Below are 56,227 nucleotides of genomic sequence, written 5' to 3'. Positions count from 1 at the left end.
GTTCAATTACCTTTCCGGACTCTGTCAGCTGCCTGATGGCAGCCTCCTGCATTCCAAGCGAACGCAGGCGCTGGCGAACCGACGAAATACGCGTTTCGTTCCCGATATCGATCGAGTTCAGATAGTCTTTTTGCGCTGCAATGAGGTCAGGGCTGTAGACCCGATAGAGCAGGCTACCCGGCCTGACCGTGTCACCTTCGGCATTGACCGCAAGATTCTCTATCCAGCCTTCAAGTCTCGAGACCGTCGCATTCTCCAACCGCTCATTGGTCTCGACCGTTCCGAAGGCTCTCAGCACGCGGCTGAAATCGCGGACCTCTGCGGGTGCTGTCCGGATGCCCATGGTCTGGATCATTTCGGGTGACACCGTGACGCCGGCTCCAGCCTCGTCGGCGTAAACGGGGATGTAATCCATACCCATGGAATCTTTCTTCGGAACGGGCGAGGTATCCGGCTTACCCATCGGATGCTTGTAGTAGAGGATTTCGCGCTCGCCACTGGCACTACTTTCCTTTTTATCGGCTGGTACAAGGTCCATCCCGCAGATCGGGCAAGTGCCATTCGGATCTGTAGAGATGTAGTGAGGGTGCATCGGGCAAGTGTATTGCTGCTCCCCGACTGCCGCTTCGGGGATGGCCGTCTGGCGCGCGGTGGGGGCACCGCATCCGCCGAGTGCAAGGCCGCCAAGTGTGATGGCGATGAACAGATAAGCATGTCTCATGGGGTCACCAGAAGCGCGTTGAGGCGCGCGATCGAGGCAGCCTTGAGGGCTTTTTCGGTTTCGATCTGAGCGCGGAGTTTGAGAACGGCAATCTCGCCATCAATGATGGGCGCATATCCGCCGACGCCTGATTCATAGATATTGAGCTGTGCATCGATCTCGTCTTCGACGGCACCAATCTCTCTCTCAAGAATGTCGAGACTGGTCTCGGAGGATTTGATCGCTGCTGCCAAGGATGCGTAGCGGGCGGAGGCACTTCGAGCAGCGGCCTGGTAGCGTTGTTCGGCACCAGCCCTCTCGGCTCGGGCTGCGCGAAGGCGCGGCTCTTGTTTCTGTTTCGCCCAAAGAGGAACTGTGAAAGTAATTGTGCCGGACACCCAGTCATCGCCGGCAAAGGTCTGGCCGGCATCGCGCTGCTGGTAAGTGAGTTGCGCACCCCATTCTGGTTTCCATTCCGATCTTGCTTCCTCGACGCCGAACTCAGTCACCCTGACAGCAGCATCAGCGACGCGTACTGCATGGAAATCGAGTGCCGCGCCTGACCATTCCTTCATTCGAAGCGGCGGGATGGGCGTATTTGGCACAAGCCCAACAAGATCCATAAGCTGGGCATCGATTTCTGCATCCTGCCGTTCGAGATCGACGCGCGTTCTTGAAACCTCGGAGCGCTCGCCTTCGATTTCGGCCAAGCGATAGACCGCGGGGCGGCCTGCATCGATTTCAGCCCCGACGACCCCGGTCAGCTCGTCATATTTGGCGTCGCGGGCGTCGGCCAGAATGCGTTGCGCCTCGATACGCTGCTTCTCTGCCAGAAGTGCGATGAGTTCAGCCCGCAATATTGCGAACCGGGCGTCGCGGGCGGCATCTGTCTGCAAGGATATGGCGCGCGCTTCGCCGGCGCGGGCTTCGCGGCCAGCGAGGCTAGGAAATTGCTGGCGGACACCAATCGCTTTGTTGGTCGGCAGATAGCTTGTGAAGGACGGATCATAGATGGGGAAATTGTTGATCCCGATAGAGACAACAGGATCGGGCAGGGCCGTTGCAGCGCTGGCGCGTTCCCGGCTCGCTTCGGCGTCATATCGAAGAGCTGACAGACTTGGATGGTCTGCGAGACGGATTTCGAGCTCGTCGAAGCTCTGGGCGTGGGCCGCTGGCAGAAGCGTGATGGCTACAAGCGCTGCGGCTTGCAGAATTCTGATTGTGGTAGGCATGATAAAACAGGTTTTCCTGACTGTGAAAGCACGACGATCATGGGCTGCTCAGGCAGCCTCAGATCATCGCTCTCAATTCAGGAGACGCTGTTTCAAGCTTATAGGCGTGAGGGGCGGGAGATCAGGAGTCTCGGGAGGACCAGTTTTGAGAATCGGTCTTTCGGGAGGGAAGGTGACAGGCGCCTCATTTGCGACAGCCGCGAACACCTGGTCGGGATGTCTGATCGTAACCGGTGGGTTAGCATCGGCTTGCGCCTGCATCAGCATAGGCGGACAGTCAAAACCAGCGGGACAATCTGAGGAGGAAGAACGCTTCCCTGGCCCATGATCCATGGCAGGCGCAGGCGCCATTTCGGGGCAAGGATGGATCTGACTTTCAGATACGGACAATACCTCGGCATCGCCCAACATCATTGGACACGCCATGACTGGCTGCCCCGCCAGGAAGGCGGCGACAGCGATCATCACAAGGCGCGTCCAGAGAGTCATCAAAGGCAGCCTAGATTGTAACTCTTGATATTTGCTTGCGAGCAGCCCGTACATACGTCATTTCTTGCGGCCTCCAAGTACAGCGACCAGCTCTTCAACTTTTTCGCGGCGATCCTCGACGCTGCTTGAGGTAAGGGCGTGATCGACGCATGTGTTGATGTGATCGTTGAGAACTACCGTTTCCAGGCCAACCAGAGCGGCTTTGACGGCCTGAACTTGGCGGATCACATCAATGCAGTACCGGTCTTCGGCTACCATCTTTGAAATACCGCGCACTTGGCCTTCGATCCGGGCCAGTCTTCTGATCGCGGCATCCTTCGTCTCCGTTTTCATCGAATATACCCCATACCGGGTATCATAGTTAGTGCGATTTTTGGCAAATGCGAGTCTCCATCAGTGGATGGTGTGCATACTAGCCTCAGTCCACGCTTTCATCGATCCGATATAGACATCGACTTGGGAAAAGCCGCTCCGCATGAGCTGCGAGGCAGCAATCGTGGCGCGGGCGCCACTGCCGCACATGACCGTAACCGGCTTGTCCGGGTCGAGGTCACTGGCGGCGCCGGGCAGCTTTCCGGCATAGGCGTGCATGCTGTTCTTGATGTGGCCGCTTTCATACTCATCGAGGGACCGGACATCGAGCAGGGTCCAGCCAGCCGGTGGATTGTCCACGCGTGAGGCGACCGTTTCCGTGTCGACGAATTCAAGCGCCTCGAGCGGACCGTTCTTGATTGCCAGTGGCATGGCCCCGCCGACAAATCCGCTCACATTGTCGAAGCCGATCCTCTGAAGCGTCGTGGCTGCCTCGATGGCCTGGTCTTCATCGCGGGTGACCAGCAGCACCGGCTTGTCAGCGGGCAGCAGCCAGCCGGCAAACGCGGCCAGCATGTCGAGCGGGATGCAGAGCGCGCCCGTGCGGTGTCCGCCAGCAAAATCGAAAATGCCGCGAACATCAAGGCAGACCGCATCGCCCGGGTCGAGCAGCTGGGCGGGGGAAGCCGGCATGGGCGCAGGCGGGGCGGCCTCGGTGCCTTCCATGTTGCCTTCTTCCATGCGCCGGAAATACGGCGGAATATAATGGTTCTCGGCAACCTTGGCGTCGATGAAGGCCTCGCGGTCTTCGATCTGCAGGCGCGGATTGTTGCGCTTTTCGTGCCCGATGGACGAGAACTCCCGGTCGGCCATGCCAGAGCCGCAGACCGACCCGGCCCCGTGTGCGGGATAGACCAGGCACTGGTCGCCAAGTCCTGTCAGCTTTTTCAGGCTGTCATAGAGAAGGCCGGCGACTTCGCGTTTGCGATCGGGATAGAAGTCGGTCCGGCCGACATCACCGATGAACAGGGCATCGCCCGTGAATACGCCAACAGGCCCATACTCGAAGCTCTTGTCATAGAGAACGTAGGACAGGCTGTCGTCGGTATGGCCGGGGGTTTCGAGCACCTTGATCTTGGCGCCCCCGATCTCAAACGTATCGCCTTCTCTCGTCTTGGCAGCGTACTGCACCGGCCTTTCAGGGTTCGGTCCATGCCAGACCTGCGCGCCGGTCTCCTGCTTGATAACGGGAGCGCCCGAGAGCAGGTCCTCATTCCTGTGGGTTTCGAAGACGTGCTTGATGACAGCGCCTTCCTCACGGGCAAGCTCCAGATAGACGTCGATGTCACGGCGGGGGTCGATGACGGCCGCTTCACCATCGGCGCTCAGGAAGTAGGAGAGGTGGGCAAGACCTTCTGTCTTGATCTTTTCGAGTCGCATTCTGTTCACTCCTTTGCGGGATCGATTGGGTCTTCTGATCGGGTAGGCACGCTAGTCCTCAGCGACCGACGCGCCAGCAGCTGCATCAGGGTTGAGGGTACCTTCAAAAGGTGGAACCGGGCGGGCCTCAGCAGCGCTTTCCGTAGCTGCCACGCCGTTCGCCGCAATGTCGGAGATCAGCCATTCCATTTCCTTGATCTCCCGGCGCTGGGCCGTGATGATCTCGTCAGCAAGTTCGCGCACCCGCACATCGTCGATGCCGGCGCGCTCACTTGTCATGATGGCAATGGAGTGGTGCGGGATCATCGCTTTCATGTAGGACCGGTCTTCCACCGTGGCCTGGCTGCGCACCAGCCAGAGGGCCAGCACGAAGACGATCGCCGCGCCGGCATAGATGCCGAGATTGATGCGGCTGTTCTTGTACATCCCCAGCATAAAGCTCAGCATCACCACGGCCATCGCCGCGCCCATGATGAAGGCCATGTAGAAGCGGGTCTCGCTCCAGCGAACATGCTCCCACGCATAGGTGTTGAGATACATCAGGCCGAGCATTACGGCCGTCGATGTCGCGATCATGGCGGCAAAGCGCCAGTAGCTGGTCTTCATGTCCATTTGATCCTCTAGATACTGGTATGGGGTATCTGAGGCCAACGGAAAATTAGGGGGCGGGGTTCCGCATTACTTTCGGGTAATTAGCCATGGGTTGCCTAATTACCCACGGCCAGAATGGTGCCCGCCTGCGGTTTCCCGCATTCGCTGCAGGAAGAAACGTTCGAAGGCAAAAATGGCCAGCATGCCTGTGAGTGCGATGATGATAATGGAGGGGTCCGCCTGCCATTTCAGGATGAGAAAAGCCGAAAGCGCCAGCGCATCAAGCAGAATGGCGCAAAGCAGTATCGCTGGCGCGGCTCCGACATCTTGCCTGAGGTGGCGGAAGACGCCCCAGTGGATGATCATGTCCATGACGAGATAGAAAATTGCGCCGAGGGAGGCGATCCGGCTGAGATCGAAGAAGGCGGCGAGCAGGCCGGCTGCCACCACGGTGTAGACCAGCGTATGTTTCTGGATCGTGCCCGGCATACCGAAATGGCGGTGGGGGATGAGGTGCATGTCGGTCAGCATGGCGAGCATGCGCGACACGGCGAACAGGCTGGCCAGCAGCCCCGAGGCGGTTGCGATGATGGCAATCGCCACGGTGAACCAGAGCCCATAGTCCCCGAGCGCCGGGCGGGCGGCTTCGGCCAGCGAATAGTCCTTGGCCGCAACGATTTCCGGCACTGTCAGCGTCGAGCCGACGGCATAGCAGACCAGCAGGTAGACCACCGTGCAGATCGCGAGCGAGATCATGATCGCCCGGCCAACATTCTTCTCCGGCTGTTTCACCTCGTCGCCACTGTTGGTGATTGTGGTGAAGCCCTTATAGGCGAGGATCGCAAGCGCAACGCCAGCCAGGAAGCCGCCCGAAGACGTCTTATTGGCGAAGCCGTCGGAGACGGGGCGGAAAGCAAAGCCCGCCGCCCAGAGCGCGACCAGCGCGAAGACGAGGATGCCCCCGATCTTCAGGACGGCGGTGACCTTGGAGACGCTACCGATAAACTCATTGTCTGCAATGTTGATACCGAAGGCGATGACGATCAGCCCGATGGCGAGCAGCGGCACGAGGACGCCGCCCTCAATCCCGAAGAGCTGCAGCGTGTAGGTGCCGAAAGTGCGCGCCACCAGGCTCTCATTGATGATCATCGAGAACGCCATGAGCAGCGCCGCTCCGCCGGTCACCGTCGATGGGCCATAGGCGCGCTCCAGGATCATCGCGATGCCGCCGGCGCTCGGATACTTGTTCGAGACCTTGATATAGGAATAGGCGCTGAACCCGCTGATGATGGCAGCGAGCAGGAAAGCGAGCGGAAACAAGTCACCCGCGAACTCCGCCACCTGGCCGGTCAGCGCGAAGATACCGGCGCCAATCATGACGCCGGTCCCCATCGCGACTGTCCCGGCGAGAGTCAGTGACCCCTTGCGGTACTGACCGGACCTCATTGGACGTCCGGAGTAGCCAGTTGCGTAGGACCTTCATAAGTCGCGTAGGTCCGGGCGCTGTCCCCGGAGAATAGAAGCACGTCATAACGGTCCGGCGGGTTGGGTGTTTCCATGCCCGGGGAGCCTTGCGGCATGCCGGGCACGGACAGGCCGTCCGCCGCGGGCCGTTCGCTCAGGAGACGACGGATTTCGCGGGCCGGGACATGACCTTCGACCGCATAGCCATCGACTTCACCTGTATGGCAGCTCATCAGCGGATCCGGAACGCCCAGGCGTGCTCGCACCGGCCTCAGGTCTTCCTCTTCCTTGACCACGACATCGAAGCCATTGTCGCGAAGATGATCGACCCAGGCCGTGCAGCAGCCGCACCATGGCGTCTTGTGAACGGTCACTGTCTGCGCGCTCGCCGGGGCCGGCGTCGAAAAGAGCATCCATCCGACAATAACGGCTGCCATGACCAGCATGCCGCCGGCGCCTGCGAAAAGGATTCTGGACATGTTATTTCTCCGTCAGGTCAAAGTTTCAGTGTTCTGAGGCGCAGCGCGTTTCCGATCACGGAAACAGAGCTAAGGCTCATGGCGCCCGCTGCAATCATAGGACTGAGCAGCAGTCCGAAGAAGGGGTACAGGACACCCGCCGCCACCGGCACGCCAAGCGCATTGTAGATAAAGGCGAAGAACAGGTTCTGGCGAATGTTCCTCATCGTCGCATGGCTGAGCTCGCGCGCCTTGGCCACGCCGATCAGGTCCCCTTTCACAAGCGTCACGCCAGCGCTTTCCATGGCGACGTCGGTACCGGTCCCCATGGCGATGCCGACATCGGCCTGGGCGAGCGCGGGGGCATCGTTGATACCGTCACCGCACATGGCGACGCGCGCCCCGGCTTTCTGGAGGTCGGACACGATGCGGTGCTTGTCCTCAGGCGAGACGTCGGCATGCACCTCGTCGATCCCGACCTTCGCAGCCACAGCCTTCGCCGTGCCTTCGCTGTCACCGGTCAGCATGACGATCTTCAGGCCCTCGGCGTGCAGGCGGCGAATGGCTTCGGGTGTGGTGTCCTTGATCGGGTCTGCAACGGCGACAAGCCCGGCGGGCTTGCCATCGACGGCCACGAACATCACCGTCTGGCCTTCCGACCGGTACGTGTCCGCATCCGCGCCGAGATCTTCGGCCCATGCCCCGATCCGTTGCATCATCTTCCGGTTGCCGATGGCGACCGGCCGGCCGTCGACGGTCGCCTGCGCACCCTCGCCGGTGACAGAGCCGAAATTCTCCGCTGTGTGGACAGGGGCGTTACGCGCCTCGGCACCGCGAACGATGGCTTCGGCCAGGGGGTGTTCGCTCGAGCGCTCCACCGCAGCGACAAGTCCCAGCAGCGCTGGCTCGTCGAAGCCTTCGGCCGGCTGGACCAGCACGAGCTCCGGACGCCCGAGTGTCAGCGTCCCGGTCTTGTCGACGACCACGGTGTCGACCTTCTCAAACGTTTCCAGCGCTTCGGCATTCTTGATCAGGATGCCGTTGGAGGCGCCCTTTCCGGTGCCGACCATGATCGACATTGGCGTGGCAAGGCCGAGCGCGCACGGACAGGCAATGATCAGCACGGCAACAGCGTTGACGATGGCAAAGGCCATGGCCGGCTCCGGTCCGAACAGGGCCCAGACGATGAAGGTGATGATGGCGGCGGCAATGACGGTTGGCACGAAAATCGAGGACACGATGTCGGCCAGCCGCTGGATCGGTGCGCGCGAGCGCTGAGCGGCGGCGACCATCTGCACGATCTGCGAGAGCAGCGTCTCCTCGCCGACATGCGTGGCCTTCATGACCAGCGATCCGGTGCCGTTGACCGTGCCGCCGGTCAGCCGGTCGCCGGCGGCCTTTTCCACCGGCACGGGCTCACCGGTGACCATGGATTCATCGACGGAGGAATGGCCTTCCACCACGTCGCCATCGACCGGCACCTTCTCTCCCGGACGCACGCGCAGCCGGTCACCGGCCTGGACGTCAGCGAGATCGACTTCTTGCTCGCTGCCATCTTCGGCAATGCGCCGGGCCGTCGGCGGTGCCAGTTCGAGCAGGGCGCGGATGGCGCCCGAGGTGGCATTGCGCGCCCTGAGCTCCAGCACCTGTCCGAGCAGGACGAGGGTAACGATGACGGCGGCGGCCTCGTAATAGACCGCGACATGGCCGCCATGGCCCCGGAAGGAGTCCGGGAAGATGCCGGGGGCGAAAGTCGCCACGAGCGAGTAGAGATAGGCGACCCCGACGCCCATGGCGATCAGGGTGAACATGTTGAGGCTGCGGCGTTTGACCGACTGCCAGCCACGCATGAAGAACGGCCAGCCAGCCCAGACAACGACGGGTGTCGCCAGGACCGCCTGCAGCCACACACTCACGCTGGGGTCCACCCAGTCCATGAGTGGGCTGCCCGGGATCATCTCTCCCATGACATAGGCGAGCAGCGGGCCGGAGAAGATGAGCGACACCCAGAAACGGCGCGTCATGTCGTCGAGTTCGCTCGTATCCTGTTCGGCTGTGACCGTTTCCGGTTCCAGCGCCATGCCGCAGATCGGGCAGCCAGTATTGGAGGTTTCGCGGACCTGCGGATGCATCGGACAGGTCCAGACCGTGCCGGAATAGCCCTCCGGGATATTGTCGTAGGCGCCGTCCGGCTTGTCCGGCGCGGCATGCTCATGATGGCATGAATGGCCGTGGGGGGATGTATGGTCGGATGACATGGCAATGTCTCCAGGTAGGAGGGCTAATCTTAGCAACAAATAATACCCCAGTGGGGTATAATCAAGAATACCATTTGGTTCGGGCTTTGCCCCAGCCTTGCTCTGGCGATCCGTTGCGGCTCGCGCCCGACGTCGTTACAGCCACCGAGGGGTCTGATCGCGATAGACTTCGTACGCTGGACCGAACCGCGCATGGAGAGCCCGCTCTTCAGGCTTTATCTGCAGGATTGTCATGGAGCTGATGAACAGCGCCAGCATCAACGCCGCGGCATAGTTCTGGAAGGAAAACGCGGCCGCAGTAAGTAGTATTGCAAAGCTGAGATACATTGGATTGCGTGTGTAGCGGTAGAGCCCGCCTGTAACCAGACTTGTTGCGGCTCCTGGATGGATGGGGTTCACCGTTGTTGCTGATTTGCGGAACGTGCCAAGGGAGGCAAGCAGGATCACTGCGCCAATGGTGGCAAGTGCGACAACGCCAATAGTGCCTACCGTTCCGAGCCGGAAAGACAGACCGGGAAACAGCTTTGCTGCAGCCCACGCGGTCAGGCCGAAAGCCGCAAGTTGCAGAACAGGAGGAACACGAAGCGTCAACGCCCGGCCTCCACAGGATGGCCGTCGCTTCGGGGTCCGGATTTAAGCTCGCCCAGCGCCTGAAGTGTGATCGACCAGGACGAGCGCAGGAACAGCCCGGCGAGGACGGCGGCCACCATAAGATCAGGCCAGGGCGAACCGGTCAGGGCGACAAGCCCCGCAGCCCCGATCACGCCGACATTGCCGATTGCGTCATTGCGCGAGCAGAGCCAGACCGAGCGGACATTGCTGTCCCCGTCGCGCCAGCGCAGCAGGATCAGAACGCTCACCAAATTTGCGACAAGCGCCATGGCGCCAATGAGGCTCATCGTGAGGGTCTCCGGCGCACCATCTGCAAAGATGCGGGCGAGTGTCGAGCCGAGGATAAACAGTGCGATCAGGGCCAGAGAACCTGCCTTGAACAAGGACGCCTTTGCGCGCACGGACGCGCTCATGCCAATAACAGCTAGGCTGATCGCATAGGTCGCCGCATCGGCGCCAAAGTCGAGAGCGTCCGCTTTCAGGGCCTGTGAACGCGCAAGATACCCGGCTGAGATTTCGACGACGAACATGACGGCGTTAATGGCGATAACGGCAAAGAGCGCGCGCCTGTAGGCGGGGGATGTGCCGTCAAAGGTCTTGCTCTCGCAACAGTTGGACATGGATAAAACCTGCTCTTCCAATTTCGGAGATGAGAGTCTACAGTCTACAGCCACTGTAGGGTCAAGGATGTATTATGCGCTTCACGATTGGAAAACTGGCGAAGGCGACGGACGTGCTGGTCACGACAATTCGCTACTACGAGTCTATCGGCCTGCTGGACGAACCGGATCGCAGCGAGTCTGGACAGCGTCTCTATACCGAAGACGCGGTCGAACGGCTCGCGTTCATACGGCACGCCCGCGATCTCGGTTTCCCGGTCGAGACGATCCGCGAACTGATCGCGCTTCAGGTCGACCCGGGGCAGGACTGCGAGCGCGTCGATGAGATCGCCCGGCACCAGCTTGGAGAGGTTCAGCGCCGCATCGCGCAACTCAAGTCCCTTGAGACGGAACTCAAACGCATGCTGTCTTCATGCGAGGCCGGAAAAATCGCATCCTGCTCGGTGCTCGCGGCGCTGGGCCATCATGAGGGATGCCTGCATGACGAACATGGCGGACAAGAGGTTCTTGCGAAACCGCCGTCAATTTAGGGCTTGACCCTACAGTGACTGGAGAGGTTATAGGAATTGACCTTGTAGTAATTAACTCGCTTATCACGGAAAGCTGCTAAGTTTATAATATGAATCTGTCCAGGATCATAAGGCACATGCGAACATTGATCGTCATGGTGATGACGGTCGCTTTCGTTGTTGCGCCCATGAGTGCCGCGGCGGATTCGATGCATGCTGGTGACAACGATACATTGATATGCGCCGATGCCGAGCTTTCGCAGGACGGGTTCGGCGAGGAACCCTCGCATGATGGACACGAACACAAGGCCCATCATTGCGGCAGCTGTCATGTCCACATGATAGGCGGCGGCGATTTCGGCGCCGCCATTCAGCCTGAAATTCAGACAAAGCGGCTCTATCCGGGACAGGCAGCCCATGCGAGCCTCGGTCCCGACGGTCTTTACCGTCCTCCCCGCGCTTAGACCAACGACACCAAAACTCTGTGCTGCTCCGGCTGCACTGTCGTTGACTCTAGACGAGGAAGTTATCCGAAATGAGGAATTTGCTATGCGGCGCTGTCGCCGCTACGGCCCTGTCGGCCATGGTCGGGGCGGCCCATGCCCAGGGGTGCGCACCTGTACCCATAGGAACAATTGAATATGATCAAACCCGGCCATTAACGCTGGAACGTGCGGTTGCCCGTGCGGGCCATGCCGCACCGGAAGTCTTGACGGCCGCGCTGGAGGCCAGAGCCGCTTCGGCGGATGCCGATCAGGCGGGCCGGTGGCTCAACCCATCGATCTCTGTGGAGACGGAGAATTTCGCAGGCACCGGCGGTCTCGAAGGTTTCGGAGCCTATGAGACGACGCTGGCGCTGGAGCAGACCTTCCGGCTCGGCGGCAAGCGTCGCCTTTCCGAGAGGGCCGCAAGAGCCGAGGCCGCGCTTGCAAGCGCAGAGTGCGACCTTCAGCGGCTGGAAGCCCAGAGGCTCGCGGGCGAACTCTTTCTGGATTTGCAGGCAGCCATCCAAATGGCGGACGTGGCGGACGCATCGGCCAAACTGGCCGAGGAGTTTGCCAGCGTCGTAGAGCGTCGCGTCGATGCTGGCGCTGCCGCCCCGCCGGAGCTATCCCGGGCAAGGTCCGAAGCGGCAAGTCTTAAGGCCGCCGCCGATGCTGCCCGTGGCGAGGCCGAGGCGCGTGCGCTCGCGCTCGCGTCGGTCTGGGGTAGTGCCGAGGTGGATTTTGTCCTGCCCGAGCCGGAGACATCCGGACTGGCGATAGGCACAGCGGAGCCAGACTCCGCCCCCGGCACCCATCCCAGATTGCAGGCGGCGCAAGCCGGTGCCGATGCCAGAGCGGCAGCGACAGACCGTGCACGGGCGGGCGCTTGGCCGGATGTCACCGTCTCTGCCGGCGTCCGGCGCTTCGAGGACACCGGAGACAGTGCTTTCCTGGCAGGCGTGAGCCTGCCGCTGCCTGTTTTCGATCGCAACCAGGACGCTACCCGGGCCGCCCGGATTCGCACCGAAGGGGCGCAACTCAATGCACGGGCGGTCGAGGCAAGGCTGAGAGCCGAGCAGGCGAGCCTCGCCGCGCAGGTGCGGGCCGCAAAATCCCGCTTGCAGCGTCTCGAGGGTGAAGCCCTTCCACTGGCCGAAGATGCCTACGCTTCAGCCGCCGAAGGCTATCGGGTCGGCAAGTTCGACCTCACCGCCACGCTCGATGCACGGCGTAGCCTGATCGAAACCCGCGCCAAGGTGATAGATGCCCGACTGGCGCTCCAGACACAAACCCTGCGGTTGCGCGCCCTGATTGGCGCTGCACCGTTCGAAGGAGAATCCCAATGAAAAAGAACCTTTTCTACGCGGCAATACTTTCGCCGGCGTTTTTATATCTCGCGGCCTGTGGCAATGGCGCGCCTGCTTCGTCTGACGCAAATCAGACGGCCCTCGAAACCGATGATGAGCATGAAGAAGCCGACGGCGAACATGCAGGCCATGAAGAAGATGGCGATCATGTCGAGCTGAGTGCTGAGGCGGCTGAAGCGGTCGGAATCCACACTGCGCAAGCCGAAACCGGGACGGTTTCGGGCCTGTTGGAACTGCCCGCGGAAATCCGCTTCGATGCGGACCGTGTCGCCAGGGTCTCGCCACAGGTCGAAGGCATTGTCGCCGAGCTTTATGCAGGTGAGGGCGATACGGTGAAAGCCGGAACAACGCTGGCCCGCCTGACCAGCCGTGAGCTTGCCGGGCTCAAGGCCGATTATCTGAATGCGCTGAGCGCGGAGCGCCTCGCGCAGGCGGAACTTGCGCGTGAGGAAAACCTCTGGAAACAGAAAATCACCTCTGAAGCAGATGTGCAGTCGGCGCGTGCGTCGTTTTCGGCGGCGAATGCCGCCCGGGAGGCGGCCGAAAGCAGGCTACATGCCGTAGGCATTGGTCATAGTGTACTGGACGGTTTGGATGAAGCTGCGGATGGCGCCCTGGCACAGGCCTATCTCACCGCGCCGATAACCGGTGAGATCATAGAGCGGAGGATCTCGCTTGGCGAAACCGTGTCGGCTGGCGGCGAGCCCATGTTTGTCATCATCGATGACAGCGTCGTGTGGGCAGATATCGCGGTTTACAAGGAAGACCTCGGAAAAGTCGAGGAAGGCCAGACCGTGGTCCTTCAGCGGGAGGACGGCCAGAGGCTGGCCGAAGGAAAGATTTCGACCGTCCTGCCGGTTATCGCTGAGACGTCCCGTACCGCGACGGCACGTGTCATCGTCGACAATGCCGAACACAGATTGAAACCCGGTCAGTTCGTGACCGCCCGGATCGAGACGGGAGAGGCGCGGTCTGTGGTGCGCGTACCCTCCGATGCGCTTGTCAGTGTCGAGGATAGGATCTCGGTCTTCGTTCCAACAGATGACGGTTTCCAACCGCGCGAGGTGCGCACAGGCGACAGCGCTGGGGGCTATACCGAGATCGTCTCCGGTCTGGAGGCGGGCGAAGCCTTCGTCATCGAGGGTGCCTTCACGCTGAAAGCACAGCTTGAAAAAGACGCTTTCGGCGACGGCCACGCACACTAGGAGACCTGCAAATGATCAATCTGATGCACCGCCTTGCGGGTGGCCGGCTGCTGGCCGCCATCGCCGCACTCGCCCTTTCCATCGGCGGCCTGTTTGCCTTTCGCAGCCTGCCCGTTGACGCTTTTCCAGATCCATCGCCTTCACTGGTCCAGGTCTTCACGGAGACCGAAGGCCTTTCGCCGGAAGAGGTCGAACGCTATGTGACCTATCCGATCGAGACGTCGATGTCCGGCCTGCCCAAGGTGGAGGAAATCCGCTCCACTTCGAATTTTGGCCTATCCGTTATCAACATCTATTTCGAGGATGGCACCGACGTCTATTTTGCCCGGCAGGTGGTTGGCGAACGCCTCGGCGAAGCGGGCGAAGCCATACCCGACGGGTTCGGGACGCCAAAGATGGGGCCGATTTCGACCGGTCTCGGTATCATTATGTATTACCGTCTCGTGGACGAGACAGGTGAGCGGTCTCTCGTCGAATTGCGCGAGATTGCCGACTGGATGATCAAGTATCCGCTCCAGTCTGTCGAAGGCGTGACCGAGGTTCTGTCGCTCGGTGGCTTCGAGAAACAATACCAGGTTCGCCTGGATCCCGATCAGCTGATCTCTTACGATCTGAGCGTCAGCGAAGTGATCGATGCGCTGGAGAGCGCAAACAGGACTGCCGGGGCCCAGTTCATCGAAATCGGTGCCGAACAATATACGGTACGCGGTGTCGGGTTGGCCAAAACCCTTGACGACCTGCGTGAGACACCCGTGAAAACAGTGGATGGGCGTCCGGTTCGCGTTGCTGATCTCGGTGAAGTTGCGATCGGCGGGGGCGTCCGGCAGGGCCTTGCAACCGCCAATGGCAATGGCGAGACGGTCGCTGGCCTGGTGCTGAAACTCTATGGCACCAATACCTCGGAAGTCATCGAGAACGCGCAGGCGCGCTTTGAAGAGATCAACGCCTCGCTTCCAGAAGGGGTGAAGGCTGTACCTTATTATGACCAGGGCACCCTGGTGAAAAAGGCAGCGGCCACCGTGACGACCGCGCTCTGGCAAGGCGCGCTTCTGGTCGCCGTCATCGTCTTCCTGTTCCTCGGGGGCTGGCGGCCGAGCCTGGTCGTGGTGATGTCGATTCCGTTTTCTGTCGGCTTTGCCTTCGTCGCGATGAATGCCCTAGGTATCGGTGCCAATCTGATGACGCTTGGCGGGGTGGCCATCGCCATCGGCATGATGGTCGACGGGGCGATTGTGATCGCTGAAAACGTCGATCGCGGCTTCCGTGAACGACGCGACGGCGAAGACAGCCGTACCACCGTTGCGCGTGCGAGCGCTGAGGTGATCGCGCCGTTGATCGCTGCCGTGGCGGTGGTGATCATTGTCTTCCTGCCCTTGTTCTCTCTACAGGGCACTGAGGGCAAGACGTTCCGCCCGCTCGCAGCCTCCGCGGCGCTCGCCATGACGGGGTCGCTCATTTATGCGGCCCTTATTGCCCCGGCCATGGCGCTTGGCCTGATGCGCGCGCCGAAAAGGAACGAAAAGGAAGGCGACAGCCGTCTGACCCGCGGCATCAGGCCGCTCGCGGCCTTCTTTGTCAGGCGACGCCTTGCGGCCATCGGGCTCGCGGGCGTCCTGCTTCTCGTTGGGGGCTTATCGGCAACCCGGCTTGGCTCGGAGTTTACACCGGCGCTGGAAGAAGGTGACGTCCTGCTCAGGGTGACAATGGCGCCATCCATATCGCTCACCGAAGCGAAGGAGACCTCGACCCGGATCGAGAACCGTCTGCTTGAGACATTCCCGGAAATCAGCTCGATCGTCAGCCGTATCGGACGCGGGGAAGTCGGTGCGCATGCCGACCCCGTCAACAGCATCGAAGCCTTCGTGGCACTTAAACCGCGAAGTGACTGGCGAGAAGGGATGACTCCGGATGACCTTCGCGCCTCCATATCCGACAATCTCGGCAGCTTCCCCGGTGTCCGGGTCAATGTCGGTCAGCCGATCGCGATGTCGGTCGATGAACTTCTCACCGGCACGAAGGCGCAACTAGCGGTCAAGATTTTCGGGCCTGATACGGAGGTTCTGCTTGAGGGATCACAGGCGCTGCAGGCGATCCTCCAGGACGTGCCGGGGGCAACCGACGTCCAGGCCGACCAGATCACCGGCGCACCGCAGCTTGTGGTCTCGCTCAATCGTCCGGCGCTTGGCCGTTACGGCCTAAGTGTGGAGGATGCCCTTGATGCATTGCGTTCCGGTGTCGGCGGGGCCGAGGCGGGGGCCGTTTTCGAAGGCGTTCGTCAGTTCCCTGTCATCGTGCGCTATGCCGAGGCGGACCGGGATACGCCCGAGGCCATTGGACGGATCATTCTGGAATCGGCCAGCGGCGCGCGCATTCCGCTCGAAAGCGTGGCCGATATCCGGGAAATCGTTGGTCCCCGGCAGATCACCCGCGAAAATGGTGAGCGCTTCATTACCGTGCAGCTCAATGTGCGGGGGCGCGATATTGGCAGTTATGTCGCCGATGCGCAGGAGGTCGTCGCCGACCAGCTCGACCTTCCAGCCGGCTACCGGGTCGAATGGGGCGGCCAGTTCGAGCTGCAGCAGGAGGCCAATGAGCGCTTTGCGGTCGTGATCCCGATCACGCTCGGCATCGTGTTCCTGATCCTGCTTCTGACCTTCGGGCGCATGAAGTCGGCCATACTGATCCTGCTCAACATTCCGCTGGCATTGACCGGCGGGGCGATGGCGCTCTGGATTGCCGGTCTGCCCATTTCCGTGCCCGCGACGGTCGGCTTCATTGCCCTGTTCGGCATCGCGCTTGGCAATGGAATGGTGCTTGTCAGTTTCATGGACGATTTTGCCCGGGAAGGCCGGGACCGCGATGCGCTCGCGGTCGAGGCGGCAGGCTTACGGGCACGTCCGGTGATGATGACGGCACTGACAACAGCACTCGGGCTGGCGCCGTTACTCTTCGCAACCGGTGTCGGGGCGGAAGTCCAGCGGCCGCTAGCAACGGTCGTTATGGGCGGGCTCGTCTCATCGACCGTGTTGACGCTTCTGGTCCTGCCAGCCCTTCATCGCTGGTTCGCCCCGAAACCGGAAGCTCACCATTCCTTGCTGGAGGCCGAACATGTTCATCCATCGTGACCTTCGCGTCGCGATCATGTCCGTTTCTCTCGCAGCCCTGACGGGCTGTGGGAGTTTCGGTAACGCGATGGCGTCCCTTTCAAGTGAGCAGGCGGCAAAGGTGCGGGAAGAATGCGGCCTGATACCGTCAAAGAGCCGTGTCAAAAACGCGGTAGACGCGCGGCGACGCGCCTATCTCGAGTGCAAGCGCAATGTGCTGGAAGAGGAGGCCGATCATGAGCCACGCCCATGATCATGACGGTCTTGATCCCGAGAGCGGTGATCGTCGAGTGTCCATTGCTATCTGGGCAAACGCACTACTCACTATTGGGCAGGTTGTCGGAGGTGTTTTCTCCGGCAGCCTCGCGCTCATCGCCGATGCCCTGCACAATTTCTCTGACATGGCGTCGCTTGTCATCGCGTTCGCTGCGCGCAAGATTGCGCGGCGACCAGCTGATGAGCGGATGACCTTTGGGTATGGCCGCATCGAAATCGTTGCAGCCCTCATCAATTATACCTCCTTGATCATTATCGGCCTCTATCTGGTGTATGAGGGTGTCATGCGAATCATTGATCCGCCGGCCGTCGGCGGATGGACAGTGGTCATTCTCGGGGTTGTTGCGCTGGTCATCGATACGCTGACAGCGCTTCTGACCTATTCGATGCAGAAAGGGAGCGTGAATATCCGGGCACTCTTTCTGCACAATCTGTCGGATGCGCTTGCGTCGGTTGCTGTTGTCGCGGGCGGCACGCTCATCCTTCTCTATGACTGGAGACTGGTCGATCCGCTCGTGACGATCGGTATCGCGGTATACATTCTCTATCTGTCGTTCCGCGAAATCGGCGGGCCGATCCATATGTTAATGCTGGGAAGTCCGCCGGACATTGACAACGGTGCCGTCATTGAGGCGATGCGAAGTGTTGATGGTGTCGTGGATGTCCATCATGTGCATCTCTGGCAGATGCAGGAGCATGAGACAGCGCTTGACTGTCATGTGGTTGTATCAGGGGAAAACTGGTCTCGAATCGAGACCGTCAAGGCCGCGATCAAGGAGCGCCTGAATGAGCGCTTCGGAATTGCTCATTCGAGTCTTGAGTTCGAGCACGAAGATCATGCCCACCGAAACGCTGGTATTTACGGGCATTCGAATTCTCAAGGAAAGGAATAGGCCTATGTTTAAAGAAACATTAGCAGAATACGATGATGTCCTCGGGATCGTCTGCGAGGGCAAACTGACCGAGGAAGATATGCGGCAAATGCATGCCTTGCTTCACAACAGTATCGCCAAAGGAGGAAAGGGCCTGGTCGTCGATCTGACCGGTTTCGATGGTTATGAGGGGTTTGGCGCACTGTGTGAGGATCTGAAAATGGATACTGCGCACCGCTACGATTTCGACCGCATCGCTGTTATTGGCGACCGGAAGTGGATAGAATGGGGCAGTGCGCTCGCCAGTGCACTGACCAGTGCCGAAATGCGCTGCTTCGATCCCGGTGCAACCGGCGAGGCCGCGTCATGGGCCCGTGGCTGCTGAGCCTCCACAGCGAGAGGTTCAGAACAAGGAAAGCAGACCCGGATTTTTGAGGACGGTTCTAAGGCCGGCAGAGACGAGTGCGAACAGCGCGAAACCACCCACGAAAGAGAGCATTGAACTTTGCGTATCGCATGCAGCTTGGTGCGCTTCCTTGAGCATGTCTTCTGCTGCGGCTACTGTCAGCAGACCGGCCACGAAGCTCAGGGCGACATATTTTGTGGCATCAAGCGCATCCCGCAGATAAAATCAGGCAATCAGCGCCGATCCGAGACAATTGGAGGGAAAGGAGAGCGACACTCCATTGCGTCTGCCTCGCGGCACATTTTTCTCCCTCAAGTTCGCTACTACCGAATAGCCCTCCGGAGTGTCTGCCAGCACTTGGCAGGCGCCAATGACGATAGAAAGCTAACTGTTACAGCCGAAACCGATCCTATCATTATTCCATCTCTGGCGAGGTCGACCGCAACAGCGACGCAGATCATCCACATAGATTGGCGTCGCCTCTTCGGTGAAGCGGCGGATCAGGCCATAGGCTTTCGAGAGAGAAGTGCCGCCTTTGAAGATCAGGCCGGGTATCCTGTCGCCAAGTGAGAAAGCGCACTTGATCGTCCAGCAGACCCAGAAGTCTTTCTCGATGATGGGAGGCCGAACGCCCATCCGGGCAGCCGTCTCCTGAAAGCCTCCGCGCGGATGGCTGCGGTTTCTCGCGCGAACCCATCCACCGTCAGGCTGCCGCAGTCTGCTGGCCAACCGGTCGCATCCATCCGGGGGCCTGCAAGGCATCCTTGAGCAGCGCGCGGCGCGTGTCGGCGTCAATCGTCTTGGCGAGGCGCGCCACGATATCGGCATCGATCCCATCCTTGCCAAGATAGCGCAGCGCCTGAAAGACCGTGCCGGTCGGCTTGCCAGAGCCCACGAGGTTTTTGGCGGCGGCGTTACGCATGATGATGGTTTGCGCCCCGATCTGCTCAACTGCGAGAGGACCGCGATCCGGCGAGTGTGTCGGTCTAGGGGCTGGTAGCGCCTATGGATGTCCCAAAACCTCGGACAAGGTGGGTTTCTGTCCGAGGTAATGTAACTTGCCGAACGCTGTGGTTGGACATCACACTACTTCGGCTCAGTCAGGCAATGCTGACGTCAGTGTGAAATGGTGTCGCCACTGTAATTCGGCTAAGGTCAGGCCGTGCATCGGAATCGGGTCAACTGCAACGATGCGAGTTGCATGCATCATTTGATTTGCCTACCGAATTATATTGCCGGAATCGACGACGGTACTTTTCCACAGGTTTTTCGCAAGTGCTTGTTTTTATACCGATTTATCAGTTCTTTCATCATCGAGTGGGAATAGGGACCACCCGATAGGGCCAGACTTGCTGATTGACTGGAGGGGAACAGGATGAGCAGCGCCGTACTCTACATCATGACGCAGAAGGGCTTTGAGGTCCTCCGCCGGCTGACCTCGACCTATCCTGGCGTGATCGAACGCGTCGTGATCGGCAAGGACTCCAATATCGAGAATGATTTCAGCGAAGACATCGCTGAGCACTGTCGTGCTGCTGGGATCGCATTTGACTTCAGGGGCGCGGAACCGGCGCTGAGAGGCGATGAGTATGTTTTCGCGATCTCTTGGCGGTGGCTCATCAGGCATCCGGTCGAGCGCCTGATCGTCTTCCATGACTCGCCGCTGCCGCGTTATCGGGGCTTTGCGCCGCTGGTGAACATGCTGGTCAATGGCGAGAAAGAAATCGGCGTCACGGCGCTATTCGGCGCCAGCGAGTATGACCGCGGGCATATCATCGGGCAGCAGACGAGCCCCGTCACCTATCCGCTCAAGATTGCCGAGGCGATCGAGCTGAACAATCGAAACTATTGTGATCTCGCCGAAAACATCGCCGCGAGGATCGCTGCTGGCGAGGAGATTGTCGGGGTTCCCCAGAAAGAGGCGAACGCAACCTATTCGATCTGGCGGGACGATGACGACTACGCCATCGACTGGTCAAATAGCGCTGAGGAGATCCGGCGCCTCGTCGATGCGGTTGGCTCGCCTTATTTGGGCGCGCGTTGCAGGACGTCGAAAGGCCAGGAGCTGATCGTCGAGAATGTTGAGGTTGTCGAGGATGTCCACTGCGAGATCCGCGACGTCGGCAAGGTCATCTTCATGCGCGAGGGGCGGCCGACGGTTATTTGCGGGACAGGGCTGCTTGAGATTACGGATGCATGGTTGGTCACAGAGGGCCAGCGGGAACCATTTCTTCCCATGAAGTCATTCCGCGTCCGCTTCTGCTAGGGAGCCGACGAGACTCACACCGGCGGTCCCACATATTCGGCTGAAGAGTTAATCTTCACTCGCGTCCCTGCGGCGGTTGATGGGCTCTGCCTTCAGCCTGTCCCAGATCTCGCGTTCGACAGCCTGTTCGATGTCGTCGTCTTCAGGTGCGGAGGCGGGCGGAAAGTCACCTGAGCGGCGCTCGGCTTTCTTCTGTTCGATCTGATCGTCCGTTGGCGGCGTCGTGCGCGGTTTCGCCTTCTCGTCGAGCGTATCCTTGCGGGCGGTTTCGTCCTGTCTGTTTCTCATGGCCTTACCCTTTCTGAGCGGCATGGCGCTCTAAGGTAAAACAGTTTTTGGCGGGGGAGCGTTCCGAGACCGGGTCAGCCGAGCGCGAATGAGGGTAGTGCGAGCCAGCAGATCCAGCCGGAGAGCGCGATCCAGGGGCCGAAGGGGATGGGGGTGTCGCCGGTGATCTTGCGGCGCAGAAGGCCTGAATGGATGAGAACGGCGATAAGCCCCGACCCGGCGGCGATGAGGAAGAGGAAGGGCAGGCCCTGCCAGCCGAGCCAGAGGCCGAGTGCGCCGGCGAGCTTTGCGTCGCCGCGGCCGAGCGCGTCTATGCCGCGCACATGGCGGTAGAAGAGCTCAATTCCGAGGAGTGCGAGATAGGCGGCTGCAGCGCCGATCAGATGGTGCAGCCAGTCGGTGCGGGCATGCTGCCAGACCATGAGCAATCCCAGCAGTGCGAGAAGCGCGTTGAGCGGGTCTGGCAGGATGAAGGTGCGCCAGTCGATACTGGCAAGCGCAAGGAGGACTGCCCCCATCGCAAGCGTCAGGAGCAGCATGCCGGGCGGCGCGAAGAGCCAGGCTGAAACGGCAATGCCTGTGGCGAGAAGGCCGTGAATCAAGAGAGGCAGGGCGTGCGTCATCGGCCAGCCCATACCGGGTTTTCCGGGGCTTGGCGACCTGCAGGCAAGCTCGCAATTGGCGGCGGACTGACCGGTGGCCGTCGCGTCAACATGGCCGAGCTGGCATGCGGTCTCTAGATAGGTCGAAGATCCGATGAAGCGTGAGGAAAATGATGAGCCTGCCCCAGAAAATGAGAGCCCTTCAGGTTGAAGAACTCAGCGAGAATTACCAAGGGGTGCGGCTGAAGGAGATCGACGTGCCTCAGCCGGGGAAGGGCGAAATACTTCTGAAGATACGGGCCGGAAGCCTTGGTTTTCCAGACCTTTTAATGACGCAGGGCGGTTATCAGCATAAGCCCGACCTGCCATTCATTCCGGGCGGCGATGTGTCTGGCGAAATCGCGGCGCTGGGCGATGGTGTGAGCGGGTTTGCGGTCGGCGACCGCGTGGTGACGAGCCGCCTTGGCGGAGCGTTTGCGGAGTACAACACCTACAGCGCGGCGACGGTGAGGAAGATACCTCAGCACCTTGATTTTTCGTCAGCTGCGTCGGTCGGGTCCGCCTATTTGACGGCTTATGTGTCCCTGGTGCGCCGGGCCAATATCCAGAAGGGCGAGTGGCTGCTGGTGCATGGGGCGGCGGGCGGCGTGGGCCTCGCGGCGGTGGATCTTGGCAAGCATCTTGGCGCCAAAGTGATTGCCGCGGCGTCCAGCGACGAGAAGCTGAAAGTCATTCAGGAGAAGTATGCGCCCGATGCGGTGATCAACTCTTCGAACGGCTTCCGTGAGACGGTGAAGGAGATCACCGATGGCGGCGCCGATGTGATCTATGACCCGGTGGGCGGGGATGTGTTCGATGAGAGCGTCCGCTGTATCGCGTTTGACGGGCGGCTTCTGGTGGTTGGGTTTGCGTCCGGCCGGATTCCAGAAGTCAAAGTGAACATGCCACTGATCAAGGGCTTCTCGGTCGTCGGCGTGCGCGCAGGTGAGTATGGCCGCCAGTTCCCGGAAAAGGGCCGTGAGAATATGGAAGCGGTCTGGAAGCTGATCGAGAACAAGTCGGTCACGCCGCACGCGCATGGCGTCTATAGCCTCGATGACTGGCGCAAGGCCTTCGCCGAGATGGAAGAGCGCCGCGTTGTCGGCCGGGTGATTATCGACCCGTCGCTGTAACGTCGTGGCCGTAAATCCAGTCGAGGCGTGAACGAACCACGCCGGGCAGAAGCTGGCCCGCGATCCACATGGGCCCATAGGTCGCTGCCTGTTCCGCGGGCGAGCGCTTGTGGAAGGTCTTCATATTGGCGCGTGAGGCTGCCTGAATGCGGGAGGTGCGCGGCTTGCGCGCCTCCTCATAGCTGCGCAGGGCGGCGGGTATATCGCCGCCTGCTTTGACCTTGCTGGCGAGCACATAGGCGTCTTCGATGGCCTGGGCTGCGCCTTGCGCCTGAAATGGCAGCATGGGGTGGCAGGCGTCGCCGAGCAGGGTGACGGAGCCGTCGCACCATGTCCCGAGCGGCAGGCGGTCAAAGAGCGCCCAGCGATAATGGCTGTCGGCGGCCTCGATGAGTTCCGTCAGCGTGTCGTCCCAGCCTGAAAAGTCGCTGAGCGCTTCGGCTTTCGTGCCTTGTTCGGTCCAGCTTTCGCCCTGCCAGTCATGGCGCTCTACGATGCCGACGAAATTGGCGAGCATGCCACCGCGCAGCCGATAGGTGACAGCGTGGCGGCCAGGGCCTGCCCAGACGCAGGCAGTGGGTGGAGGCGGCGACGCCAGCTTGTCCAGCGGGACAGTTAAGCGCCAGGCGAGATTGCCGGTGAAGCGGGCGGGGACATCGCCCAGCATCTGTTTGCGCAAGGTGGAGTGGAGACCGTCGGCCCCAAGAATCAGCTGCCCCGTCGCGCGCGTTCCGTCCTCAAGCAGAAGGCACCCGGTCGCGCCATCGGTTTCGTAGCCCGCCGCTTTCGCGCCGAGATGAATGTTGATGGAGCTGTTCGCGCGCGCCGCCTCAGCCAGAATATCGAGCAGGTCGGCGCGGTGGATTTGGATATAGGGTGCGCCCCAAGCCGGGTCAGCCCGCTGATTCACCGGAACAGAGAAGACGCGGCGTCCGGACTGGCCGAGCCGTAGCTCCAGCGCTTCGGGGGCAAAGCCTCGCTCCGCGATCTCGCCTGACAGGCCGAGCGTGTCGAAGACTTTCATCGCGTTCGGGCTGAGCTGGAGGCCTGCGCCAACTTCGGTGAGGGCGTCTGCGGCCTCATAGACGTCGACCGTCCAGCCGGCGCGCGCGAGGCAGAGCGCAGCGGTGAGGCCGCCAATGCCGCCGCCTGCGATGAGGGCGAGAGTGTCCGTCTTTGTCATGGCGTCACTCTTGGCGCCCGCCGGGGGCGGGGGCAAGCGCTGGCGTCAAGCGAATTGCCGCATCGGAAACCTGCTTGCTGGCGCCGCGCTTTGGAGCCATTCTGCCACCATAAGAAAAGGGGAGGCAGGCATGGTCTATATGCTGGCGGGGATCGCGCTGTTTTTTGGTGCGCATATCTATTCGGCGCTGAGAACGAGGGCGCCGGAAAAGCGGATCGAGGCGAAGCTGGGGGAGGGCCCGTACAAGGGTCTCTACACGCTCGTTTCCATTGCAGGGTTTGTCCTGATCGTCTGGGGCTATGGCGCGATGCGCCCGGCAGCCATTATCTGGCAGCCTCCGGTCTGGACCGTTCATCTCAACATCCTGATCCAGCTGATCGCGATGCCGATTCTGGTCGCGGCCTATGTGCCTGCCGGGTACATCAAGAAGACGCTGAAACACCCGATGCTGGTGGCTGTGAAGGTCTGGGCACTCGGCCACCTTCTCGCCAATGGAGAGCTCAATTCGATTCTGCTTTTCGGCAGTTTCCTCGCCTATGCCGTGTTTGACCGGATCATGCTGAAAAAGCGCGGAGACAATGGTTTGCCGCCGGATGCCAAGGTGTCGGTGATGGGGGATGTTCTGGCGGTGCTGATCGGGCTTATCATCTGGGGTGCGATGATCTTTGGCCTGCATGAAATCCTGTTCGGGCAGCCGGTGATTGCTGGCATGGGCTGAGGTGCACTGACCAGGCTGCGCTGTGATGCCTTCGGTTTCGCGCTTGGCGCTGGGGGACGGGCTCTGTTAGGAGACGGGCGTTCAGTTCTTTTGATGGAGATACGCCGCCCGTGTCCGCACAATCCCAAGTCAGACGAAAGACCGTTCGCGATATCATGTCCGCCAAACAGGGCGAGCCACTCGTCTGCCTGACCGCCTATGATGCGCCGACGGCCGCAATCATGGACCCCTATTGCGACCTCTTACTGGTCGGCGACAGCGTGGGGATGGTGGTGCACGGCCTGACATCAACTGTGGGCGTCACCATGGAAATGATGATCCTGCATGGCCAAGCCGTCATGCGCGGTTCCGACAGGGCGTTCGTTGTCGTCGACATGCCGTTTGGCTCCTATGAGACGAGCGCGGATCAGGCGTTCCTGAATGCATCGCGAATCATGAAGGAGACGGGCTGCCAGGCGGTGAAGATCGAAAGCGGCACTTATGCAGCGCATCAGATCAAGCACCTCGTCGAGCGGGGCGTGCCTGTCATGGGCCATGTTGGCCTCCGCCCGCAGGCGATCAATGTCGTTGGCGGCTTCAAGGCGCAGGGGCGCGACGATGCAGAGCGTGAGCGTGTCATGGAAGAAGCGCGCGCGGCAGAGGAGGCAGGCGCTTTTGCAATCGTCATCGAAGGCGTCGCTGAAGACCTTGCCGATGAGATCACGAAAACGCTGTCGATACCAACGATTGGCATTGGGGCTTCAGCCACCTGCGACGGGCAGATCCTGGTGACGCAGGACATGCTGGGCATCTTCGACTGGACACCGAAATTCGTGCGTCGCTATGGCGACCTGCAGTCCGAGATCGCAAAATCGGTCGAGGCTTATGCCCGTGATGTGCGCTCGCGCAGCTTTCCTGCAGAGGCCGAAACCTACAAGCTATCCGGCGGCGGCAAGGCGAAGCTGCCGAAAGGCTAGACGAAACAGTGATCACGCGTTGCCGCAGGCAGGCACCCCGGTTAGGGTGCGCGCTGATTTGATGCCCATTATCCAGTGGAGTAGGCCAATTGGCTGATATCTTTGAGGAAGTTGAAGAAGGCCTGCGCCAGGACAAGGCGGCGCGCCTTTGGAAGAAGTATGGCGTCTTCGCCTATATCGCTGCGGGTCTGCTGATCGGCGGCGTGGCGCTGAACGAGTATCTGGGCAGCCAGCGTTCGCAGGACCTTGAAGCGCAGTCTGCTGCCTTCGAGCAGGCAGATCGCGCGCTCGCAGAGCAGCAGTATGAGACAGCAGCAAGCGAGTTTGAAACGCTCGCACAGTCTGGCGACGAGATTGCGCCGCTCGCAGCAAATTTCCTCGCGCAAGCCCGTCTTGAAGGGAATGCCGACCGCGACGCAGCGCTCGCGGCGCTTGAGCTTGCGGCTAATTCTGAAACGCCGATTGGCAAGCTTTCGCTGATGAAGGCGGCTTATCTGAAATCGCAGACGGCAAGCCGCGCCGAGCTGGAAACCTATCTCGGCACGCTGCCTGAGGAAGAGAGCGAATTTGGTGCACTGGCGCTGGAGCTGATCGCGTCGAAAGCCGCGCAGGAGGGCGACACGGAATATGCCCGCCAGGTTTTCAACGAGCTCCGCTTTCTGGCCAATGTGCCTGAGGGTGTATCCCAGCGCGCTGTTCGCGCGCTTGCGGCTCTGCCAGCGAAGCCAGCGACTGCCGCTTCCGAGGGTGAAGCAGCGCCAGAGGCCACGCCTGCAGAGGCAGTAGAGACTGACGATATTCCGGAAGCCGGCGATGCCGCTTCCAGCGACGGAGACCAGCCAGAATGATGAATATGACTTTCCGGGCCGCAATGCTTGGCACACTCATCCTGAGCGTGTCGGCGTGTTCCTATGTGAGGAATATACGCGCTGAAGAGCAGCGGCTCACCGCTGAGGAAAAAGAAGGTCGCATCGAGATGGTGCTGGGTGACGAAACCATTGAGGCTGATCCGGCGCTCGCGACCCAGACGATCACGCTTCCTTCGGCGACGGCCCTTGCCAGCTGGCCTGAGGCAGGTGCGCGCCCGACAAAAGCTGCCGGCCATGTGGCTGCCGCCGCTGACCTCAAGATTGCGTGGTCGGTCAACGCAGGACGGGGAACTGATCGCAATGGCGCGCTTACAACGCCGCCTGTTGCCAGCGAGACAGCGATCTTCGTTGCTGATGCACGCCAGACTGTGCGCGCGTTCAGCCTGTCAAATGGCTCACGTCTCTGGCAGCGCGAGCTGAAGTCCGGCAATGACCGCGACAAGCGTGGCATTGGCTCGGGTCTCGCCTATTCGGCTGGCCGCCTCATCGTCGCAAGCGGCTATGGTTTCGTTGCTGCGCTGGATGCGGAAACGGGCCGTGAAATCTGGCGCCGTGACATGGAAGCGCCGATGACCGGCGCGCCAACGGTCGATGATGGCCGTATCTTCGTGTCTTCGAACAATAATGAGCTGTTCGCGCTCGACCTCGAGGATGGCCGCATCCTCTGGTCGGACCAGGCAATCGCCGAAACCGCGCGCGTTCTTGGTTCTTCCAGCCCGGCGGCTGTCGAAGACATCGTGATTGCGCCTTACAGCTCTGGTGAGATCATCGCGTACCTGGCGGCGAATGGCCGCCGTCTCTGGACCGAAGCGCTGTCGCGTCCGGGCCGTTTCACGCCGATTTCGTCGATCAATGACATCGCCTCGCGTCCGGTCATTGGCGCAGGTCTCGTCTTCGCGGCGAACCAGTCGGGCGTCATGGCGGCGATCGATGGGCGCAGCGGTGACCGCGTCTGGGTTCAGCCGATTGGCTCTACCTCCGCTCCGGCGCTCGTCGGCCAGTATATCTTTATCTCTGGTACCAATGGGCGCGTTGCGGCGATCAATGCCGGCACCGGCCAAGTGTTCTGGGTCACGCAGTTGCGCGAGTTTGAGCGTGAAGAAAAGCAACGCGGACGCATTACCTATGCCGGTCCGATCGTCGCCTCAAATCAGGTCATCGTCGCCTCGTCCCGTGGCACAGTCATCGCGCTGTCGCCGCAGACGGGCGAGCGCATCGGGTCGCTTGAGCTTAGCGATCCTGTCTATCTCGAACCGATTTCGGTTGGCGACAAGGTCTTTGTCCTCACGGACGATGCGCGGCTGATCGCAATCCGCTAGGATCGCGCAGGGTCAGCCATTGTCCTGAACGGTCGGGACAGGTTTCACGAAAGGACGGCGCATGCCGTTGAAGATTGCCATCGTCGGACGCCCGAATGTGGGTAAGTCGACGCTGTTCAACCGGCTTGCCGGCAAGCAGCTTGCGCTGGTCGATGACCAGCCGGGGGTGACGCGCGACCGCAAGGAAGCGCCCGGCCGCCTTGCCGACCTGCCGCTTATCCTGATCGATACGGCAGGTTTCGAGGACGTCACCGACGACTCGCTTGAAGCGCGTATGCGCCAGCAGACCGAGATCGCCATTCGTGAGGCAGAGCTTGCGCTCTTCCTGATCGATGCGCGCGATGGTGTGACGCCAATGGACGAGCGGTTCGCTGACCTGTTGCGCCGCGCTGACCTGCCGATTGTGATCGCTGCCAACAAGGCAGAAGGCCGTCAGGGCGATATCGGTATCGCAGAGGCTTGGGGACTGGGCTTTGGTGAGCCTGTGGGCCTGTCAGGCGCCCATGGCGAAGGCATGGGTGAGCTCTACGGCGCTATCCGTACCGCGCTGGGCGAAGAAGCGTTCGAAGCTGCGTTCGCAGAAGAAGACACCGCGGAAGGCGAAGGCTTTGACGATGAGATCCTCGACCGTATGGCCGAGATCGACATCGATGACCCGAACCTGACCGAAGAGGAGCTGAACGCCGCCCTCGAAGCGGCCGGGATCGATGATGCGGCGGAAGCCGAGGCGCAGCTCGCCGCGCGTGAAGAAGCTCGGAAAAAGCCAATCAGGCTCGCCATTGTCGGGCGTCCGAATGCGGGCAAGTCGACGCTTATCAACCAGATGCTGGGTGAGCAGCGCCTCCTGACGGGTCCGGAAGCCGGCATTACGCGCGATTCCATCTCGGTCGACTGGATGTATGAAGGCCGCAAGGTCAAACTGGTGGATACGGCCGGGCTTCGGCGCAAGTCGAAGGTCCAGGAAAAGCTGGAGCGGATGTCGACCGGTGAGACGGTGCGGTCACTCAAATATGCTGACGTCATCGCGCTGGTCATGGATGCGAATGAAGCGTTCGAGAAGCAGGACCTGCAGATTGCCGACCTTGCCGTACGTGAGGGGCGGGGCCTCGTCTTCGTGATTTCGAAGTGGGATACGGTCGACAATCACGCGCAGAAGATGCGCGAGCTGTCAGAGATGGCCAAAGTCCTTCTCCCGAACGCACGCGGCGCGCCCGTCGTGACGCTGTCGGGCCTGACCGGCAAACGGGTCGACCGCTTCATGCCAGCCGTTGCCAAGGTCTATCAGGACTGGTCTGCGCGCGTGAAGACGGGCGATCTCAATCGCTGGCTTCGCTACACGATTGAGCGCCACCCGCCGCCATCCGTGCACGGCAAGCGGATCAAGCCGCGCTATATTGCCCAGATGAAGGCGCGCCCGCCGACCTTCGTGCTGATGGCATCGCGCGCCGAGCATATGCCAGAGCAGTATAAGCGCTTCCTGATCAACGGGATCCGAGAAGCCTTTGACATGCCGGGCGTGCCAATCCGGCTGTTCGTGCGCCAGAGCGCCAATCCTTATGGTGACAAGTACAAGCCGCAAAACCAGAAGAAGACGAGCGGCCGCGGCAAGGGCAAGACCCGCAGCATCAACAAGCGCAGCTAGGTCTTCAAACGCAAGCGGGGGCGGCGCAGAACACTGGCGCTTGAAGTCTGCGTATCTGGCGTGACCCGGCCCATGGCCGCCCTATAGTCAGATCCACGATCCGGTTTTGAGTTGAGAGCCTGAATGTCGAAGCAGATGTTTGGCGGCGTGAATGATCGCGCGGCAAAAGAAACGCGCCGCGCCCGAATCTGGCTGCGGTCGCTTGCCCGGCGCATCGACCATGAGGAAGTGGTCGAGCACGTCCATGACGAAGGCCGCATGTCGGGCCGCTATATCTTCATGATCATCATTTCCGGCGCCATTGCGACGCTGGGCCTTCTGCTGTCTTCGCCAGCGGTCGTCATCGGCGCGATGCTTGTTTCACCGCTGATGGGGCCGATCATCCTGATGGGCTTCTCCCTGTCGATCCTGGAAGTCGCAGCGCTCCGCCAGTCTATAGTGACGCTGACGGTCGGTGTGTTTGCGGCGATTGCTGTGGCGTACCTCATCACCGAATTCTCGCCGCTGACAGAGCCGACGCGGGAGATCATCGCGCGCACACGGCCGAACCTGCTTGACCTGCTAGTTGCGGTCTTTTCTGGCCTTGCGGGCGGCTATGCGGTGATCCACCGCAAGGGCGAGACGATTGTCGGCGTTGCCATTGCGACGGCGCTGATGCCGCCCCTGGCTGTCTGTGGCTATGGCCTGGCCATCGGCTCGCTTGCCTATGCAGGGGGTGCATTCTTCCTCTTCATGACAAACCTGCTCGCCATCGCGCTGACGGTGACGGTACTTTCGCGCATCTATGGCTTTGGGGCTGAGCATAGCCCACGCCATACGCTGATGCAGACGCTATTCATTGTCGTGGTGTTCGCAGGTCTGTCCGTGCCGCTTGGTTTCACGCTGCGCGACATCGCCTATGAGGCGACGGTGACCAATCATGTGCGCGCCAACATGCTGGGGCCGTTCGACGATGACATTACGCGGATTGGCGACCTGAACATCTCCTTCCCGGCAGGGCGCGATATTCAGGTCGAGGCCACTGTCTTCACGGTGGACCGCAACCCGGATGCCGGGCGCCAGTTGTCGGAAAGCTTTTCGAGCCGTTTCGGCCGTGGTTTCGCCGTCAACCTCAATCAGGTTCTGATCGACGAAGAGAGCAATACCGAGGACATATTGAGGCTGGCCGATTCCTCTCTGGCAGCGCCGCTGCGCGAGGAGATTTCGAGGCTTGAGCAGATCGCGACCTCGTCCGTCGAGGCCCGGCAGCGCGAGGCCGATATCCGCTCGTCCCTGGCCTTTCCGGTGCTCGCGGCTGATATCGAAGCAGAGGCCCGGCGGGCGACATTCATCGCAGAACCGTCTGATGACTTCACTATCGCGGCCTATCGCGCCATGGAGACGCGCCTCGCTGAGAACTTTGCTGACTGGCAGCTTCAGGTGGTGCCGCCTGTCGTTCGCCTGCCGGAAATTGACTTCATCGCAGCGGGTGAGGCGCTCGCTGAAGAGGGTGAGACGGCGCTCACCAAAAGTCTCTGGGCATTTGAACGATGGGGGACTGGGCGTGTCGAGATTGTCGTGCGAGGGCCGCGCGTGCCCGCGACGGGGACGCAGGCCGACCTGCTGGCTGCGCGGCTGGACGTGCTGCGCCAGCGGCTGGAAGCTGAAGGCCTTGCCGTCGAGACCAGCCGGCTTGTCCAGGAAGGTGAGCCGGGCGCTGGTGGACCGATCTTCAGTCTTCGGCCTGTCGGCTAGGCGTTTGGTTCAAAAGTGATGCGGGCGCCGGTGCGCGTTTCGCCTTCTTCGAGGAGGGGGGCGAGCTGCTTGACGACGTCTTCAGGCGCGGGCAGCGTCATCGGATCTTCGCTCGGCATGGCTTCGGCGCGCATACCGGTACGCGTCGCGCCGGGATCAAAGATGTTCACCCGAAGCGGCATCTTCTCATTCTCGTCAGCCCAAGCATAGGCAAGGCCTTCAAGACCCATCTTGGAGGCCTGGTAGGGGCCCCAGAAGGCGCGCGGGCGTGGAACGACTCCGGATGACACAAACACCGCCCGCGGCGCTTCAGAGCGCTGCAGGAGCGGATGCATGGCGCGGATGAGGCGCCAGTTGGCCGTGAGGTTCACCTCAATGGTTTCCTCGAAGCTGCGCGGGCCAACGGCCTGTAGCGGGCCGAGCGAGCCGAGCACGCCGGCATTACCGAGCAGTCCGTCAATGCGTCCGAACTTGGTGGCAAGCGCCTGACCGGCAGCTTCGAAGGCGGTCGTTTCCTTCAGATCCATCGGGATCAGCGTGGCGGAGCCGCCAACGGCGTTGATCTCGTCGTCCAGCTTTTCGAGCGCAAGCTTTGAGCGTGCGGCGGCGACGATATGGTGGCCACGGCGCGCGAGCTCGAGGGCGGCAGCCTTGCCGATCCCGCGCGAGGCGCCGGTGATGAATGTGATACGCTTGTCCATGAGGGGCGGGTTAGCCTGTCAGGGCGTGCCTAGTCCAGCAGTGAAAGCTGTCTGTCCTTGCCGCCTTCTTCCTGCATCTGGTCGACGAGGCGCGTTGGATAGCATCCCGTAAAGCAGTGATCGGAGAATTGCGGCATGGTCATATCGCGCTTGATACCGATCGAGGCGTAGAGGCCATCCACCGACAGGAAGCCCAGCGTTTCCACGTTCAGGAAGTTGCGCATCTGCTCCAGCGAATTGTTGGAGGCAAGAAGCTCACCCTTGGTCGGCATGTCGATGCCGTAGAAGTCCGGGTTCACAATCGGGGGGCTAGCAGAGCGCAGATGCACTTCCTTGGCACCGGCGTCGCGGACCATCTGGACGATCTTCTTGGAGGTGTTGCCACGCACGATGGAGTCGTCGACCAGCAGGACGCGTTTGCCTTCCAGAACCGACTTGTTCGGAGAATGCTTCTTCGAGATGGATTTCTGGCGACCGAGCTGGGTCGGCTCAATGAAGGTGCGCCCGACATAGTGGCTGCGGATGATGCCGAGCTGAAATGGTATCCCGCTCTGTTCGGAAAAGCCGAGCGCGGCGGGTACGCCGGAATCCGGAACCGGAACGATGACGTCCACATCTGCCGGGTTTTCACGCGCAAGCTGGTGACCCATGCGGCGGCGGACCTGATAGACGCTGCGGCCCTGAACGATGCTGTCCGGGCGGGCGAAGTAGACGTATTCGAAGAGGCACGGGCTTTCAGGGCGTTCCGGAAACGCACGGAAGCTTTCGACGCCTTCTTCGCTGATGATGACGATTTCGCCGTTTTCGATTTCGCGGATGAATTCAGCGCCGATCATGTCGAGGGCGCAGGTCTCAGAGGCGAGTACCCAGCCCTTGCCAATCTTGCCGAGGACGAGCGGGCGAAGACCAACCGGGTCGCGTGCGCCGATCAGTTTCTTGTTGGTGAGACCGACAAAGGCATAGCCGCCTTCGACGGCCTGAAGGGCTTCCATCACGCGCTCACGCATCAGGCGGCGACCCGAGCGGGCGACGAGTTGCAGGACGACTTCAGTGTCCATGGTCGACTGGAAGATGGCGCCCTTGCTGATCAGCTCCTTGCGGAGGGCAACCGCATTGGTGAGGTTGCCATTGTGGGCGAGGGCAAAGCCGGTGTTCGCGAGATCTGCGAAGATGGGCTGTATGTTGCGCATCGCCGGCTTGCCAGCGGTGGAGTAGCGATTGTGACCGATGGCGGCGCTGCCGGGGAGGCGCGAGGTCAGGTCACCGCCGAAATTCTCACCGACGAGGCCCATATGGCGCTCATTGTGGAACTTCTCACCATCGTAAGTGGTGATGCCACAGGCTTCCTGTCCGCGATGCTGGAGGGCGTGAAGACCGAGAGCGACGAGTAGCGACGCCTCCGGATGGTTGAAGACGCCTACGATGCCGCATTCTTCGCGAGGCTTGTCGTCATCATGGTCCCAGATCATCGACACCTCACGAGCTAGCTATGGCGCGCAAGTATGCCTCTGGCGAGGATTCGTCAAGGTTGCTCGGCTGCAGGGCTGCGTGCGAGTTCCGGCGCGCTTTCGGCGACATAGTCGGCGCCGCTCTCCAGAAGGGAGTAGGACTGGGCCGTGCGGATCCATTCCGGGATGCGGTCCTGATCGAGCGCCATGCGGAGGAGAAAGACAAAGAATACAAGGATGACCGCGCCGCGAATGAAGCCAAAGGCAGCCCCGGTGACCCGGTCGAGCATACCGATGCCTTCAACGCCCTGTATGGACCGGGAGAGGTTTGCGCCGAACCAGGCGACAATGACGTAGACCAGCAGGAAGAAGGCCAGAAACAGGATCAGGCTGGGCAGATAGGCGGGTGTGTCCTGCGGCAGGAAACGCGCAAAGGCAGAATGAAGGTATTTGTTGGCGTAGTAGGCCGCCGCCAGCGCGGCGATGAATGCGCCAAGCGTCGCAAGCTCTCTCATGAAGCCGCGAGCAAACGCCATCAGCGTGGACAGGATCAGGAGAACGACCACGATGGCGTCGAAGGCTGTAATGGCGTCCATCATGGCTCTGGGTCCGGACCTATTAAATCTACCAGATCAGATAGGCGCGATAGAGGCTTCACGGTCAACCCTTCAAACGATCCGGTGCTGCCTTCGGGGACGAATGCATTCCTGAAACCAAGGCGCTGCGCTTCTTTCAGGCGCTGATCCATGCGCGCGACGGGACGGATGGCGCCGGAGAGGGCGACTTCGCCGAAGAAGACAGACTTTTCGGGCGGGGGCCGGTCTGCCAGCGAAGTGAGGAGGGCGGCGGCTGCGGCGAGGTCGCCTGCAGGTTCTGCCATACGGTAGCCGCCCGCGACCGACAGGTAGACGTCGCGACCGGCCAGAGAGACACCGCAGCGCGCTTCGAGCACGGCAAGGACCATGGCGAGGCGGTTGGCGTCCCAGCCGACGATGCTGCGCCGTGGCGTGCCATAGGCGGAGGCCGCGACCAGCGCCTGAACTTCGGCGAGGACAGGACGCGAGCCTTCCATGGCGGCGAAGACGGCTGTGCCGCCGGAGGTCTCGTCTTCGTTGGAGAGGAAAAGGGCAGATGGCTCTCGCGCCGGAGCGAGGCCGTACTGGTGCATCTCAAAAATGCCGATTTCATCTGTGGGGCCGAAACGGTTCTTCACGGCGCGGAGGATACGGAACTGGTGGCCGCGCTCGCCTTCGAAATAGAAGACGGTGTCGACCATATGTTCGACGACGCGGGGGCCTGCGATCTGGCCTTCCTTGGTCACGTGGCCGACGAGGATGAGCGCGGCGCCGGACTTCTTGGCCCAACGCGTCAGCTCCTGCGCGCAGGCGCGGACCTGAGCGACTGAGCCAGGGGCGGCTTCCAGGCTGTCAGACCACATGGTCTGGATGGAGTCGATGACGACGAAGTCCGGATTGGCAGACTTGAGCGCCGACATGACTTTTCGAAGGTCGGTTTCGGTCGCGAGCTCTACGGGGCTCTCGGAGACTTTCAGCCTCCGGGCGCGGTCCTGTATCTGGGCGGCGGCTTCTTCGCCCGAAACATAGACGGTGGAGAGGCCATTGCGGGCGAGACGCGCAGCGACCTGTAGGAGAAGCGTCGATTTGCCGATGCCTGGATCGCCGCCGATCAGCGTGGCAGATGAAGGCACGACGCCGCCGCCAAAGACGCGGTCCAGCTCATCGACGCCGATCATGTGGCGGGTAGGTGCGTCCTCGACAGCGTTCAGCGTAGTGAACTCTGCCTTGCCGGCTTTGCGGGACGATGACTTGGGCGCAGCCAGCCCCCCGGGCGCCGCCGAAGAAGTCTCTTCAACGAGTGTATTCCACTCCCCGCAAGCATCGCAGCGCCCTGACCATTTTGGATGGACGGCGCCGCAGGAGTGACAGGTGAAGACGGTGTTCGCTTTGGGCATGGTGAACAGACCTAAACTGTTGCCGGGCAGGGGTGAAGCGGGATTTGTAGCCATCTTCCATATCGAATTACGATAATTTAATTATCGAAAAACAATAATTATGGTATGAAGGGGTCGCTCAGGAACAGGGTCGATAACAAACAGAGAGAAGGACCCATAACAATGAAAAATAAGAGCGTTATCACCGCAATCGCCCTCACCGTCTGTGCAGGTTTTGCTGCGCCAGCCTTTGCCGGCAGCACCCAGGCCGTGAAATCCGTCGAAGCTGATATCTCCGGCCTCGACCTTGCCACACCCGAAGGCCGCGCCATGGCGGAGAGCCGGATCGAACGGGCGGCAGAACATGCCTGCCTTGCCCGCAGCGGCCCGCAACCGATCGCTTACCAGCGTGCCACGGCCATTTGTGTCGACGCCGCGGTCAAGGATGCAATGGGACGGGTTTTCCCGAAAGCCGAGCGTGTCGCAGAAGCCAAGACGACATCTGAAGGCTAGAGGGGCATGACCCCCTGTAAAGTGCACGGCCGGCCCTGACCAAGGTGCCGGCCGTTCTGCTTTGGAGCGCTGCGTTGCGGCAGTGCCACTGGCAAGGCTTCCCGACGCTGGCTAGACAGGCCGGGTGAAGCATATCGCGATCATCGGTGCCGGGCCGGCAGGGCTTATGGCAGCAGAAGCCGCTATCGAGGCAGGCGCGCAGGTGTCGATCTATGACGCCATGCCGAGTGTCGCGCGCAAATTCCTTATGGCGGGCAAGAGCGGTCTGAACATCTCTCACAGCGAGGAAGAGAAGCTTTTCCGGTCCCGCTATCGCGCGCTGGATTCGCGGCTGGATGAGATGATTGCTGCGTTCGGGCCGGGCGACATTGAGCGCTGGATGAACGGGCTTGGGATCGAGAGCTTCACGGGGAGTTCGGGCCGGGTTTTTCCAGTGATGATGAAGGCATCTCCGCTCTTGCGCGCCTGGCTGGCGCGGCTGCGCGAAGGCGGCGCGCGACTTCATGTGCGCCATCGTTGGCGGGGATGGGACGAGGCCGGGGCGCTGGTGTTTCACGCGCCTGAAGGCGAGGTGAGGCGGGGGGCTGATGCGGTCATACTCGCGCTTGGCGGCGCGAGCTGGTCGAGGCTCGGCTCGGATGGGGCCTGGGCAGAGCTGCTGGCCGCGAAGGGTGTCGAGCTTGCGCCGTTCCAGCCGTCCAATTGCGGGTTCGAAGTGACCTGGTCGAAACGCCTGCTCGAAGGGTTTGAAGGCGCACCGCTGAAAGGCGTGAAGCTGTCGGCAGGCCAGCAGTCGGCGCAGGGCGATGTCGTCATCACCAGGCGCGGCGTTGAGAGCGGGGCGCTCTACCCCCTGTCTGCGGATTTGCTGCGGCAGATTGAGGGTAAGGGTTCGGCGCAGCTGAAGGTCGATCTTCTGCCTGATGTCGATATGGATGGGCTGAGACGGCGTCTGGCCGCTGTCAATCCAAAGGATTCAAGCTCCAACAGGCTGTGTAAGGCGGCGCGGCTCGACCGGACCAAGATCGCACTCGTGAACGAGATTGCGCGGGGGGCGCCGCCTGCAGATGCGGCAGATCTTGCTGCGTTCCTGAAGGCATTGCCGGTTCGCATCGATGCGTCCGCGCCGATGGATGAGGCCATCTCGACTGCGGGCGGGGTGGCATGGGACGCGCTGGATGAGCGGTTGATGCTGAATGCTCTGCCCGGCGTCTATTGCGCGGGCGAAATGGTCGACTGGGACGCGCCTACAGGTGGCTATCTCCTGACGGCCTGCCTTGCGATGGGCCGGGCGGCGGGGAAGGCGGCGGCCAGCCATCACATTTGAGTGGCTTGTCCCCAAAAAGCAGGCTTAAGTCGAACCAGGTTTGAGTTCCAAGGGCCTGTGCGGGGGGTGTCATGACAATCTGGATTGTTGCGGGTGTGGGTGCGGTCATCGTTCTGGTGGGCCTGTATGTCTGGTCCAGCAAGGGCGCGAAGGGGATGCAGCAGCAGATCGCCGACGGGTCCGGCGAGGCCTATCTGCGGTTAGCCGCGTCCATCATGTTTGTTACCTTGCTTGAGCATTCGCGGCGAAATCCGGTCGACTATCAGGCTGGTACAGGGTTCGACACGGACCGTATCTATCCGAGCGTCCTGCTTGTCGGGCGCAAGATCCATGGCAGCTTTGACCCGGCGATGGCACGCGAGGAATACACCAATGCTGCAAAGCTTCGGCCAGAGTTCATCGACGGGCTGAAGCGCAACGTCCTGTTTCAATTTGCGTGTCAGCAGGCCAGCGCGGAAGCAAAGGACAAGCTGATGCTTGGCGGGCTTACCGTCGTGCAGGCAAATGTAGATGAGCCAGCCGAAGAGCTACTTCCACTGAGAGGGCTGGCCGCTGAACTCTATGGCGATCAGATCGAGGCGGACCGACGGCTTCTCGGCGGCGCGAATGATGGCCTGCTTGCGGAGTCCATCTCCATATTCAATGAGATCTCTGCCTCATTGAACGAAGGGTCTGACGCCTAGAGGGATGGCTGGATCGGGCCGTCGGCGCGGCCGTGGACGAACTGGTCGACATGGTCATTGCCGGACCGGTCAATCTCGCTGGCAGGGCCCCGCCAGATGATCTTGCCCTCGAACAGCATGGCGATCTCGTCAGCGACCTTGCGGGCGGAGGCCATGTCATGGGTGATCGTGACAGCGGCGGCGCCGAGCGCTTTTACCTGCTCGAGAATGAGATCATTGATTGCGTCGGCGGTGATGGGGTCGAGACCGGTCGTCGGTTCGTCGAAGAAAATGAGATCAGGCTTGGTGATGATGGCGCGGGCGAGGGCGACGCGCTTTTGCATGCCGCCTGATATTTCTGCTGGCCGAAGGTCTGCGACAGAAGCGCCAAGGCGAACCTTTTTGAGGGTCTCGATGGCCTGCTCTTTCGCGTCGGAACGCTTCATCTTGTCGGCATTGAGCAGGCGGAAAGCAACGTTTTCCCAGACGGTGAGAGAGTCGAAGAGGGCGCCCGACTGAAACAGCATGCCGACGCGGGACCGCATCGCTTCGCGGGTCTTGCCCTGATCCTTTGTGACGTCCTTCCCGTCGAACAGGATCTTGCCGGCATCGGGTGTCATCAGGCCAAGCGCGTTCTTCAGCATGACCGACTTGCCGGAGCCTGACCCGCCAAGCACGACGAGCGATCGCCCTGGGGCGACATCGATATCGACGCCGCGAAGGACGTGGTTCGAGCCGAAGCTTTTCTCGACGCCTTTGAGTTCAAGGATAGGCTGCGTCATCAGATGCCGATCTGCACGAAGAAGGTGGAGAGGATGTAGTTGGCGGCGAGGACCAGAACAGCCGCACCGACCATGGAAAGGGTCGCGGCGCGTCCGACGCCTGTCGCGCCAGCCGATGATTTCGAGCCTTGATAACAACCCATCAGTGCGATCACCATGCCGAAGATTACAGCCTTGATGAGGCCGACGGCGACGTCCTCGATCGTCAGGAAGTCCATCGTGTTGCGGATGTAGGTCGTCGAGTCGAAGTCGAGCGCATAGACGCTGACCAGCCAGCCGCCCATGACGCCGATGATGTCTGCGATCAGGACGAGGAGTGGCAGGGTAAGGGCGGCCGCCAGGAAGCGCGGCGCATAGAGATAGCGAAACGGATTGGCCGAGAGCGTCTTCAACGCGTCGATCTGCTCGGTGACTTTCATCGCGCCAATTTCTGCGGCGATACCCGCCGTGACGCGGCCGGCCAGCATCAGGCCGGTGATTGTCGCGCCAAGCTCTCGCGTTATGCCAAGGACGACGATGTTCGGAACGAACTGTTCAGCGCCAAAGCGATTGCCGCCCGTATAGATGTTAAGGGCCAGTGCCGCGCCAATGAAGACAGCTGAGAGGCCGACGACTGGAAGTGAGTAAAAACCGATCGCGATGATCTGCTTCCACAGCTGGGCAAGATTCCAGGGCGGGGTGAGGGCAGAAAGAGCCGTGCGACCTGAGAAGATCGACAGGCGGCCAATCTCCGCGAAGAGCGCAAGGGTGCCGCGCCCTGTCCAGGCGAGCGGGTTCGGAAAGCCGCCGGATTTAGTCGTAGATGCGTCTGACACGATGGCCCAGTCCTGTTACGAGTTCATAGCCGACTGTGCCGGCGCGTCTGGCCTGCCCTTCAAGCAGGACCTCAGCCCCGATGAATTGGGCGAATGCTCCGGGCTTTGCAAGGTCTCGTGCCTGCGTCACGTCGATCGTAATCAGGTCCATGGAAACCCGCCCGACGATCGGGCAGGTGATGCCGCCCAGCGAGGCCATGCCCTTATTGCTGGCCGAGCGCGGGAAACCGTCGCCATAGCCGAGCGCCACGGTCGCGAGGGTACGCGGTGTATCGAAGGTGTAGGTTGCGCCATAGCCGACCGTTTCGCCGGGCTGAACGCTCTGTACCGTCAGGATCGGCGCTTCCAGCGTCATGCCGGGCTTGAGGGAGACGCCTTCTGGAAGGGGCGGGCCGCCGCCATAGAGGCCGATGCCCGGGCGTGCCACGTCAAACCCGTAATCCTGCCCCATCAGGCAGCCGCCAGTATTGGCGAAGCTTTTTCGGGCCTGTGGGAAGTGGGAGGCGGCTTGGCTGAAACGCTCAAGCTGCTTGGCGTTGATCGAGCGCGAGCGGTCGTCTGAATCAACGAGGTGAGACATGACATGCACTGGCGGCCTGCTGGCTGTGAGGGCTTTCAGCTCGGCCACATCTTCCATGCGCACGCCGAGCCGGTTCATGCCCGTGTCGATGTGGACTGCGTAGTCGGGGGCGTCGGTAAGGGAGAGCCAGTCCTTGATGGCTGGCAGCGCGTTCAGGACAGGTGTGATGGCATTTGCGCGCGCGAGGTCCGCGTCAGACGGCTCCGCGCCATTGAAGGCCAGAATGAGCGCGTCTTCGCCGATGGCGGCGCGAAGCTCTGCACCTTCCTCGACATAGGCGACGAAGAATGTCCGGCAGCTGGCTTCATGCAGGGCGGACGCGACCCGGGCGACGCCGTGGCCGTAGGCGTTGGCCTTTACGACCGCGCCAGCCTCGCTCTCCGGGATGAGAGCAGCAATCGTGCGCCAGTTGGCGACGATGTTCTGAAGGTGCACGCGGGCGCGGGGGCTGAAACTCATTGATGCGGCATAGTCTGCCGCAAGGCCTTGCCGCAACCCATTCTAGCCGAAGTCTGGTTCAGGCTGCTGGCGCTTGAGGTTGCCGAAACGGGTCGTGTTGGCATCGAAGGCAAGGGTGACGCGGCCAATCGGGCCGTGACGCTGCTTGCCGATAATGACTTCAGCGGTGCCGAGAACCTCGTCCATGCGCTGGCGCCATTTGGTCCATTTCTCCGCAGATGCCGGGTCTTCACCGCCAGACTGGGGCTCGGTCCGCTCCAGATAATAGGACTCGCGGTAGACGAACATGACGACGTCAGCGTCCTGCTCAATCGAGCCGGATTCGCGAAGGTCAGAGAGCTGCGGGCGTTTGTCTTCACGCTGTTCGACCTGACGCGACAGCTGGGAGAGGGCGATGACCGGGACGTTGAGCTCCTTGGCGAGCGCCTTGAGGCCCATCGTGATCTGCGTGATCTCCTGAACGCGTGAGTCGCTGGCTTTGCCGGTCGTGGAGGTCAGAAGCTGAAGATAGTCGATGACGACCATGTCGAGGCCGCTGGTGCGCTTCAGGCGCCGGGCACGGGCGGCAAGCTGGCTGACCGAGATTCCGCCCTGGTCATCGATATAGAGCGGCAGGTTCTGAAGCTCTTCTGTCGCCTGGCGGATCTTTTCAAAATCGCTGGCATCAAGGTCGCCCTGACGGATGTGGTGGGCGTTAAGTCCTGTGCGGTCTGCGATGATACGCGTGGCGAGTTGCTCACACGACATTTCGAGAGAAAAGAACGCAACAACAGCGCCTTCGACGGTTTTCTTCGACCCGTCAGGCTGAGTCTCACGGCGGCAGGCCTGCGCGGCGTTGAAGGCGATATTGGTCGCGAGCGTGGTCTTACCCATGGAAGGGCGGCCCGCGAGGATGACGAGGTCAGACTTGTGGAAGCCGCCAAGCATCGTGTCGAGGTCGTCCAGCTGGGATGCCACACCGGCGATCTTGCCGTCGCGCTTGAAGGCCGCCTCTGCCATGGCGAGCGACTCTTTGAGAGCGGTCGAAAAGGAATGGAAGCCGCGGCCGGAAGAGCCGCGGTCTGCGAGGTCAAAGAGCTGGCGCTCGGCGAGCTCCAGCTGCTTGTCGCCGTCTTCTTCAGGGGCTGGCTTGAAAGCGCGGTGCTGGACCGTCGCCCCGATGTCGATCAGGTCACGGCGCATCGCGAAATCGCGGATCATGCGGGCGTAGTCAGAGATTTCCGGGCCGAATGCTGCGGAGTCGAGCAGTTCTGCCAGATAGGACGCGCCGCCGATTTCCTGCAGCTTGTCAGCCTTCTCGAAATGCTCGCGCAGCGTGATGCCGTCAGCGACACGCCCGCCCTGGATCATTGTCGAGCAGACTTCGAAAATCTCCTGATGGGGGATCGAGTAGAAGTCAGTGGAGCGCAGGATGTCCGCAACACGCTGGAACGCATTATTGTCGTAGAGGATCGCACCGAGGACGCCGGCTTCTGCCGACAGATTGTGCGGTGCTTCGACCGACTTGGGCGTATTGGACATATCGTTCATGCGCGTGTCCCCGAAAAGGTTCTTACCGATGGGTTAACTTTACGCCTGAGTGGGGAAAGATTGCAGGCTTGACTTGCATAGAAACTGCCATCGTCCACAGCTCAAATGAGACCTGTGGAATACCGCGATTCGGGCGTGAAAGATTCGCGGCCCCTTTTAGTCGGGGAGCACCACAGCGCCTGAATTCTCTGCAAAGAAAAAGGCCGCGCCCGATGGGCACGGCCTTGATCAAAGTCTTGCGTAAGACGCACGGAGACTATTCGTCGTCGCCGCCGTCGCGGGTGGCTTCCTCGCGCTCTGCGCTGGCTTCAGCCAGTTCAGCAGATTGCTCGGCAGCTGCGCCTTGCTGTTCGGCCTGGATCGTCTCGATGACGTTCTCGCCAGCAGCCTGACGTTCAGCTTCTTCCATCGAACGGGCAACGTTCACGGTGATCTCGACGAGAACTTCCGCGTGAAGGCGAACGCCCAGCTCGTAAATGCCGATCGTCTTGATTGGCTGGTCGAGCTTGATCTGACCGCGGCGGACCTTGAAGTCCTTCTCGGCCAGCGCATCGACGATGTCGCGGGTCGAGACGGAACCGTAGAGGTTGCCGGTGTCGGAAGACTGGCGGATGAGAACGACTTCGGCGCCGTCCATGTTGTTGCCGGTCTGCTTGGCTTCTTCGCGTGCGTCTGCGTTGCGCTTCTCGATGAGGTCACGCTCTGCAGCGAAACGGGCGCGGTTGCGATCGTTTGCGATCAGCGCCTTGCCGCGTGGCAGCAGGAAGTTACGGGCGAAGCCGTTCTTCACGGTGACTTCTTCGCCAAGCTCGCCAAGGTTTTCGACGCGTTCAAGAAGGATGATGTCCATGTGTCAGTCCTCCTACTTAACGGTGAATGGCAGGAGCGCGAGCATACGGGCGCGTTTGATGGCGCGGGCAAGCTTACGCTGGTTCTTGACGTTCACTGCAGTGATCCGCGACGGGACAATCTTGCCCTTCTCGGAGATGTAGCGCTGCAGCAGTTTCACATCCTTGTAATCGATCGCCGGGGCGCCTTCGCCCGAGAACGGATCGACCTTGCGGCGGCGATTGAAGGTGCGCCGGGCAGGGATGTTGGTGATGTTGATATCACCGGCGTTGTTTTCTGAAGACATAACTCTCGCTCCCTAGTCCTTGCGGCCCTTGCGGCCCATCATCGGGGACGGCTCATCGTCCAGCTCTTCGACCTTGATCGTCATGTAACGGATGACGTCGTCGGAGATACGGTGACGGCGCTCGAGCTCATGAACGGCGGCTGCTGGGCCGTCGATGTTGAGCAGGGAGTAGTGTCCCTTGCGCTGCTTGTTGATCGGGTAGGAGAGGTTGCGCAGGCCCCAGTATTCGGTCTTGCCGACCTTTGCGCCCTGGCTTTCCAGCCATTGGCCGAGCTCTTCGATCTGGCTCTCGACCTGTGCAGGCGAGATGTCCGGACGCGAGATCAGCACGTGTTCATAAAGTGCCATAATGGTCTTTCCCTGGTGTTCAGAATGCGGCGCTGGAACGCGGGAAGACGTTCCGGCGATGGCCCCCAGTCATCCGGCTCATTCCGGACACCAGGACCGCACCCCGTGTGAAGAGGCGGCTTAAAGCCCAAACTGCCAAAAGAATCAAGCAGACTTGCGAGTCTGCGAGCAGCCATCTAGGCAGTCGGCCAAATCAGATTCCAGAGATCAGACTGAAGGGCAGGACCGCATGACCAAGTTCGCGTTCATTTTTCCCGGACAGGGCAGCCAGTTCATCGGCATGGGCAAGGACCTTGCCGCGGCATATCCAGAAGCGCGTGAGGTCTTCGAGACGGTGGACGCCGCGCTCCATCAGGACCTTTCGAAATTGATCTGGGAAGGTGATGAGGAAGAGCTGAAGCTGACGGCAAATACGCAGCCGGCGCTCATGGCTGTCAGTGTTGCCGCCATTCGTGCGCTTCAGGCCCATGGCATAGGCCCGGACAAGGCGGCTTTCGTGGCAGGCCACTCGCTTGGTGAGTATTCCGCCCTGGCCGCAAGCGGCGCGATCGAGCTTGCTGACGCGGCGCGCATTCTGCGTATCCGCGGCAATGCCATGCAGGCGGCTGTGCCTCCTGGTGAAGGTGCGATGGCGGCTTTGCTGGGCGCGACGCCAGAACAGGCAGTCGCGCTTTGTGAGCTTGGCCGCGCTGATGGCGGTGCCTGCGAGATCGCGAATGACAATGCGCCGGGGCAGATTGTGATTTCAGGCGCGAAGGGGGCTGTCGAACTCGCCGCCTCCAAGACCGGTGAAGTCGGTATCAAGAAGGCAATGATGCTGCCTGTCAGCGCGCCGTTCCATTGCTCGATGATGCAGCCTGCTGCCGATGAGATGATGAAGGCGCTGTCGGATATCGAGATCAAGACGCCGTCCGTGCCTGTGATTGCCAATGTCACGGCAGAGCCGACGAGCGACCCGGTCGCGATCCGTCAGCACCTGATCGAGCAGGTCTGCGGCCAGGTCCGCTGGCGCGAAAGTGTTGAGTTCATGGCGGCCCAGGGCATCGAGCTGACGGTCGAGGCGGGCGCCGGAAAGGTACTGAGCGTCATGAACCGCCGTACCGCCAAGGACATTGAAGGGCTGACACTGGGCAGTCCCGAAGACATAGAATCGGTTGCTAAGCGTCTCGGCTAGGGCGACAAGGGTCGAAACCGAGAACGAGACGGCAGAAGCCGCAAGCAAGGAAGGACGAGAGCCGCATGTTTGATCTCAGCGGACGCACAGCGCTAGTGACCGGGGCCTCAGGTGGCATCGGTAGCGCAATTGCGAAATCCCTGTCTGAAGCCGGCGCCAAGGTCGCCCTGTCCGGTACGCGTGAAGGCGTTCTGGAAGAGGTGCGCTCCGGCCTGCCAGGTGAGGGCGTCGTCGTCACCGCAAACCTGTCAGACGCTGAATCGGTCGACAGCCTTGTCGGGCGCGCCGAAGAAGCGTTGGGCGGCGGTCTCGATATCCTCGTCGCCAATGCGGGTATCACGCGCGACAAGCTGCTCATGCAGATGAAGCCCGAAGACTTTGATGATGTGATGAACGTCAATCTTGGCTCTTACTACCGCCTGACCAAGTCGGTGGTGCGGGGCATGATGAAGCGCCGCCACGGCCGTATCATCGGCATCACGTCCATTGTCGGTGTGACCGGCAATCCGGGACAGGCAAACTACTGCGCGTCAAAGGCCGGCATGATCGGCTTCACCAAGGCGCTTGCCCAGGAAGTCGCGAGCCGCGGCATCACCGCGAACTGTATCGCGCCGGGCTTTATCGAATCGCCCATGACGGATGTGCTGCCAGACGCGCAGAAAGAAGCGCTGCTCGGCCAGATCCCGTCTGGAAAACTCGGCCAGGGCAGTGATATAGCTTCGGCTGCGGTCTATCTTGCTTCATCAGAAGCCGCCTATGTCACGGGGCAGACTCTGCACGTGAATGGCGGCATGGCGATGATCTAGGCAAAGGCACCCAACAGTTGCAGCCCTTGGCGTTCTCTTTATCAGTGTGCTAACGGGCAACCCAAGACGAACAGTCTTCCTATCAGACATTATGAGAGAGGTTTTCCATGTCTGACGTTTTCGAGCGTGTAAAAAAGATCGTTGTCGAGAATCTCGACGTTGAAGCAGACAAGGTCACGGAATCGGCGAGCTTCATCGACGATCTCGGCGCTGACTCCCTCGACCTGGTCGAGCTGGTCATGGCTTTCGAAGAAGAGTTCAACATCGAAATCCCTGACGACGTTCAAGAGAACATCCGTACCGTTGGTGACGCTGTCACCCACATCAAGGCTCACGTCTCTTAATCGGGAGTAAGCTGATGCGCCGCGTAGTTATTACTGGAATCGGCCTGGTGTCGCCGCTCGCTAATGGGCGCGAGGCAACCTGGGAGAGGCTTCTTGAGGGCAAGTCGGGGGCAGGTCCTATCGACCTGTTCGATACCAAGGACGTGCCCTGCAAGATTGCCTGTCAGGTTCCGTGGAATGATGGACGCGGCGGCGGTAGTGCCGACGATCCTCACTCATTCGATCCGGACAAGGCGGCGAGCGCCAAAGAGCGCCGTCGCATTGACGAGTTCATCCTGTATGCGCTCGCAGCAGCCGACGAATGTGTTGAGGATTCAGGCTGGAAGCCCGAAACCGACGAGCAGAAGGAGCGCACAGGCGTTCTGATCGGCTCTGGCATCGGTGGTCTCCAGTCCATCTACGACACTGCCATCACACTGCACACCCAGGGCGCACGCCGCGTGAGCCCGTTCTTCATCCCGTCCGCACTGATCAACCTCGCTTCCGGCCAGGTCTCGATCCGTCACGGGTTCAAGGGGCCGAACCATTCTGTGGTGACGGCCTGTGCAACCGGTGCCCACGCCATCGGCGACTCGGCCCGTCTCATCCAGTATGGCGACGCGGACTTGATGCTTGCAGGCGGCGCAGAGGCTGTGATCTGCGAGATCGGCATTGCCGGTTTCTGTGCAGCCAAGGCCATGTCCACCAGCTTCAACGATACGCCTGAGAAAGCGTCCCGTCCTTATGACAAGGACCGCGATGGCTTCGTCATGGGCGAAGGCGCAGCGATCCTGATGCTCGAAGAGTATGAGCATGCCAAGGCACGCGGCGCCAAGATCTATGCAGAGGTCGCAGGCTATGGCCTGACGGGCGATGCCTATCACATCACGGCGCCTGCAGAGGGCTCCGAGGGCGGCTATCGCGCCATGAAAATGGCGCTGGATCATTCCGGCCTCGACGTGAGCGATATCGATTATGTGAACACGCACGGTACTTCGACGCCGAAGGGCGATGAAGGCGAGATCGGTGCGGTCGAACGTCTGTTCGGTGAGCATGCGAAGAACCTTTCGCTGTCATCGACCAAGTCCGCTGTCGGTCACCTTCTGGGGGCTGCTGGTGCGATTGAGGGCGCTTTCTGTGCGCTTGCGCTGCGTGACCAGGTCATGCCGCCGACGCTCAATCTCGACAATCCGAGTGTCGACACGCAGATCGATCTCATTCCGCACAAGGCCAAGAAGGGCAAGGTTCGTGCAGCCATGTCGAATTCCTTCGGTTTTGGCGGCACCAATGCGTGTCTTATCCTCAAACAGGCTGACTAGTTCCCTAAGCGATAAAGCTCAGGCAAGGTAAGGCCAGCCTGTACAGTGGGGGAGTAGATATGCGGTTCATCAAGGCGCTTCTGGCGATTGTTATCGTGCTGGTCGTGGTCGGCGCAGCTGCGGCTGTTGGCGGCTGGTTCTGGCTGCAGAACGAAATCAGCGAGCCGGGGCCGCTCGCCGAGAGCGCTGTGTTTGAAGTGCGACAGGGCGACCATGTCAGCGGCGTTGCCCAGCGGCTGGAAAGCCAGGGCATCATCTCCAATGCGGATGTAATGAAGCTGCATGCACGGCTTTCTGAACAGCAGGCCGGGCTGAAGGTCGGGGAGTACGCCATTCCGCCCCGCGCGAGCATTGCTGGCATCATGGAGCTGCTCGTGTCCGGCGATGTCATCACATATCGCATCACTGTGCCTGAGGGGCTAACGACGGCGCAGGTTCTTCGCATCGTCGAGAACCATCCAGAGCTCGAAGGCGACATGCCGGAGCGTGAGATTGGCGAAGGCACGCTTCTGCCCGACACCTATATTTTCTCGGCCGACAAGTCGCGCACCGCGATGATCGAGCGGATGGAGAAGGCGCAGGACGACCTGCTCGAAGAGCTGTGGCCGCAACGGGCTGATGATCTTCCAATCTCGACCATTGAGGAGGCGATCATTCTCGCGTCCGTCGTCGAGAAAGAAACGGGTAGCGCCGATGAGCGCCCGCTCGTGGCTGGGCTCTTTACCAACCGGCTTCGGCGCGGCATGCGCCTCGAGAGCGACCCGACAGTCATTTATGGCGTCTCCCGCGGTGAACCGCTTTACCGGACGCTGAACGGTCAGCGCGTGCGCCGCACGCTCTATCGCTCCGAGCTCGACCGGGTCACCGACTGGAACACATATGAGATGGACGGTCTGCCAAAGACGCCGATCTGCAATCCGGGGCGTGACGCGATCGCGGCAGTGCTGGATCCGCCGGAAACCGATTACATCTTCTTTGTTGCCGACGGCACCGGCGGGCATGCCTTTGCCGAGACGCTGTCGGAGCATAACCGCAATGTCGCTGCCTATCGTGCGTATGAGCGCCGCGAGATTGCGCGTGAGCGAGGCCAGGAGTGAGCGCACGCGTTTCTTCAATGACGGGCTTTGCCCGGGTGTCTGGCGAAGCAGAGTGGGGCAGCTGGGCGATCGAGGCGAAAAGCGTCAATGGCCGCTCCCTAGATGTGCGCGTGAATGTGCCCGGCGGGTTTGAAGAGGTGGAGCGCGCGATCAAGCAGGCGGCATCCAAGCTGTTTGCGCGCGGCAACATCCAGATTGGCCTGCGGATCGAAGTGTCTGGCGGTGCAGAGACACTAAGCGTCAATCACGATGCGCTGCAGCAGCTTCTGCGGGCCTTTGAGAAGGCTTCTGGCCGGGCGGCAGACCTTGGGGCGATCGCTTCGCTGATGGGCATCAAGGGTGTCGTGGAGACAGGCCAGGGTTCGACGCGCGCCGCCGCGAGCGAGGAGGCTGTCGCGACCTTGCAGGCTGGCGGCGACGAACTCGTAGCGCAGCTTAATGAGGCGCGTCTGGAAGAGGGCGCCGCGCTAGAAGAGATGCTCAGCGGATATCTGGCCGAAATGGCGCGTGTGGTGGATGAGGCAGAGGCGCTTGCAGCTGAGCAGCCCAAGCTACTGAAAGCCCGCCTTGAGAAGCAGCTCGCAGAGCTGGACGCCAGCGACAAGGTAGATAGCGAGCGGCTTGCGGCCGAGATTGCGCTGTCGGTCGCCAAGGCAGATGTCCGAGAGGAAATCGACCGGCTTCGGGCCCATATCGAAAGCGGCAGGGGCCTCCTGAAACAGGGAGGGCCGATTGGCCGCAAACTCGACTTCCTGGCGCAGGAGTTCAACCGCGAGGCCAATACGCTCTGCTCAAAGTCGGCCAGCCTCGATTTGACGAATGCGGGACTCGCGCTCAAAGGGCTCGTAGATCAGTTCAAGGAGCAGGCAGCCAATGTCGAATAGCGGCCATCCGAAAGATGCAGGCGAGCGCAGGGGCCTGATGCTCGTCATTTCCTCTCCCTCAGGCGCGGGCAAGACGACGCTTTGCAAGAAGCTGATGGAGGAGTTCTCCGACATCAAGCTGTCAGTCTCCGCGACGACGCGGCCAGAGCGGCCGGGCGAAGTCGATGGCAAGGACTATCACTTCAAGACGGTCGATGAATTCCGTTCGATGATTGCGCAGCGGGAGTTTCTCGAATGGGCGCTGGTCTTCGATAATCTCTATGGGACGCCGCGCGCAGATACCGAGGCGCTGCTTTCCAGCGGCCATGACGTCCTGTTCGATGTGGACTGGCAGGGCGCCGATGCGCTGCATGATCAGATGCCGCGCGATGTCGTGTCGGTCTTCATTCTTCCGCCGAGCATCGAGGCGCTGAAGTCGCGTCTCGCGGCGCGTCCGGGCTCAACAGATGAGATCGTCGAGCGGCGCATGCGGGATGCGAAGGCTGAAATGCGCCATTGGCGGCGCTATGACTATGCCATCGTCAATGATGACCTCGAGATCGCGTATCAGCGACTGAAGCGCATCCTGCTGGTTGAGCGCCTGAAACGCCTTCGCCAGCTCAGCCTGGAAGATCATGTGCGCGAGCTAATGGGCGAGGCTTAGCGGGCGGGGCTGGCGCTGGCATCAGCCTACTGGCTTTCAGCGAGGTAGGCGGCGAGCGACCTGAAGTCATCTTGGGTCAGCGTTTCGGCGCGGGCGGTCGGGTCTATATTGCAGCTTTCCAGCCAGCTCGTCGCGTCGATTCCGCGTGTCTTGGCGAGCGCTTTCAGACTGGCTCGAAGCATTTTGCGGCGTTGACCGAAGGCTGCGGTCGAGACCTTCTCCAGCGTGTCGAGATCAGCAAAGCGCTTTTCCGGCTGTAGCGGTGTCAGCACGGCGACGGCGCTGTCGACCTTGGGCGGCGGGCGGAAGGCGCCGGGGGGCAGGGTGAAGGCGATATGGGCGTCGCAGACGGCATGCGTCAGCACGGCCAGACGGCCATAGTGCGGCGTGCCCGGGCCAGCGACGATGCGCTCAGCCACTTCCTTCTGGAACATGAGCGCCATCTCACCGCGCCAGTCCCCGGTCTTGAGCCAGTCGATCAGAAGGGGCGTGCCGACATTGTACGGCAGGTTGGCGACGATCATTGCAGGGGTGCTGCCGCCGGACTCTTCAATGATGCTGGTCCAGTTTATTTTACGGGCATCGCGTTGGTAAACGCGCAGGCGCCCATCTGCAGCTTCAGGCCAGGTTTCAAGAGCGCTGGCAAACCGCTCATCGGCCTCGACGCAGATGAGTTTGGCCACGCCTTCGTTCAGCAGGGCGCGTGTCAGACCGCCTGGGCCGGGCCCGACTTCGATGACCGTGCGCCCTTCGACGGGGCCGGATGCGAGGGCAGTGCGCCTGAGTATGTCCGGGTCAAAGAGGAAGTGCTGACCAAGCGCCTTACGGGCAGGCGCTTCAGTGAGGCGCGGCGTTTCATGCGTCATGTCGAGCCCTCTGCGCCGCCATTTGGCCCGCAAGGCGTATTGCAGCGATCAGGCTGTCCGGGCGCGCCTTGTCCTCGGCGGCAACGTCATAGGCTGTGCCGTGATCCGGGCTGGTGCGGATGACGGGCAGGCCGAGCGTTGTGTTCACGCCGCCCCAGATGTCGAGCGTCTTTACGGGGATGAGGCCCTGATCATGCGTCATGGCGATAACGGCGTCGAAGCGACCATCCAGCGTCTCTGCGAAGATCGTATCTGCGGGACGCGCGTCAGAGACGTTGATCCCGTCATTGCGAAGGCGGTCTGCGACAGGATTGATAATGTCGCGCTCTTCAAGACCGATCGTACCGCTTTCGCCCGCATGCGGGTTAAGGCCGGTCAAGCCGATGCGCGGCGAACCGATACCGAAATCGCGCTGCATGGCGCGAGCAGTCGTACGGATGACGGTCTCGAGGCTCGTTGCTGTCAGGTGATCGAGAACGCGCATCAGCGGAACGTGGATAGTCGCCAGAGACACGCGAAGTCCGCCGCCGACGAGCATCATGACGGGGGGGCTCGCTTCGCCTGTATGCGCCTCGCAGAGCTCGGCCAGGTATTCCGTGTGCCCCGGATGACGAAAACCAGCGGAATAGAGGACCGCTTTGGAAATCGGATTGGTCACAACGCCGCCTGCATCGCCAGCGAAGGTATCAGCCATCGCCCGGTCGATACTCTCGACGATAGCTGGCGCCAACGCGCTGTCAGGCGTACCGGTCTTGAAGGAGGGCAGGGCGGCGCTGAGCGGAAGGACAGGAAGTTTGTCCGCGAAGACACTCGCAGCGTCTGCCGGGCTTTCGATGACCGCAGAGGCCTCGCCGTAAATAGCAGGATCACCCGTCACATAGAACGGCCTGCTGGCCGGGTCTGCCGACAGGGTCTGCCAGGCGCGCAGTGTGATCTGTGGCCCGCAGCCAGCCGGGTCACCCATGGTGACGGCCAGCGGCAGGTCCTCAGGATTGGCCATGGAAATGTCCGGACTGTTAGCTGCCGCGCTGGATGATCGTCGCTTCGCGGCGCAGATTGCGCAGCGAACGCTGGGAAATCATCTGAAGCTCGCGGCCGAACAGGCGGTCTTCCATTTCCTCGCGGGTCGGGAGAGCGGCGCCAGACTGGCGGCGGTCACAGACATACATCACGGCAAGCGTGCCGGACGTCGCAAAGACCTGCGTCGGCTGGCCGATGGAGACCTCGTCGATCATGTTCTGACCTTCTGCACCAAGATCTTCGAGGCGGATGTCGCTCAACTCGTTGGCGCTGAGGTTCGGGTCTGTATTGGCGATGTCCATGGCTGCCTCGCAGCTATTGGCCTGGCTTGCCGCCGCCCGCAGGGCATCCTCTGAGCCGTCGGTCACGGCCAGGCGCACGAGATCAACACGCGTTTCAAGCTCGTTCGGGTCGCGCTTGCCCTTGAAGTTTATGAGATAAACGCCGTCCGCGACGACAATAGGCTCAGACACGCCGGTTTCGCTCATATTGCGAACCGCGTCTGCAACGATTGGATCAATATCATCGAGTGCTACCCAGCCCATATCGCCGCCTGCGGCCGATGTCGGTGCCGATGACAGGCGCTGTGCCGCCAGCGAAAAGGGAGCGCCAGCTTCGAGCTGCTCGATAATGGTCGCTGCACCCCGGAGGGCTTCTGACTTGTCCTGCTCGGTCGGGGCGTACAGGAAAAGCTCATCAAGATTGTACTGTACCTGCGTCAGCGAATTGCGCTGCTGTTCGAGAGCTTCATCAATCTGATTGCTGGAAACGCGAATCCGCGAGCCATAAAGACCGCCCATGATTCGGCGCCATGCGATCTCAGCGCGCATCTGCTCAACCAGGCTGGACGGGTTCACACCTGACTGGAGGAGGACATTCACAAGGCCGTCGCGGTCGAGACCCGACTGGCGGGCCATGTCAGCGATAGCGCGGTTGATGTCCTCATCAGACACCTCGACCTCATATTCCGTGGCTTCCTGAAGCTGGAGCTTTTCATCGATCAGTTCATCCAGCGCCTGGGATGTAACCTGCTGGATCTGTTGCTGGGTCGGCTGCTGCGCACCTAGTGTCAGGAGAAGCAGGCTCGCGCGTTCACGCACATCGCTATAGGAGATCGGCTGATCGTTCACGATCGCGACGATACCCTCGATCGTCTGCGTTTCGCTCTGTGCCATTGCTGGCGCAGATAGGGAGCCGGCTGTGACTGCGACGAGCGCAGATGCCATAAGTTTTTTCATCATCGCAAACCTCCAAGGTGACGCGGTAGTCGGTGCTGTTCCCTTGCCCGCGCGAAGCATACCCAGCCTCACACCACGCGCAACGGTGTGCGTTCAGTGAGGCTGGTTCCAGCTCCTGTAGCTTTAGTCGAAATTACGCGACCCCAACTCGCCGATCGTCTTGAAGCCGAAGCGGAAAACGATGGATTCCGAAGGCCCAAGTTCCCGGTTCTGTGTGCCCTGGCGCTCATAGACGAGTTCGAAGCGCGAGCAGTCATCTTCATAGGCGAAGCCGATGCCCTGACGGATATTGAGGTTCTGCTCAAATTCACGCTGCAGCTCAAACAGGACAAGAATATTGTCACGCACAAACACTTCGCCGAGCAGGAAGAGGCCTTCCTGGCGCACGCCTGAACGGGTGATGCTCTCATCGATTCGGTAATAGATCGCCTTGGTGCGCGCGATGTCGTCGATGTCCAGGTTGAACGCAGTATCCAGGCGGTTGATGTCGAGGCTGTCATCATCGAGACGCAGCTTTGTATCGATGCTGAAATAGTCGTTGAAATCGACCGATGCGCTGACCAGCCAGTCACTGACCGTGCCGTCGAGATTGCTCGACACATCAAAGGCCGGGTCGGCTTCGCTGCGCCAGCGGCGGCCGACAAGACCCGAAATCTCGAAGCCGTTCTTCCAGCGTGCGGTGGCCGAGATACCGGCGCCAAGCTTCTGGTCGCCTTCGTACAGGTCGTAGCCGGCCTGCGCATTTGCATCGAACAAGGAGGAAGTATCGAGCTCGTAGAAGGCGCCGTCTTCGACGGGGATTGGCTCATCGTTCGGGCTGCCGGATGAGATGGCGCCCATCACAATCGGCTCGACCAGCAGGTCGACATTCCGGCCCGGGCGGTAGAATGGCATGGACAGCTTTACGCCGGTCGAGCCAAGCGCACGGGTGATTGTGTCGCTCTCATCTACCGTGGGAAAATCATTCACGTCGTAATAGTCGAAGCGCGCTTCAGCGAAGGGTTCGACGATGAGGCCGCCAGGAATGATGCGCTGGGTCGACCAGTCGGCCCCGGTTGAAACACGCCGGCTATCGACGCCCTGAACGCGCTCGAGGAAGGCAGCGGAGCCTGTCAGGCTGAGAAAGCCATATTTGCCGAGATCGACATCGTATTGCGAGTTGATCAGCGGAAGAACGTCGGCAATCCGGTCTTCTGCTAGGCCTTGGGCCTGAAGGTTGTCGAAGGTCTGGACCGACGCATCGACATACCAGTTCTTCGCTTGGCCTTGCGTGTAGAGCTGCGAGAGCAGGGTCTTCGGCTGGCTGTAATAGATGCCGCGGCGGTCATTCTCACCATCGACGTCGTAGCGGTCGGTGTAGAGGTCATCGCTGGCCTCTTCGACGGCAAAACCCCAATCCCACTCTTCGGAGATGCGGAAGCGACCGTCAGCAAAGAAGTGCCCGCGGAATGCCTTGTTGTTCAGCCGCTCACCATCATCGTCGAACCGCGCTTCATTGGTGAAGCTGAAGTTCATGTTCACATCGCCGCTATAGAAGCGTTTGCGGTAGTCGAACTCCAGGCGCGGATCGATCTTGGTGTAGAAGGCCGGCGCTACGACGAGGTCCTGGTAGTCGGATATCGCCCAATAGTAGCGCGGCTGAAGGAAGGCGCCGTACTTTGAAGACGCCCCGAAGCGCGGAACGAGGAAGCCAGAGCGGCGCTCGGATTGCGGGTCCGGGTGGGAGAAATATGGAAAGTAGACGACGGGTACGCCGGCGATCTCGAACACGGCGTCCCGGTAGGTGAACATGCCGGTGTCTTCGTTGAGAACCGCCTTGCGCGCGCGTATCGACCAGGTTGGCGTGGTCTGGCCTTCACAGAGCTCACAGGCCGTGAAGACCGCCCGATCCAGCTCGGTAACGGTTTCATTGCGCCGCTCTGCAGTGTTCGCAGCTGCCGTCTCGCCTTGCGGTGTGCGCAGCGAGAAGCCTGTCGCAAAGCCATCTACCAGACGGGAATCAGTTTCAATCTCTTCGGCAAAGCGTTCCGTGCCATCCGGCTCTGTGATGACGATATTGCCCTGGGCGCGCACGCGGCCCGTCTCACGATCATAGGTTAGCTTGTCGGCTGTAAGAACGCGGCCTTCGTACTCAGCGCGTACATTGCCTTCAGCGACGACCAGGTTCTCGTTCTCAAGCACATAGGCGTTGTCGGCGTTCAGCAGGACTCTTTCTTCAACGAGAATGTCGTCCTGTTCTGACACCTCTTCGGTCTGAGGTGCCTGCGCAATGGCTGGCAGCGCGGCTGCAGCGACAAGCAATGACGCAAGAGAAATCTTCAAACTGGCCATCCCGCCTCCCCTCAATGCGAACAGGTTGCCTCAAATTCGCTTAAGCGCAGTCCCGGCTGAGGTCCACACTTCTAACCAGCCTGAACCGGACTTTTCATGCAATCTGGCTGATCTTTACGGCGCAGCTATTAACTATACCTTTGAGGCCAGTCCACCCGCATGAGTCAAGGCGCGGCCTTCCAGCTCCAATTCCATCAGCCGGGCGGCGCACTGGCGCGCAGTGCAGCCGCTGGCGCGTGCAATGTCAGCGATCGGGAGCGGTGTCGGGGACAGCGCTTCGACGATGCGTTCCGTCAGACCGTCATCATCTGCTTGCGGATCATCTGGCGGGTCTAGCGGCAGGGTCGGGTGAAACCGTACTGTGGTGTCTTCGATCTGCGAGGCGATGGCTTCGAGGACGTCTTCTGCATGGCGTATCAGCGTCGCGCCGTCGCGCAATAGCCGGTTGGTGCCAGCTGCGCGCCTGTCGAGCGGTGAGCCGGGGACGGCCATGACTTCGCGGCCCTGTTCACCGGCCATACGCGCCGAGATGAGAGAGCCTGAGCGCTCTGTCGCCTCAATGACAACGGTGCCAACTGCGAGACCGGTGATGATGCGGTTACGGCGGGGAAAATCCTGCGCGGTGGCTCTGCGCCCGAAGGCGCGTTCCGAAACGATCAGGCCAGCCTGCTCAATCTCATGGTAGAGCGCCTCATGCTGGGGCGGGTAGATCTGGTCGACGCCGCCTGCGAGCACAGCGATTGTGCCCGTATCGAGGGCAGCCTGATGGGCCTCACCATCAATGCCGCGGGCGAGGCCCGATGCGATGACGAGGCCTGCCTTGCCAAGTGCGGCGGCGAGTTCTCTCGCGATCTTGCGCCCCGCCGCAGAGGCGTCACGCGCGCCGACGAGCGCAATGGCGGGACGCTTTAGCAGGGTGTTGTCGCCCAGCACGGTGAGCACGGGTGGCGGCGGCGATAATTCTCCGAGAGCGACCGGATAGTCATCGTCTTCAGAGAAGATCAGCTTCGCGCCACGATTGGACGCCATGTCCATCTCGCGCCGGGCGGCATCAAGGTCAGCCCGAATGCCGGCGCGTTTTACGGCGTCCTGCGGTGAGCCGTATTTTGCCAGCAGCTGGAAGAAG

General features: G+C 61.1%; 57 protein-coding genes (2 of these 57 cut by a window edge). 26 read left to right on the top strand and 31 right to left on the bottom strand.

All coding sequences use genetic code 11. The annotated features are described in order from the left end of the window. From KUV46_14950 to KUV46_14905, 10 genes are all read right to left on the bottom strand, one after another. Positions 1-721: the 5' end (the start) of an efflux RND transporter periplasmic adaptor subunit gene (locus KUV46_14950; GenBank protein ID QYJ00613.1), read on the bottom strand. Its footprint begins 1,124 nt before the window's first position; 721 of the gene's 1,845 nt are visible here — the first part of the coding sequence; it begins with the start codon at positions 719-721; its stop codon lies beyond the left edge, outside the window. After that, positions 718-1,932, bottom strand: coding sequence for a TolC family protein (locus KUV46_14945; GenBank protein ID QYJ00612.1), 1,215 nt, complete (start codon positions 1,930-1,932; stop codon positions 718-720). The genes KUV46_14950 and KUV46_14945 overlap by 4 nt, the downstream gene beginning before the upstream one ends. A gap of 546 nt (positions 1,933-2,478) precedes the next feature. After that, positions 2,479-2,754, bottom strand: coding sequence for a metal-sensitive transcriptional regulator (locus tag KUV46_14940; GenBank protein ID QYJ00611.1), 276 nt, complete (start codon positions 2,752-2,754; stop codon positions 2,479-2,481). Between the two features lie 60 nt (positions 2,755-2,814). Next, a complete protein-coding gene (locus KUV46_14935; protein QYJ00610.1) occupies positions 2,815-4,173 on the bottom strand; it encodes an MBL fold metallo-hydrolase in 1,359 nt (452 codons plus the stop codon). Positions 4,174-4,224: 51 nt separating this feature from the next. Then, positions 4,225-4,779: a DUF305 domain-containing protein gene (locus tag KUV46_14930; protein ID QYJ02424.1), complete on the bottom strand. Its 555-nt coding sequence runs from the start codon at positions 4,777-4,779 to the stop codon at positions 4,225-4,227. Between the two features lie 105 nt (positions 4,780-4,884). Continuing rightward, positions 4,885-6,210 carry an APC family permease gene (locus tag KUV46_14925; protein ID QYJ00609.1) on the bottom strand — a complete coding sequence of 442 codons (1,326 nt, stop codon included), beginning with the start codon at positions 6,208-6,210 and terminating at the stop codon, positions 4,885-4,887. Beyond that, complete coding sequence (locus tag KUV46_14920; GenBank protein QYJ02423.1) at positions 6,207-6,674, bottom strand: DUF411 domain-containing protein; 468 nt, start codon at positions 6,672-6,674, stop codon at positions 6,207-6,209. Before KUV46_14920 ends, KUV46_14925 begins: the two co-directional genes overlap by 4 nt. A 50-nt stretch (positions 6,675-6,724) precedes the next feature. Continuing rightward, positions 6,725-8,944 carry a copper-translocating P-type ATPase gene (locus tag KUV46_14915; GenBank protein QYJ00608.1) on the bottom strand — a complete coding sequence of 740 codons (2,220 nt, stop codon included), beginning with the start codon at positions 8,942-8,944 and terminating at the stop codon, positions 6,725-6,727. Positions 8,945-9,079: 135 nt separating this feature from the next. Further along, entirely contained in the window at positions 9,080-9,535 is a 456-nt protein-coding gene (locus tag KUV46_14910; GenBank protein ID QYJ00607.1) for an isoprenylcysteine carboxylmethyltransferase family protein, read from the bottom strand. Beyond that, positions 9,532-10,176 carry a cation diffusion facilitator family transporter gene (locus KUV46_14905; GenBank protein QYJ00606.1) on the bottom strand — a complete coding sequence of 215 codons (645 nt, stop codon included), beginning with the start codon at positions 10,174-10,176 and terminating at the stop codon, positions 9,532-9,534. Before KUV46_14905 ends, KUV46_14910 begins: the two co-directional genes overlap by 4 nt. A gap of 74 nt (positions 10,177-10,250) precedes the next feature. On the opposite strand from KUV46_14905, the gene KUV46_14900 reads away from it, so the two are divergent. From KUV46_14900 to KUV46_14865, 8 genes are all read left to right on the top strand, one after another. After that, a complete protein-coding gene (locus KUV46_14900; protein ID QYJ00605.1) occupies positions 10,251-10,706 on the top strand; it encodes a helix-turn-helix domain-containing protein in 456 nt (151 codons plus the stop codon). Between the two features lie 116 nt (positions 10,707-10,822). Then, entirely contained in the window at positions 10,823-11,149 is a 327-nt protein-coding gene (locus KUV46_14895) for a hypothetical protein (GenBank protein ID QYJ00604.1), read from the top strand. Between the two features lie 71 nt (positions 11,150-11,220). After that, the gene (locus KUV46_14890) at positions 11,221-12,516 is read left to right on the top strand and encodes a TolC family protein (GenBank protein ID QYJ00603.1); all 1,296 of its coding nucleotides are present in this window, start codon (positions 11,221-11,223) and stop codon (positions 12,514-12,516) included. Continuing rightward, positions 12,513-13,742, top strand: a complete 1,230-nt coding sequence (locus KUV46_14885) for an efflux RND transporter periplasmic adaptor subunit (protein QYJ00602.1) — start codon at positions 12,513-12,515, stop codon at positions 13,740-13,742. The genes KUV46_14890 and KUV46_14885 overlap by 4 nt, the downstream gene beginning before the upstream one ends. 11 nt (positions 13,743-13,753) lie before the next feature. Then, positions 13,754-16,867: a CusA/CzcA family heavy metal efflux RND transporter gene (locus tag KUV46_14880; GenBank protein ID QYJ00601.1), complete on the top strand. Its 3,114-nt coding sequence runs from the start codon at positions 13,754-13,756 to the stop codon at positions 16,865-16,867. After that, positions 16,851-17,099 carry a hypothetical protein gene (locus KUV46_14875; GenBank protein QYJ00600.1) on the top strand — a complete coding sequence of 83 codons (249 nt, stop codon included), beginning with the start codon at positions 16,851-16,853 and terminating at the stop codon, positions 17,097-17,099. The genes KUV46_14880 and KUV46_14875 overlap by 17 nt, the downstream gene beginning before the upstream one ends. Continuing rightward, positions 17,083-18,015 (top strand): cation diffusion facilitator family transporter, encoded by a 933-nt coding sequence (locus KUV46_14870; protein ID QYJ00599.1) that lies wholly within the window; start codon positions 17,083-17,085, stop codon positions 18,013-18,015. The genes KUV46_14875 and KUV46_14870 overlap by 17 nt, the downstream gene beginning before the upstream one ends. A 4-nt stretch (positions 18,016-18,019) precedes the next feature. Further along, positions 18,020-18,379, top strand: a complete 360-nt coding sequence (locus tag KUV46_14865; protein QYJ00598.1) for an STAS/SEC14 domain-containing protein — start codon at positions 18,020-18,022, stop codon at positions 18,377-18,379. A gap of 405 nt (positions 18,380-18,784) precedes the next feature. On the opposite strand, the gene KUV46_14860 is transcribed toward KUV46_14865, so the two are convergent. Beyond that, a complete protein-coding gene (locus tag KUV46_14860; GenBank protein ID QYJ00597.1) occupies positions 18,785-19,036 on the bottom strand; it encodes a nucleotidyl transferase AbiEii/AbiGii toxin family protein in 252 nt (83 codons plus the stop codon). Positions 19,037-19,103: 67 nt separating this feature from the next. Continuing rightward, positions 19,104-19,322 (bottom strand): hypothetical protein, encoded by a 219-nt coding sequence (locus KUV46_14855; GenBank protein QYJ00596.1) that lies wholly within the window; start codon positions 19,320-19,322, stop codon positions 19,104-19,106. 453 nt (positions 19,323-19,775) lie between these two features. Here KUV46_14855 and KUV46_14850 point away from each other — a divergent pair, with 453 nt between their 5' ends. Further along, entirely contained in the window at positions 19,776-20,666 is an 891-nt protein-coding gene (locus tag KUV46_14850) for a hypothetical protein (protein QYJ00595.1), read from the top strand. Positions 20,667-20,714: 48 nt separating this feature from the next. On the opposite strand, the gene KUV46_14845 is transcribed toward KUV46_14850, so the two are convergent. Together KUV46_14845 and KUV46_14840 are read right to left on the bottom strand one after the other, a co-directional pair. After that, on the bottom strand, positions 20,715-20,954 hold the full coding sequence (locus KUV46_14845) for a hypothetical protein (GenBank protein ID QYJ00594.1): 240 nt from the start codon (positions 20,952-20,954) through the stop codon (positions 20,715-20,717). A gap of 74 nt (positions 20,955-21,028) precedes the next feature. Beyond that, complete coding sequence (locus tag KUV46_14840; protein QYJ00593.1) at positions 21,029-21,589, bottom strand: A24 family peptidase; 561 nt, start codon at positions 21,587-21,589, stop codon at positions 21,029-21,031. Between the two features lie 137 nt (positions 21,590-21,726). Here KUV46_14840 and KUV46_14835 point away from each other — a divergent pair, with 137 nt between their 5' ends. After that, on the top strand, positions 21,727-22,728 hold the full coding sequence (locus tag KUV46_14835) for an NADPH:quinone oxidoreductase family protein (GenBank protein ID QYJ00592.1): 1,002 nt from the start codon (positions 21,727-21,729) through the stop codon (positions 22,726-22,728). Here KUV46_14835 and KUV46_14830 read toward each other — a convergent pair. Then, positions 22,709-23,911: an FAD-dependent monooxygenase gene (locus tag KUV46_14830; GenBank protein QYJ00591.1), complete on the bottom strand. Its 1,203-nt coding sequence runs from the start codon at positions 23,909-23,911 to the stop codon at positions 22,709-22,711. The genes KUV46_14835 and KUV46_14830 overlap by 20 nt on opposite strands. A 130-nt stretch (positions 23,912-24,041) precedes the next feature. On the opposite strand from KUV46_14830, the gene KUV46_14825 reads away from it, so the two are divergent. The 6 genes from KUV46_14825 to KUV46_14800 all read left to right on the top strand — a co-directional run bounded on the left by KUV46_14825 (position 24,042) and on the right by KUV46_14800 (position 31,149). Then, entirely contained in the window at positions 24,042-24,629 is a 588-nt protein-coding gene (locus KUV46_14825) for an NnrU family protein (GenBank protein ID QYJ00590.1), read from the top strand. Between the two features lie 110 nt (positions 24,630-24,739). Then, positions 24,740-25,585, top strand: coding sequence for a 3-methyl-2-oxobutanoate hydroxymethyltransferase (panB, locus tag KUV46_14820; GenBank protein ID QYJ00589.1), 846 nt, complete (start codon positions 24,740-24,742; stop codon positions 25,583-25,585). An 89-nt stretch (positions 25,586-25,674) separates the two neighbouring features. Continuing rightward, entirely contained in the window at positions 25,675-26,433 is a 759-nt protein-coding gene (locus KUV46_14815) for a hypothetical protein (protein ID QYJ00588.1), read from the top strand. Beyond that, positions 26,430-27,773 carry a PQQ-binding-like beta-propeller repeat protein gene (locus KUV46_14810; GenBank protein QYJ00587.1) on the top strand — a complete coding sequence of 448 codons (1,344 nt, stop codon included), beginning with the start codon at positions 26,430-26,432 and terminating at the stop codon, positions 27,771-27,773. Before KUV46_14815 ends, KUV46_14810 begins: the two co-directional genes overlap by 4 nt. 61 nt (positions 27,774-27,834) lie before the next feature. Continuing rightward, positions 27,835-29,415, top strand: coding sequence for a ribosome biogenesis GTPase Der (gene der, locus KUV46_14805; GenBank protein QYJ00586.1), 1,581 nt, complete (start codon positions 27,835-27,837; stop codon positions 29,413-29,415). 123 nt (positions 29,416-29,538) lie between these two features. Further along, on the top strand, positions 29,539-31,149 hold the full coding sequence (locus KUV46_14800) for a TIGR00341 family protein (GenBank protein ID QYJ00585.1): 1,611 nt from the start codon (positions 29,539-29,541) through the stop codon (positions 31,147-31,149). Here the strand turns inward: KUV46_14800 and KUV46_14795 are convergent. From KUV46_14795 to radA, 4 genes are read right to left on the bottom strand one after another with little or no spacing between them, the layout of a single operon-like run. Further along, a complete protein-coding gene (locus tag KUV46_14795; protein QYJ00584.1) occupies positions 31,146-31,850 on the bottom strand; it encodes an SDR family NAD(P)-dependent oxidoreductase in 705 nt (234 codons plus the stop codon). The two genes, KUV46_14800 and KUV46_14795, sit on opposite strands and share 4 nt — an antisense overlap. Positions 31,851-31,879: 29 nt before the next feature. Beyond that, the gene (gene purF, locus KUV46_14790) at positions 31,880-33,319 is read right to left on the bottom strand and encodes an amidophosphoribosyltransferase (GenBank protein ID QYJ00583.1); all 1,440 of its coding nucleotides are present in this window, start codon (positions 33,317-33,319) and stop codon (positions 31,880-31,882) included. A gap of 53 nt (positions 33,320-33,372) precedes the next feature. Then, positions 33,373-33,897 (bottom strand): CvpA family protein, encoded by a 525-nt coding sequence (locus tag KUV46_14785; GenBank protein QYJ00582.1) that lies wholly within the window; start codon positions 33,895-33,897, stop codon positions 33,373-33,375. Further along, complete coding sequence (radA, locus tag KUV46_14780; GenBank protein ID QYJ00581.1) at positions 33,894-35,270, bottom strand: DNA repair protein RadA; 1,377 nt, start codon at positions 35,268-35,270, stop codon at positions 33,894-33,896. The genes KUV46_14785 and radA overlap by 4 nt, the downstream gene beginning before the upstream one ends. A 162-nt stretch (positions 35,271-35,432) precedes the next feature. Between radA and KUV46_14775 the strand changes: the two genes are divergently transcribed. From KUV46_14775 to KUV46_14765, 3 genes are all read left to right on the top strand, one after another. Continuing rightward, positions 35,433-35,762, top strand: coding sequence for a UrcA family protein (locus tag KUV46_14775; GenBank protein ID QYJ00580.1), 330 nt, complete (start codon positions 35,433-35,435; stop codon positions 35,760-35,762). Positions 35,763-35,928: 166 nt separating this feature from the next. Next, a complete protein-coding gene (locus KUV46_14770; protein ID QYJ02422.1) occupies positions 35,929-37,089 on the top strand; it encodes a TIGR03862 family flavoprotein in 1,161 nt (386 codons plus the stop codon). A gap of 71 nt (positions 37,090-37,160) precedes the next feature. Then, complete coding sequence (locus KUV46_14765) at positions 37,161-37,772, top strand: hypothetical protein (GenBank protein ID QYJ00579.1); 612 nt, start codon at positions 37,161-37,163, stop codon at positions 37,770-37,772. Here KUV46_14765 and KUV46_14760 read toward each other — a convergent pair. The 7 genes from KUV46_14760 to rpsF form a co-directional block, all read right to left on the bottom strand. Next, positions 37,769-38,521: an ATP-binding cassette domain-containing protein gene (locus KUV46_14760; GenBank protein ID QYJ02421.1), complete on the bottom strand. Its 753-nt coding sequence runs from the start codon at positions 38,519-38,521 to the stop codon at positions 37,769-37,771. The genes KUV46_14765 and KUV46_14760 overlap by 4 nt on opposite strands. An 11-nt stretch (positions 38,522-38,532) precedes the next feature. After that, complete coding sequence (locus tag KUV46_14755; GenBank protein QYJ00578.1) at positions 38,533-39,348, bottom strand: ABC transporter permease; 816 nt, start codon at positions 39,346-39,348, stop codon at positions 38,533-38,535. Further along, positions 39,326-40,387: an alanine racemase gene (alr, locus tag KUV46_14750; GenBank protein QYJ00577.1), complete on the bottom strand. Its 1,062-nt coding sequence runs from the start codon at positions 40,385-40,387 to the stop codon at positions 39,326-39,328. Before alr ends, KUV46_14755 begins: the two co-directional genes overlap by 23 nt. A gap of 42 nt (positions 40,388-40,429) precedes the next feature. Further along, positions 40,430-41,917, bottom strand: coding sequence for a replicative DNA helicase (locus KUV46_14745; protein ID QYJ00576.1), 1,488 nt, complete (start codon positions 41,915-41,917; stop codon positions 40,430-40,432). A gap of 256 nt (positions 41,918-42,173) precedes the next feature. Beyond that, complete coding sequence (rplI, locus tag KUV46_14740; GenBank protein ID QYJ00575.1) at positions 42,174-42,767, bottom strand: 50S ribosomal protein L9; 594 nt, start codon at positions 42,765-42,767, stop codon at positions 42,174-42,176. 12 nt (positions 42,768-42,779) lie between these two features. Beyond that, on the bottom strand, positions 42,780-43,052 hold the full coding sequence (rpsR, locus tag KUV46_14735) for a 30S ribosomal protein S18 (GenBank protein QYJ00574.1): 273 nt from the start codon (positions 43,050-43,052) through the stop codon (positions 42,780-42,782). A 12-nt stretch (positions 43,053-43,064) separates the two neighbouring features. Then, a complete protein-coding gene (gene rpsF / locus KUV46_14730) occupies positions 43,065-43,400 on the bottom strand; it encodes a 30S ribosomal protein S6 (protein ID QYJ00573.1) in 336 nt (111 codons plus the stop codon). A 229-nt stretch (positions 43,401-43,629) separates the two neighbouring features. Between rpsF and fabD the strand changes: the two genes are divergently transcribed. From fabD to gmk, 7 genes are all read left to right on the top strand, one after another. After that, positions 43,630-44,574 carry an ACP S-malonyltransferase gene (fabD, locus tag KUV46_14725; GenBank protein ID QYJ00572.1) on the top strand — a complete coding sequence of 315 codons (945 nt, stop codon included), beginning with the start codon at positions 43,630-43,632 and terminating at the stop codon, positions 44,572-44,574. 65 nt (positions 44,575-44,639) lie between these two features. Continuing rightward, on the top strand, positions 44,640-45,380 hold the full coding sequence (gene fabG / locus KUV46_14720; GenBank protein QYJ00571.1) for a 3-oxoacyl-[acyl-carrier-protein] reductase: 741 nt from the start codon (positions 44,640-44,642) through the stop codon (positions 45,378-45,380). A gap of 107 nt (positions 45,381-45,487) precedes the next feature. After that, complete coding sequence (locus tag KUV46_14715) at positions 45,488-45,724, top strand: acyl carrier protein (protein ID QYJ00570.1); 237 nt, start codon at positions 45,488-45,490, stop codon at positions 45,722-45,724. A 14-nt stretch (positions 45,725-45,738) separates the two neighbouring features. Next, the gene (gene fabF, locus KUV46_14710) at positions 45,739-47,022 is read left to right on the top strand and encodes a beta-ketoacyl-ACP synthase II (GenBank protein QYJ00569.1); all 1,284 of its coding nucleotides are present in this window, start codon (positions 45,739-45,741) and stop codon (positions 47,020-47,022) included. Positions 47,023-47,081: 59 nt separating this feature from the next. Next, positions 47,082-48,119 carry an endolytic transglycosylase MltG gene (gene mltG, locus KUV46_14705; protein ID QYJ00568.1) on the top strand — a complete coding sequence of 346 codons (1,038 nt, stop codon included), beginning with the start codon at positions 47,082-47,084 and terminating at the stop codon, positions 48,117-48,119. Continuing rightward, a complete protein-coding gene (locus KUV46_14700) occupies positions 48,116-49,003 on the top strand; it encodes a YicC family protein (GenBank protein ID QYJ00567.1) in 888 nt (295 codons plus the stop codon). The genes mltG and KUV46_14700 overlap by 4 nt, the downstream gene beginning before the upstream one ends. Next, entirely contained in the window at positions 48,993-49,646 is a 654-nt protein-coding gene (gene gmk / locus KUV46_14695) for a guanylate kinase (GenBank protein QYJ00566.1), read from the top strand. The genes KUV46_14700 and gmk overlap by 11 nt, the downstream gene beginning before the upstream one ends. 26 nt (positions 49,647-49,672) lie before the next feature. On the opposite strand, the gene rsmA is transcribed toward gmk, so the two are convergent. The 5 genes from rsmA to dprA form a co-directional block, all read right to left on the bottom strand. Then, a complete protein-coding gene (gene rsmA, locus KUV46_14690) occupies positions 49,673-50,512 on the bottom strand; it encodes a 16S rRNA (adenine(1518)-N(6)/adenine(1519)-N(6))-dimethyltransferase RsmA (GenBank protein QYJ00565.1) in 840 nt (279 codons plus the stop codon). Then, positions 50,502-51,512, bottom strand: coding sequence for a 4-hydroxythreonine-4-phosphate dehydrogenase PdxA (pdxA, locus tag KUV46_14685; protein QYJ00564.1), 1,011 nt, complete (start codon positions 51,510-51,512; stop codon positions 50,502-50,504). The genes rsmA and pdxA overlap by 11 nt, the downstream gene beginning before the upstream one ends. Positions 51,513-51,528: 16 nt before the next feature. Next, complete coding sequence (locus tag KUV46_14680) at positions 51,529-52,773, bottom strand: SurA N-terminal domain-containing protein (protein ID QYJ00563.1); 1,245 nt, start codon at positions 52,771-52,773, stop codon at positions 51,529-51,531. 120 nt (positions 52,774-52,893) lie between these two features. Then, positions 52,894-55,101, bottom strand: a complete 2,208-nt coding sequence (lptD, locus tag KUV46_14675; GenBank protein QYJ00562.1) for an LPS assembly protein LptD — start codon at positions 55,099-55,101, stop codon at positions 52,894-52,896. Between the two features lie 132 nt (positions 55,102-55,233). Next, positions 55,234-56,227: the 3' portion of a DNA-processing protein DprA gene (gene dprA / locus KUV46_14670; GenBank protein QYJ00561.1), read on the bottom strand. 77 nt of this gene lie beyond the right edge of the window; only the last 994 of its 1,071 coding nucleotides appear in the window; its start codon lies off the right edge, out of view; the stop codon is at positions 55,234-55,236.

Source organism: Thalassovita mediterranea, from assembly GCA_019448215.1.
Classification (GTDB): domain Bacteria; phylum Pseudomonadota; class Alphaproteobacteria; order Caulobacterales; family Hyphomonadaceae; genus Henriciella.
This window is presented reverse-complemented; position numbering and strand designations above follow the sequence as displayed.

Bases quoted from the DNA above. Each gene is read 5' to 3' on its own strand.
- purF (QYJ00583.1), bottom strand. From the start codon at position 33,319: ATGATCTGGGACCATGATGACGACAAGCCTCGCGAAGAATGCGGCATC.
- KUV46_14840 (QYJ00593.1), bottom strand. From the start codon at position 21,589: ATGGGCTGGCCGATGACGCACGCCCTGCCTCTCTTGATTCACGGCCTT.
- KUV46_14850 (QYJ00595.1), top strand. From the start codon at position 19,776: ATGAGCAGCGCCGTACTCTACATCATGACGCAGAAGGGCTTTGAGGTC.
- KUV46_14835 (QYJ00592.1), top strand. From the start codon at position 21,727: ATGATGAGCCTGCCCCAGAAAATGAGAGCCCTTCAGGTTGAAGAACTC.
- KUV46_14770 (QYJ02422.1), top strand. From the start codon at position 35,929: ATGGCAGCAGAAGCCGCTATCGAGGCAGGCGCGCAGGTGTCGATCTAT.
- KUV46_14810 (QYJ00587.1), top strand. From the start codon at position 26,430: ATGATGAATATGACTTTCCGGGCCGCAATGCTTGGCACACTCATCCTG.
- KUV46_14880 (QYJ00601.1), top strand. From the start codon at position 13,754: ATGATCAATCTGATGCACCGCCTTGCGGGTGGCCGGCTGCTGGCCGCC.
- KUV46_14715 (QYJ00570.1), top strand. From the start codon at position 45,488: ATGTCTGACGTTTTCGAGCGTGTAAAAAAGATCGTTGTCGAGAATCTC.
- KUV46_14890 (QYJ00603.1), top strand. From the start codon at position 11,221: ATGAGGAATTTGCTATGCGGCGCTGTCGCCGCTACGGCCCTGTCGGCC.
- KUV46_14785 (QYJ00582.1), bottom strand. From the start codon at position 33,897: ATGATGGACGCCATTACAGCCTTCGACGCCATCGTGGTCGTTCTCCTG.
- KUV46_14945 (QYJ00612.1), bottom strand. From the start codon at position 1,932: ATGCCTACCACAATCAGAATTCTGCAAGCCGCAGCGCTTGTAGCCATC.
- fabF (QYJ00569.1), top strand. From the start codon at position 45,739: ATGCGCCGCGTAGTTATTACTGGAATCGGCCTGGTGTCGCCGCTCGCT.
- KUV46_14775 (QYJ00580.1), top strand. From the start codon at position 35,433: ATGAAAAATAAGAGCGTTATCACCGCAATCGCCCTCACCGTCTGTGCA.
- KUV46_14925 (QYJ00609.1), bottom strand. From the start codon at position 6,210: ATGAGGTCCGGTCAGTACCGCAAGGGGTCACTGACTCTCGCCGGGACA.
- KUV46_14915 (QYJ00608.1), bottom strand. From the start codon at position 8,944: ATGTCATCCGACCATACATCCCCCCACGGCCATTCATGCCATCATGAG.
- KUV46_14745 (QYJ00576.1), bottom strand. From the start codon at position 41,917: ATGAACGATATGTCCAATACGCCCAAGTCGGTCGAAGCACCGCACAAT.
- rpsR (QYJ00574.1), bottom strand. From the start codon at position 43,052: ATGTCTTCAGAAAACAACGCCGGTGATATCAACATCACCAACATCCCT.
- KUV46_14940 (QYJ00611.1), bottom strand. From the start codon at position 2,754: ATGAAAACGGAGACGAAGGATGCCGCGATCAGAAGACTGGCCCGGATC.
- gmk (QYJ00566.1), top strand. From the start codon at position 48,993: ATGTCGAATAGCGGCCATCCGAAAGATGCAGGCGAGCGCAGGGGCCTG.
- KUV46_14895 (QYJ00604.1), top strand. From the start codon at position 10,823: ATGCGAACATTGATCGTCATGGTGATGACGGTCGCTTTCGTTGTTGCG.
- KUV46_14905 (QYJ00606.1), bottom strand. From the start codon at position 10,176: ATGTCCAACTGTTGCGAGAGCAAGACCTTTGACGGCACATCCCCCGCC.
- KUV46_14765 (QYJ00579.1), top strand. From the start codon at position 37,161: ATGACAATCTGGATTGTTGCGGGTGTGGGTGCGGTCATCGTTCTGGTG.
- KUV46_14845 (QYJ00594.1), bottom strand. From the start codon at position 20,954: ATGAGAAACAGACAGGACGAAACCGCCCGCAAGGATACGCTCGACGAG.
- KUV46_14795 (QYJ00584.1), bottom strand. From the start codon at position 31,850: ATGGACAAGCGTATCACATTCATCACCGGCGCCTCGCGCGGGATCGGC.
- pdxA (QYJ00564.1), bottom strand. From the start codon at position 51,512: ATGGCCAATCCTGAGGACCTGCCGCTGGCCGTCACCATGGGTGACCCG.
- KUV46_14825 (QYJ00590.1), top strand. From the start codon at position 24,042: ATGGTCTATATGCTGGCGGGGATCGCGCTGTTTTTTGGTGCGCATATC.
- KUV46_14875 (QYJ00600.1), top strand. From the start codon at position 16,851: ATGTTCATCCATCGTGACCTTCGCGTCGCGATCATGTCCGTTTCTCTC.
- rplI (QYJ00575.1), bottom strand. From the start codon at position 42,767: ATGGACATCATCCTTCTTGAACGCGTCGAAAACCTTGGCGAGCTTGGC.
- fabD (QYJ00572.1), top strand. From the start codon at position 43,630: ATGACCAAGTTCGCGTTCATTTTTCCCGGACAGGGCAGCCAGTTCATC.
- KUV46_14865 (QYJ00598.1), top strand. From the start codon at position 18,020: ATGTTTAAAGAAACATTAGCAGAATACGATGATGTCCTCGGGATCGTC.
- KUV46_14855 (QYJ00596.1), bottom strand. From the start codon at position 19,322: ATGCGTAACGCCGCCGCCAAAAACCTCGTGGGCTCTGGCAAGCCGACC.
- KUV46_14885 (QYJ00602.1), top strand. From the start codon at position 12,513: ATGAAAAAGAACCTTTTCTACGCGGCAATACTTTCGCCGGCGTTTTTA.
- KUV46_14870 (QYJ00599.1), top strand. From the start codon at position 17,083: ATGAGCCACGCCCATGATCATGACGGTCTTGATCCCGAGAGCGGTGAT.
- rpsF (QYJ00573.1), bottom strand. From the start codon at position 43,400: ATGGCACTTTATGAACACGTGCTGATCTCGCGTCCGGACATCTCGCCT.
- der (QYJ00586.1), top strand. From the start codon at position 27,835: ATGCCGTTGAAGATTGCCATCGTCGGACGCCCGAATGTGGGTAAGTCG.
- alr (QYJ00577.1), bottom strand. From the start codon at position 40,387: ATGAGTTTCAGCCCCCGCGCCCGCGTGCACCTTCAGAACATCGTCGCC.
- mltG (QYJ00568.1), top strand. From the start codon at position 47,082: ATGCGGTTCATCAAGGCGCTTCTGGCGATTGTTATCGTGCTGGTCGTG.
- fabG (QYJ00571.1), top strand. From the start codon at position 44,640: ATGTTTGATCTCAGCGGACGCACAGCGCTAGTGACCGGGGCCTCAGGT.
- KUV46_14800 (QYJ00585.1), top strand. From the start codon at position 29,539: ATGTCGAAGCAGATGTTTGGCGGCGTGAATGATCGCGCGGCAAAAGAA.
- KUV46_14930 (QYJ02424.1), bottom strand. From the start codon at position 4,779: ATGAAGACCAGCTACTGGCGCTTTGCCGCCATGATCGCGACATCGACG.
- KUV46_14830 (QYJ00591.1), bottom strand. From the start codon at position 23,911: ATGACAAAGACGGACACTCTCGCCCTCATCGCAGGCGGCGGCATTGGC.
- KUV46_14680 (QYJ00563.1), bottom strand. From the start codon at position 52,773: ATGATGAAAAAACTTATGGCATCTGCGCTCGTCGCAGTCACAGCCGGC.
- KUV46_14860 (QYJ00597.1), bottom strand. From the start codon at position 19,036: ATGGGCGTTCGGCCTCCCATCATCGAGAAAGACTTCTGGGTCTGCTGG.
- radA (QYJ00581.1), bottom strand. From the start codon at position 35,270: ATGCCCAAAGCGAACACCGTCTTCACCTGTCACTCCTGCGGCGCCGTC.
- lptD (QYJ00562.1), bottom strand. From the start codon at position 55,101: ATGGCCAGTTTGAAGATTTCTCTTGCGTCATTGCTTGTCGCTGCAGCC.
- KUV46_14935 (QYJ00610.1), bottom strand. From the start codon at position 4,173: ATGCGACTCGAAAAGATCAAGACAGAAGGTCTTGCCCACCTCTCCTAC.
- KUV46_14920 (QYJ02423.1), bottom strand. From the start codon at position 6,674: ATGCTGGTCATGGCAGCCGTTATTGTCGGATGGATGCTCTTTTCGACG.
- KUV46_14900 (QYJ00605.1), top strand. From the start codon at position 10,251: ATGCGCTTCACGATTGGAAAACTGGCGAAGGCGACGGACGTGCTGGTC.
- rsmA (QYJ00565.1), bottom strand. From the start codon at position 50,512: ATGACGCATGAAACGCCGCGCCTCACTGAAGCGCCTGCCCGTAAGGCG.